The organism is Bifidobacterium sp. W8112, assembly GCF_016101425.1.
Lineage (GTDB): Bacteria > Actinomycetota > Actinomycetes > Actinomycetales > Bifidobacteriaceae > Bombiscardovia > Bombiscardovia apousia.
Genome location: NZ_JACFQN010000002.1, coordinates 634386 through 692056 on the forward strand (window position 1 = coordinate 634386; position 57671 = coordinate 692056).

General features: G+C 59.7%; 37 protein-coding genes, 1 tRNA gene and 3 pseudogenes (1 of these 41 only partly in view). 25 read left to right on the top strand and 16 right to left on the bottom strand.

Annotated elements, in window-relative coordinates; genetic code table 11:
- Positions 1-141 precede the first annotated feature (141 nt).
- On the top strand, positions 142-1584 hold the full coding sequence (locus H3T92_RS06770; RefSeq protein ID WP_144085275.1) for a catalase: 1443 nt from the start codon (positions 142-144) through the stop codon (positions 1582-1584).
- Positions 1585-1710: 126 nt separating this feature from the next.
- Positions 1711-1798, top strand: a tRNA-Ser gene (locus H3T92_RS06775).
- A gap of 607 nt (positions 1799-2405) precedes the next feature.
- Here the strand turns inward: H3T92_RS06775 and H3T92_RS06780 are convergent.
- Positions 2406-3839, bottom strand: coding sequence for an MDR family MFS transporter (locus tag H3T92_RS06780; protein ID WP_198189644.1), 1434 nt, complete (start codon positions 3837-3839; stop codon positions 2406-2408).
- A 63-nt stretch (positions 3840-3902) separates the two neighbouring features.
- On the bottom strand, positions 3903-4286 hold the full coding sequence (locus tag H3T92_RS06785) for a MarR family winged helix-turn-helix transcriptional regulator (RefSeq protein ID WP_198189645.1): 384 nt from the start codon (positions 4284-4286) through the stop codon (positions 3903-3905).
- 683 nt (positions 4287-4969) lie between these two features.
- On the opposite strand from H3T92_RS06785, the gene H3T92_RS06790 reads away from it, so the two are divergent.
- Both H3T92_RS06790 and H3T92_RS06795 read left to right on the top strand, forming a co-directional pair.
- Positions 4970-5407, top strand: coding sequence for a MarR family winged helix-turn-helix transcriptional regulator (locus H3T92_RS06790; RefSeq protein ID WP_198189646.1), 438 nt, complete (start codon positions 4970-4972; stop codon positions 5405-5407).
- On the top strand, positions 5404-7677 hold the full coding sequence (locus H3T92_RS06795; RefSeq protein ID WP_198189647.1) for an ATP-binding cassette domain-containing protein: 2274 nt from the start codon (positions 5404-5406) through the stop codon (positions 7675-7677). The genes H3T92_RS06790 and H3T92_RS06795 overlap by 4 nt, the downstream gene beginning before the upstream one ends.
- 26 nt (positions 7678-7703) lie before the next feature.
- Here H3T92_RS06795 and H3T92_RS06800 read toward each other — a convergent pair whose 3' ends face one another.
- Positions 7704-8474 (bottom strand): GNAT family N-acetyltransferase, encoded by a 771-nt coding sequence (locus H3T92_RS06800; RefSeq protein ID WP_198189648.1) that lies wholly within the window; start codon positions 8472-8474, stop codon positions 7704-7706.
- Between the two features lie 347 nt (positions 8475-8821).
- On the opposite strand from H3T92_RS06800, the gene H3T92_RS06805 reads away from it, so the two are divergent.
- Positions 8822-9442, top strand: coding sequence for an isochorismatase family protein (locus H3T92_RS06805; RefSeq protein ID WP_198189649.1), 621 nt, complete (start codon positions 8822-8824; stop codon positions 9440-9442).
- An 18-nt stretch (positions 9443-9460) separates the two neighbouring features.
- Here H3T92_RS06805 and H3T92_RS06810 read toward each other — a convergent pair whose 3' ends face one another.
- Complete coding sequence (locus H3T92_RS06810) at positions 9461-10207, bottom strand: SDR family oxidoreductase (RefSeq protein ID WP_198189650.1); 747 nt, start codon at positions 10205-10207, stop codon at positions 9461-9463.
- A 306-nt stretch (positions 10208-10513) separates the two neighbouring features.
- Between H3T92_RS06810 and H3T92_RS06815 the strand changes: the two genes are divergently transcribed.
- The 6 genes from H3T92_RS06815 (at position 10514) to H3T92_RS06840 (ending at position 20053) form a co-directional block, all read left to right on the top strand.
- Positions 10514-13903: a DUF5107 domain-containing protein gene (locus H3T92_RS06815; RefSeq protein WP_198189651.1), complete on the top strand. Its 3390-nt coding sequence runs from the start codon at positions 10514-10516 to the stop codon at positions 13901-13903.
- The gene (locus H3T92_RS06820; RefSeq protein WP_144085266.1) at positions 13900-14958 is read left to right on the top strand and encodes an aldose epimerase family protein; all 1059 of its coding nucleotides are present in this window, start codon (positions 13900-13902) and stop codon (positions 14956-14958) included. The genes H3T92_RS06815 and H3T92_RS06820 overlap by 4 nt, the downstream gene beginning before the upstream one ends.
- A gap of 42 nt (positions 14959-15000) precedes the next feature.
- Positions 15001-16440, top strand: a complete 1440-nt coding sequence (locus H3T92_RS06825; protein ID WP_144085265.1) for a sugar porter family MFS transporter — start codon at positions 15001-15003, stop codon at positions 16438-16440.
- Between the two features lie 133 nt (positions 16441-16573).
- A complete protein-coding gene (locus tag H3T92_RS06830; RefSeq protein ID WP_144085264.1) occupies positions 16574-17425 on the top strand; it encodes an AraC family transcriptional regulator in 852 nt (283 codons plus the stop codon).
- Between the two features lie 1405 nt (positions 17426-18830).
- The gene (locus H3T92_RS06835) at positions 18831-19571 is read left to right on the top strand and encodes an SDR family oxidoreductase (RefSeq protein ID WP_144085263.1); all 741 of its coding nucleotides are present in this window, start codon (positions 18831-18833) and stop codon (positions 19569-19571) included.
- Between the two features lie 113 nt (positions 19572-19684).
- Positions 19685-20053 carry a TIGR02328 family protein gene (locus tag H3T92_RS06840; RefSeq protein ID WP_144085262.1) on the top strand — a complete coding sequence of 123 codons (369 nt, stop codon included), beginning with the start codon at positions 19685-19687 and terminating at the stop codon, positions 20051-20053.
- Between the two features lie 155 nt (positions 20054-20208).
- On the opposite strand, the gene H3T92_RS06845 is transcribed toward H3T92_RS06840, so the two are convergent.
- On the bottom strand, positions 20209-21459 hold the full coding sequence (locus H3T92_RS06845; protein ID WP_186279350.1) for an MFS transporter: 1251 nt from the start codon (positions 21457-21459) through the stop codon (positions 20209-20211).
- Between the two features lie 205 nt (positions 21460-21664).
- Between H3T92_RS06845 and H3T92_RS08340 the strand changes: the two genes are divergently transcribed.
- Positions 21665-27103 carry a Spy0128 family protein gene (locus tag H3T92_RS08340; protein ID WP_144085260.1) on the top strand — a complete coding sequence of 1813 codons (5439 nt, stop codon included), beginning with the start codon at positions 21665-21667 and terminating at the stop codon, positions 27101-27103.
- 236 nt (positions 27104-27339) lie between these two features.
- The gene (locus tag H3T92_RS06855; RefSeq protein WP_045924232.1) at positions 27340-27756 is read left to right on the top strand and encodes a hypothetical protein; all 417 of its coding nucleotides are present in this window, start codon (positions 27340-27342) and stop codon (positions 27754-27756) included.
- A gap of 83 nt (positions 27757-27839) precedes the next feature.
- Here the strand turns inward: H3T92_RS06855 and H3T92_RS06860 are convergent, their stop codons facing one another.
- Together H3T92_RS06860 and H3T92_RS06865 are read right to left on the bottom strand one after the other, a co-directional pair.
- The gene (locus H3T92_RS06860; RefSeq protein ID WP_144085259.1) at positions 27840-28610 is read right to left on the bottom strand and encodes an MIP/aquaporin family protein; all 771 of its coding nucleotides are present in this window, start codon (positions 28608-28610) and stop codon (positions 27840-27842) included.
- A 242-nt stretch (positions 28611-28852) separates the two neighbouring features.
- Entirely contained in the window at positions 28853-32347 is a 3495-nt protein-coding gene (locus H3T92_RS06865; protein ID WP_144085258.1) for an SNF2-related protein, read from the bottom strand.
- A 160-nt stretch (positions 32348-32507) separates the two neighbouring features.
- Between H3T92_RS06865 and H3T92_RS06870 the strand changes: the two genes are divergently transcribed.
- The 4 genes from H3T92_RS06870 (at position 32508) to H3T92_RS06885 (ending at position 37273) form a co-directional block, all read left to right on the top strand.
- Positions 32508-33980 (top strand): DHA2 family efflux MFS transporter permease subunit, encoded by a 1473-nt coding sequence (locus H3T92_RS06870; RefSeq protein WP_144085257.1) that lies wholly within the window; start codon positions 32508-32510, stop codon positions 33978-33980.
- Positions 33981-34081: 101 nt separating this feature from the next.
- Positions 34082-35317, top strand: coding sequence for an FtsX-like permease family protein (locus H3T92_RS06875; protein ID WP_144085256.1), 1236 nt, complete (start codon positions 34082-34084; stop codon positions 35315-35317).
- Positions 35314-36309 carry an ATP-binding cassette domain-containing protein gene (locus H3T92_RS06880; RefSeq protein ID WP_144085255.1) on the top strand — a complete coding sequence of 332 codons (996 nt, stop codon included), beginning with the start codon at positions 35314-35316 and terminating at the stop codon, positions 36307-36309. Before H3T92_RS06875 ends, H3T92_RS06880 begins: the two co-directional genes overlap by 4 nt.
- Before the next feature lie 82 nt (positions 36310-36391).
- Positions 36392-37273, top strand: coding sequence for a hypothetical protein (locus tag H3T92_RS06885; protein WP_144085254.1), 882 nt, complete (start codon positions 36392-36394; stop codon positions 37271-37273).
- Here the strand turns inward: H3T92_RS06885 and H3T92_RS06890 are convergent.
- Complete coding sequence (locus tag H3T92_RS06890; protein WP_045923884.1) at positions 37252-37917, bottom strand: HD domain-containing protein; 666 nt, start codon at positions 37915-37917, stop codon at positions 37252-37254. The genes H3T92_RS06885 and H3T92_RS06890 overlap by 22 nt on opposite strands.
- 233 nt (positions 37918-38150) lie before the next feature.
- On the opposite strand from H3T92_RS06890, the gene zwf reads away from it, so the two are divergent.
- From zwf to pgl, 3 genes are all read left to right on the top strand, one after another.
- Positions 38151-39632 carry a glucose-6-phosphate dehydrogenase gene (gene zwf / locus H3T92_RS06895; protein ID WP_232341936.1) on the top strand — a complete coding sequence of 494 codons (1482 nt, stop codon included), beginning with the start codon at positions 38151-38153 and terminating at the stop codon, positions 39630-39632.
- Positions 39629-40636, top strand: a complete 1008-nt coding sequence (locus H3T92_RS06900) for a glucose-6-phosphate dehydrogenase assembly protein OpcA (RefSeq protein ID WP_198189652.1) — start codon at positions 39629-39631, stop codon at positions 40634-40636. The genes zwf and H3T92_RS06900 overlap by 4 nt, the downstream gene beginning before the upstream one ends.
- Positions 40637-40716: 80 nt before the next feature.
- Entirely contained in the window at positions 40717-41508 is a 792-nt protein-coding gene (pgl, locus tag H3T92_RS06905; RefSeq protein ID WP_198189653.1) for a 6-phosphogluconolactonase, read from the top strand.
- 29 nt (positions 41509-41537) lie between these two features.
- Here the strand turns inward: pgl and H3T92_RS06910 are convergent, their stop codons facing one another.
- Positions 41538-42314: a FadR/GntR family transcriptional regulator gene (locus H3T92_RS06910; protein ID WP_198189654.1), complete on the bottom strand. Its 777-nt coding sequence runs from the start codon at positions 42312-42314 to the stop codon at positions 41538-41540.
- 232 nt (positions 42315-42546) lie between these two features.
- On the opposite strand from H3T92_RS06910, the gene H3T92_RS06915 reads away from it, so the two are divergent.
- The 3 genes and pseudogenes from H3T92_RS06915 to gnd all read left to right on the top strand — a co-directional run.
- Positions 42547-43992, top strand: coding sequence for a GntP family permease (locus tag H3T92_RS06915; protein WP_198189655.1), 1446 nt, complete (start codon positions 42547-42549; stop codon positions 43990-43992).
- A gap of 36 nt (positions 43993-44028) precedes the next feature.
- A complete protein-coding gene (locus tag H3T92_RS06920; protein ID WP_232341911.1) occupies positions 44029-44706 on the top strand; it encodes a gluconokinase in 678 nt (225 codons plus the stop codon).
- A gap of 54 nt (positions 44707-44760) precedes the next feature.
- Positions 44761-45672, top strand: a pseudogene (gene gnd / locus H3T92_RS06925) (phosphogluconate dehydrogenase (NAD(+)-dependent, decarboxylating)); the annotation flags it as partial.
- Here gnd and H3T92_RS08295 read toward each other — a convergent pair.
- From H3T92_RS08295 to H3T92_RS06935, 3 genes and pseudogenes are all read right to left on the bottom strand, one after another.
- Entirely contained in the window at positions 45662-46069 is a 408-nt protein-coding gene (locus H3T92_RS08295; protein WP_332468208.1) for a family 43 glycosylhydrolase, read from the bottom strand. The pseudogene gnd and the gene H3T92_RS08295 overlap by 11 nt on opposite strands.
- Positions 46070-46175: 106 nt before the next feature.
- Positions 46176-46592 (bottom strand): annotated as a pseudogene (locus tag H3T92_RS08300) (family 43 glycosylhydrolase); the annotation flags it as partial.
- Positions 46593-46675: 83 nt separating this feature from the next.
- Positions 46676-47224, bottom strand: a pseudogene (locus tag H3T92_RS06935) (carbohydrate ABC transporter permease); the annotation flags it as partial.
- Positions 47225-47522: 298 nt separating this feature from the next.
- Between H3T92_RS06935 and H3T92_RS06940 the strand changes: the two are divergent.
- Positions 47523-48557 (top strand): LacI family DNA-binding transcriptional regulator, encoded by a 1035-nt coding sequence (locus tag H3T92_RS06940; protein ID WP_198189657.1) that lies wholly within the window; start codon positions 47523-47525, stop codon positions 48555-48557.
- 69 nt (positions 48558-48626) lie between these two features.
- Here the strand turns inward: H3T92_RS06940 and gndA are convergent, their stop codons facing one another.
- From gndA to H3T92_RS06955, 3 genes are all read right to left on the bottom strand, one after another.
- Positions 48627-50093 carry an NADP-dependent phosphogluconate dehydrogenase gene (gndA, locus tag H3T92_RS06945; RefSeq protein ID WP_198189658.1) on the bottom strand — a complete coding sequence of 489 codons (1467 nt, stop codon included), beginning with the start codon at positions 50091-50093 and terminating at the stop codon, positions 48627-48629.
- Positions 50094-50205: 112 nt separating this feature from the next.
- On the bottom strand, positions 50206-52527 hold the full coding sequence (locus H3T92_RS06950) for a KUP/HAK/KT family potassium transporter (RefSeq protein WP_144085247.1): 2322 nt from the start codon (positions 52525-52527) through the stop codon (positions 50206-50208).
- 175 nt (positions 52528-52702) lie between these two features.
- Entirely contained in the window at positions 52703-53659 is a 957-nt protein-coding gene (locus tag H3T92_RS06955) for a TatD family hydrolase (protein WP_198189659.1), read from the bottom strand.
- Between the two features lie 198 nt (positions 53660-53857).
- Between H3T92_RS06955 and H3T92_RS06960 the strand changes: the two genes are divergently transcribed.
- Positions 53858-54922 carry a glycoside hydrolase family 43 protein gene (locus H3T92_RS06960; RefSeq protein ID WP_144085245.1) on the top strand — a complete coding sequence of 355 codons (1065 nt, stop codon included), beginning with the start codon at positions 53858-53860 and terminating at the stop codon, positions 54920-54922.
- Between the two features lie 325 nt (positions 54923-55247).
- Here the strand turns inward: H3T92_RS06960 and H3T92_RS06965 are convergent, their stop codons facing one another.
- A protein-coding gene (locus H3T92_RS06965) for an HAD-IA family hydrolase (protein WP_144085244.1) crosses the window boundary here: on the bottom strand, positions 55248-57671 show its 3' portion. Its footprint extends 597 nt past the window's final position; only the last 2424 of its 3021 coding nucleotides appear in the window; its start codon lies beyond the right edge, outside the window; it ends in the stop codon at positions 55248-55250.

Genomic DNA, 57671 nt, shown 5'->3' on the forward strand with positions numbered 1-57671 from the left:
AGATACGGTGGAGAATAGCAGGATTTTATCAAGAGTCCTGTCATCAGCGATCGAGTGGTCAACCAGGAGCTGGGTCGCAGACCTGGCCAGCTTGGGACTGTCAATCGCAAAACTCATAGAGGTCAGAGGAATCGAGCAAACATGAACGACAAACTTACTACCAACGAAGGGCAGCCCTGGGCAGACAACAACCATAGCCAGACGGCGGGCACCCGCGGACCCATCCTCATGCAGGACTACCAGCTCCTCGAAAAGCTGGCCCACTTCAACCGCGAGCGCATACCAGAGCGCGTAGTCCACGCCAAGGGGGCTGGGGCCAAGGGAACCTTCACCTTGACCAAGGACATGAGCGCCTACACCAAGGCCGACGTATTCAACGGAGCCGGCAAGACCACGCCCATTCTGCTGCGCTTCTCCCAGGTGGCCGGTGAATCCGGTTATCCCGACACCCTGCGTGACGTGCGCGGTTTCGCCCTGCGCTTCTACACGCAGGAGGGCAACTACGACGTGGTGGGCAATAACACGCCCATATTCTTCGTCAACGACCCCCTGAAGTTCCCCGACTTCATCCACTCGCAGAAGCGCGACCCGGCCACCCACCTGCGCAGCCAGGAGATGCAGTGGGACTTCTGGTCGCACTCCCCTGAGTCTGTCCACCAGGTCACCTATCTGATGGGTGACAGGGGCAACCCTGCCAGCTACCGGAACATGAACGGCTACGGAAGCCACACCTTCAAGTGGGTCAACGCGAAAGGCGAGCAGTTCTGGGTCAAGTACCACTTCCTGAGCGAGCAGGGCGTGAAGAACATGACCGACGAGACCGCCGCCAAGGTCGCCTCCGAGGACACGGACTTCCTCCTGCATGATCTTTACGATGCCATCGACAGGGGCGACTACCCCAAGTGGAAGGTCTGCGTGCAGATCCTTCCTTACCAGGAGGGCCTGGACTACAAGGACGATATCTTCGACGTGACCAAGGTGGTCTCCAAGAAGGACTATCCGCGCATTGAGATAGGCGAGTTCGTGCTGGACACCAACCCGACCAACTACTTTGATGATGTGGAGGAAGCCGCCTTCTCCCCCGCCAACTTCGTCCCTGGCATTGAGCCTTCCCCCGACAAGCTGCTGCAGGGCCGTCTTTTCGGGTACAAGGACGCCGAACGTTACCGTCTGGGCGCCAACTACGAACAGCTGCCCATCAACCGCCCAGTCAATGAGGTCCACAACTACGAGCGCGATGGGTTCATGTCCCAGGGTCAGGATGGATCGGTCAACTACGAGCCCAACAGCAAGGGCGGCCCCGTGGAAGACAACGATGCCAAAATGCACAGCGATGCCGTCCAAGGGCAGACCGAGTACTCCCGCCCCTATGACAATGACTACTATTCCGCGGCCGGCCGTCTCTATAGGCTGATGAGCCCGGAAGAGAAAGACCGCCTGATACAGACCATCAAGAACACCCTGGGCTCTGTCGATGACCAGGAGATCCAGGTTCTCGAGACCAGGCAGTTCTACCAGGCTGACCCGGAGTACGGCCAGCGCGTGGCTGAGGCTCTTGGCCTTTCCATGGATCAGATCAAGTAATACAAGAACAGGGCGGGAACTGTCGGCGACACGTCTGAACTGGCTTGCAATCCCCGCCCTGTGTTATTATTTCCTAGTTGCCTTGATCAGGGTCACGTAGGCTACGGCCCCATTCATTGCAGCCTTGGAGGATTCGCCTAGTGGTCTATGGCGCACGCTTGGAAAGCGTGTTGGGTTCACGCCCTCACGAGTTCGAATCTCGTATCCTCCGCCAGCGGAGTCTTGGACAGTGGCCCAAGACTCTTTTTGTATGCAGAATATCGGTATTGTCATCCTTTACGCTATCGATCCCCTGATCTTCCACTTTGTTTGATCTTATCCGTTCGTTTAATATAGTGAGCTAGGCGGTCTTGTTGCCAGAAGAGGCCTCATCACCTAAGTGCCTCGCAAGACAGTGATGTCCGGAGGCGACCAGACGCTGCGAGCATGGGCGAGACAAAGAAAGTTCAAGGCCATGCCGTTGAAGACTTACGGCAAACGCGAGAGAGGATACGCTCAGCCCCGTCACCGGCTACAAGTTGGCACCCATAGATCTTTGCGACGGGTGATCTTACTTAAGCGAATCACCGGTCGCTTCCTGGACAGGCTGATAGGCGCCTCTTCTGGTCTGAGCGCTGAGTGCGTCCACAGCAGACTGAAGGTTATACGATCTGCAAATGTAATGATCGGCATCATATCAATTTCCATTTCGCACATCTATATAAGCGTCATACCTTTTTAAGTATCAAATTATGACCGATGCCTGTATCCCTGCTCGTTGGCATCATGAGCCAATCGATGTCAGCAACGGTCCCTGCTTTGAAAGCGAAAAGACACCTTTCTTACTCAGTCGTAGTTCTGTTCGGTTTAAGGAAGAGCGAGCCGCATAGGCCGATCAGGGCTATGACTGCAAGGAAGATGAAAGCCCATTGGTAGCCCTGGTCGAGAGCCTGGGCTGTCGTGGCTCCACTGAGACTGCCACGCTGGGAACCGATGGTTACGATCATCATAGCGGCGGCCGTACCGAGCGAACCGCCCACCTGACGGACAGTCGAGGCAGCCGCGTTGCCATGAGCCGTAAGTTCCGTCGGCAGAGCGTTGATGCCCTCGGTGAAAGTGGTCATCATGACCAGTGCCACTCCTGCCAGGCGCAGAGCATAAGAGAAGGCGATCACAATAAGACTGGTAGTGGTGCCGAACCATATCATCGGCAAGGTTCCGGCCAGCAGCACCGTGTACCCCAAAAGGGAAATCTTCCTCGCTCCGATTCTTTGATAGATCAGACCAGAGAGAGGGTTGAATATGCCCATGACAATGGCTCCCGGCAGCATGACCAGACCAGAGGTGAGCGCGCTTGACCCGCGCGTATTCTGCAAATAGAGAGGAAGGACCAGCTCCACACCGACCATGGCGATGTTGCTCAGGGTGCTCAGCAGACTGGTCAGATTGAAGATGGCATTCGTGAAAACTCGCAAATTCACCAGCGGAGACTCCAGAAGCAGCTGACGCCGACAGAACAGGGCCACCACCAGCAAGCCGGCCAGAAGCAATCCGAGGTCAAGCACTGAGGCACCGCCCGCCTCCCCAATGGCGGACAGGGCGTACAGAATGAGCCCGAAACCCAGGCAGGAGTAAACCACGGAAGGCGTGTCCAGCCGGGTTCTCACCTGCCGGTTGACCGTGTAGACCAGGAAGAACGAGGCCACCAGAATCGCAGCGCTCAAGGCAGCAAGCAGCACAAACAAGGCCCTCCAGGACCAGTGCTCCAAAACAAACCCTGAGAGCGTGGGGCCAACCGTCGGACCTAAGGCCACCACCAGGCCCACCACGCCCAGGGCCACGCCGCGCCTATCCGGCGGGAAAAGCAGTAGTACCACATTCTGCATGAAAGGCATCAGCGATCCAGCGGCTATGGCCTGGATGATCCTGCCCGCCAACAGCAGCGGGAAATGCCCTTCGGAGAAGACACAGACCAGGGAGCCGGTCAGAAAAATAGCCATCAGGACCATGAAGGTGTGCTTGGATCGGAAGTTGGAAAACACCCAAGCCGATACGGGTATCATCAGCCCCACCACCAGCAGATAGGAGGTGCTCAGCCACTGAGCAGTGGATTGGGGCACATGGAATTCCGCCATGATGGTGGGCAGAGCATTGTTAAGGAAGGTCTCCGCCATCAAGGCCAGGAAGGCCCCTGCCAAAAGCGTGCCCATCATCGCAGTGCGACTTCCCTCAGCCCCTCCTTGGCTGCCTTCCCCCTTGGCGCCATCCTTATTCATATTGCATCCTCTCCGTCCTTCACCGGCTCGGGCCAAAGCCTGCGTGATCCGACTAAAAGCAGATCAGGATTCCATGTTTCTAATGATTCGTTCCAGGTAGCCGACCAGCTGCCTGCTCTCCTGCTCATCGAACCCTTTCAAGGCAAGCTCGCCCGTGTTCTCTAATACATGCCGGATCTCGACCTGGTGGGCGTTCAGCTCCTTCCGCGCCTGCCCGGTGAGCTCAAGAACCATCTGACGTCGGTCATCACTCTGCGGCTTTGCCGTCAGCCATCCTGCCTTGACCAGCCGTTTGACAACCCCCCGAACCGTAGGATGGCTCAAACGGAACCTGTCGCCCACAGTCTTCTGCGTAACCTCCAGGCCCTCATGCTCAAACAGGTAATAAACCATGACAAACTGAGGACCAGTCAGATTGGGAAAGATGCTCCGCACACACTCGTTCATATGCTTTTCCAGCAGAGTGTTGGCTATTTTGACCAGTCCCTCTGGCCGCTTCTCCGAGAGCTCCAAAAGTTACCGCCTCCCTAAAATGTAGCATGCTACATTCTTAACAAAGAAAGCCTGGCTGTCAAATCAAAGAACTACAAAACCTATCCAACAACGTTCGCAATACAGGAGGCGAGGGGATGCTCGAGCCAAAGAAGAGCCATAGCTCAGCCTCTCCGACCGGTGGACATGCTGGCTTACCCGGCATTGAGGTGTCAGTATCGTCGTTCTGCATAACCGACCGACTAAGCAAAACTGATAGGGCGATAAGTTGACACTCCGTCCCACCACCCCCTGTCAACAAATCACGAGCCTTGAGTCCCATAGCCCCTCTTTGCCTTGGAGCAACCGACACAAAGAACCGCTAACCCGCCTCAAGGGATCCACCCGGCAAACATACGCCTACTCTCATGCAAGAAGCTCTTACAAGCAACAATGAAGGCATGCGAGAGCGTCCTTTGCACAGAAAGGTCCAATTAAGCGTTCCATGAAATATCCTGCGCTATTTCAACAAAACACAGCGAATATCGAACCTCCTGAGACCCGACTTCATCGGTCCGATACAGTCAGACAAGACCGAAGCCAGAGCGTAGCTGCCTATCTGGGAGATAGATAGTTTCCAATATGATATAGTTTCTATAATGAAATCAAATAAGTCGTCCTCCCTTTACGATGCGCTCATGTATCTGCAGTGCGAATTCGTAGCAGAGCGCAACAGGGTCAATCCGGGGAACATTACTTGGCAACAGTTCGACATCCTAACCATTCTGCGCACAGGAGCGTCCACGCCCTCACAGATTGGCCAACGACTCGGCATGAGCCGATCCAAGATCTCCAAGAACCTGAGCACGCTGCGCGACCTCGGATATATCAAACAAACGCCCGATACTCATGACCGGCGCGAGCTGGAAACCAGCCTGACCCCGGATGGCCGGGACATGCTCGGCATCATCGATCAACAGCACAAGACCCTCGAGGAGGATGCCCGACGGGTCTGGTCCGAAGACGAGCAGGAAGAGTTCACAGCTCTTGCCAACAGGCTTATCGCCAAGCTGCGCCAGGAGCGAGTCGACCGATGAAGACCGAGTGCATTCTTATTGATCGGGCCTCCACACACAACCTCAAGCAAGTCTCGCTGGCCATACCAAAGCGGGCCATCACCGTGGTCACCGGCCTGTCGGGTTCAGGAAAGTCGTCTCTCGTATTTTCCACGCTGGCAGCCGAGTCACAGCGCATGATCAACCGCAGCTACAGCTCCTACATTCAGCAGCTCATGCCCAAGTATGAGCCTGCGGAAGTCGTCCACATCGACAACCTGCCCTTCTCCATTGTCGTCACCCAGAAACAGCTCTCGGGCAACGCCCGCTCGACCGTGGGCACCTATACCGACATCTACACCGCCCTGCGCCTGCTGTTCTCCCGCATGGCCCAGCCCTTCATCGGGTACTCCATGACGTACTCCTTCAACAATCCTGCGGGAATGTGCCCGACCTGCCAGGGCCTGGGAACTGTACGTAGCCTGGTGCTTGATCGCCTGCTCAACGTGGATCTCTCGCTGAATCAGGGAGCCATCAACTTTCCAACCTTCCAGCCGGGCGGTTGGAGACTGACCAGGTATACGGATTCAGGCTATTTTGACAACGATCTGCCCCTACGTGAGTGGACCAGCAGTGATCTTGACCTCCTGCTCTACGGCAAGAAGCAAAAACCGGCACACCCTGGCCCCGCCTGGCATAAGACGGCCATATATGAAGGATTGGTGCCCCGGATCACCAAGACCTTCATGAATCAGAGCAACGACAAATACCAGCATGAGCTCGAGCAAGTTACACGAATCGCCCAGTGTCCCGACTGCCAAGGGGCCAGGGTCAACGCCAAGGTACGCTCAGCAAAGATCGGCGGACTGAACATAGCCGATTGCTCAGCCATGAGCGTGGCTGACCTGCAGGACTGGCTGGAGCAGATCCATAACGATCAGGCTGATACCATTCTGGAGGACCTGGAGCGCAAGATAGCCAATATGATAACGGTTGGGCTGGGCTACTTGAGCCTGGAGCGCGGCACCCCTACCCTTTCCGGAGGAGAGGGGCAGCGCCTGAAAATCGCCAACTGCCTGAACAGCCCTTTGAATGATGTTCTTTACATCTTTGACGAACCGAGCGTTGGCTTGCATCCCCATGACCTGACTGGGATCAAGAAAATCTTCAAGGGCTTGCGGAACAAGGGCAATACGGTGGTGATCGTGGACCATGACCCCGAGCTCATCGCCATCGCCGATCATATCGTCGACATGGGGCCAGGAGCAGGCAGGGAAGGCGGACGCATCGTCTTCGAGGGGGACTACCAGTCTCTGCTGGAAAGCGGCACAACCACTGGCAGAGCCCTGTCGGATCCAGGCGTAGTGAGCGAACCAGCGGCGCCTTCACATGGCTTTTACACAGTAGACAAGGTCACTGCCCATAACGTCAGAGAAGCCCGCGCCAAAATACCCAGGCATATGCTGACTGTGGTGACCGGAGTGGCCGGCTCAGGTAAGAGCACGCTGATCAGGGAAGGCTTCATGGCTCAGCACGATGCCATACTCCTGGATCAGAAGCCGATCAAGGCCAGTGGACGCTCCAACCTGTTGACCTACTTGGGCGTCTTCGACCCGCTGCGTAAGACCTTCGCCAAGGCCACAGGTGAATCCCCTTCACTCTTTTCATTCAACGCTGCTGGAGCCTGTCCGGTTTGCAAGGGCAAGGGAGTCGTCACCCTGGATATTGCTTACATGGGTGATACCAGCACTGTCTGCGAAAGCTGCCATGGAACCAGGTATTCAACGCAGGCTCTGTCTGCCAGATATCGCGGTTTCAGCATTGCTCAGGTGCTGAAACTGACTGCCAGCGAACCTATGCACCAATATCGTGAAGTGCTGGGGCCAGCCATGAAGGCACTGGAGGACGTCGGGCTGTCTTACCTATCCATTGGGCAGGCCCTCGATACGCTCTCAGGCGGTGAGTTGCAACGCCTCAAACTGGCCAAGCTGCTCAAAGACGGAATTCGTGAGACCTTGATTTTGGATGAGCCCACCAGTGGCCTGCACGAATCCAATATCTTGCAGCAGATTGCGCTCTTGCGCAAACTCATCGCAAGCAAAGGACTCACTATCATCGCCATAGAACACAACCTGCGCTTCATAGGTCAGGCTGACTGGGTGATCGACATGGGCCCAGGAGCCGGGAGCGCGGGCGGCAAGGTGCTGTTTGAAGGGGCTCCTCTTGCACTGCTGCGCCGCAATGACACTCCCACAGCCCGAGCCATGAATGCCTATTTCGGATTTTTCAATGATGCTGCAGTGCAACCATAAGCGGCTGCATTCAGATCAACAAGAGTTCAGCAATCTTGCAGACGGCGTTTCTGCCTGCCAACCTGATCGAAATTGTCATCATCAAGCCAGGTCTCCAGCCGCTCTTTCATTGCTGGCCATTCACTATCTGTTACGGAAAACCAATCCGTATCCCGAGTGCGGCCCTTGTAGACCATATCGTTTCTGAACCGGCCTTCAGCCTTGAATCCCAGCCTCAGCGCAGCCGCCCGCGAGGGCGCGTTGAGGCTGTCGCACTTCCACTCGTATCGGCGATAGCCCAAGTCCTCGAAGACATGCCGGGCCATCAGATACTGGGCTTCAGTTGCCTGTCTGCTTCTCTGCAACTCCCTGGTATAGATGACATGGCCCATCTCGACGCTTCCCATATCCGCCCGAATCCGCATCAAGGCATACATGCCCAACAGATCCGACGAATGATCAAGCTTCACCAGCTCCCGTAAATCCGTATCCTCCCCGCCCGCAAGCCGTCCAATACCAAGATCGGATGCGGACGGCTTACGCAGAATAGCAAAGAAGAGAGGATCCCGGCTTGCAATCATGGATGCAAAGCCTGAGTCGAATGCTGGTCTATCAGGGTAGAGATCGTGGGTGCTATAGGTCATGATGGATTCGTCGCATTCCGGACTGAAAATCCGCTCATAGAAGGCATCACCTTGGTTTTCGTCCAAGGGCACTATCAGAACGGTCCTGCCAGTCAAGTTGACAGGCTCCGGCATCATGGCCCCGGCAAACGAAATCGCATCCCCAATAGGTTGACCAAACTCATTGGTCCTCATACCCGCATCTCCTCCCTTGGAACGATGCTCGCTCCGTCATCGTACGGAAGAGGTGGCCCCAAAAGCATCAGCTATAACTCCGTACAATCCTGGCACTTAGGCTACCAGCAAACACCCAAAAAGTCCGTATGGATCCGCCTCACGCAACCACGTATGATCACCCTTGCTACCTCCTTATCATCTCGTGCACAAAATGCTGATTCGCCGCCATATTTGTCCACATGCATTCAAGCTGGAGGACCGACGCATCTGCGAGAATTAGACTGATACGCACGAGGAAATGATCGAGGAGCTCCATCCGGTATTCCCTCTGCCTACCGTCAGCATCGACCAAGGGAGTGATCACCATGTCCAAGGCTTTGATCGTCGTGGATGTTCAGCCGACCTTCTGCGAAGGAGGTGAGCTGGGAGTCGAGGGGGGCAACGCCACAGCCGGCAAAATCGCCGACTATGTCCACAGCCATGCCGGGGACTACGCCTACATGGCCACCACCCAGGATTGGCACATCGAGCCTGGATCTCACTGGTCCGATCATCCGGATTTTGTGGACACCTGGCCCAAACATGGGGTAGCCGGATCACCTGGGGCGGAGCTGCATCCCAGAATTCGGGAGCTGGACATCGCCCATCACTTCAAAAAAGGTCAGTATTCCGCCGCTTACTCTGGATTCGAAGGCATCGAAGACAACACTGATCGGATCCAAAGTAGGGAGGAATTCGCTGCGACCAAGTCATCAGGCATCACCTTGGCCGATGCCCTGGCGCAAGCTGGGGTCAACCAAGTGGATGTAGTCGGCATCGCCGAATCCCACTGCGTCAAGGAGACGGCCCTGGATGCCGCGAAGCTGGGCTACCAGGTCACGGTCTTCGAGGATCTGACTGTCCCGGTCAGCGAGGATCAGGGCGTTGAGGCTCGAAAGGCCATGGCCCAAGCCGGCATTCGTCTGCTTTCCTCCAGTAGCAACTGAAGGCAGCGGCAGAGGAATTCACCAGGGCTGGATGGTGGGGCCTACGGTGAACTCCGATACATTGGTATCCTCAGGCTGATCAATGGCAAAGGCTACCACTTGGGCCACCCGTTCGGGATCAATCTGGTAGCTGTCGTAGGTCTTGTTCATATCAGCCAGGGTCTGCTTGTCCGTGATAGTACCCAGCAGTTCAGTCTTGATGGCCGCCGGGTAAATGGTAGAGGTGCGGATATGTGTCCCCTCCTGGGCGGACTCCATCCTGAGCACCTCCATCAGATCACGCAGGCCCCACTTGGTTGCCCCGTAGACCGCTCCGCCAGTATAGGCTTTGAGCCCAGCCACCGAAGAGGTGGCGATGAACTGCCCGTGACGCTGCCCGACGAACTCCGGCAGGGCCGCAGCAATCCCATACAGTGCGCCTTTGAGGTTGACATCAATGGTGCGGTCCCACTCGTCCACATGCAGAGCCGACAAGGGCGAGTTAGGCATGAGCCCGGCGTTGAGGAATACCACGTCCACCCCGCCGAACTGCTTCTTGGCGAAAGCCACAAAGTCTTTGTTGGCCTGTCGATCGGTCACATCCAGAGCCATAGAGGCAGCCTGGCCACCCGCCTGAACGATGTCGTTGACGATTGTATCCATCCGATCCTTGCGGCGAGCGCCCAGCACCACCTTGGCCCCTCGCTGTGCCAACAGCCTCGCTGTGGCCTCCCCGATGCCGGACGAAGCTCCGGTGATCAACACTGTCTTATCTGCAACTGTCATAACAGTCCCACCTTTCCTTATCTTCAATCGGCCTGATGGTACAACCTCGAGTCGCTGGAAGTGCAAGTCACAAATGGGCCGCCTGTGACTTACCCATCAGAATCTGTGATTTCAAAATCGACAGACGGAACCGGCACGAGGCCGCAAATCCCCCTACTAATAGCAAGAATCCGAAATAAGAGGACAATTTTACTGGTCGCAACCCAAATATCCAGCCTTAGTGTGAGACGTAAGGAGACAGCATCGGAGCTGCTTCGGGCCGCTCGACTCCCCCAGACATAACCTTAAAAGACAAAGGAGCAGGTAATGTCATCAACCGGACAGGTCAAAATTTCGGACACCACCTTGGTCATTCCCACCTACGGAGTCGGCAAACCGGATAAGAATCCTCAATTTATTGAAAAACGCGTCTATCAGGGATCCTCGGGCAAGGTCTATCCATACCCGGTAATCACTTCCATCAAAGACACCAAGGAAGACAAGTCATACAAAGCTGTCATCATTGAGAATGAATATATAAAGGTAACGGTACTCCCCGAGCTAGGGGGCAGAATCCAATATGCCCAGGATAAGACCAACGGGTACGATTTCGTCTACCGAAACGATGTCATCAAGCCTGCACTGGTCGGCCTTACGGGACCGTGGATCTCGGGAGGCATCGAATTTAACTGGCCTCAGCACCATCGCCCCACTACTTTCAGTCCAGTCGATTACCGTCTTGTCGATCTCGCCAATGGCGGCAAGGGAGTCCAATGCCACGATGTCGACCAGATGTACGGCACCGAGGTCGTCACTACAATCGCCCTCTATCCAGGTAAGGCGTACATAGCCATCACGGGAGATCTCTACAATGGCACAAGCCTTCCCCAGACTTTCCTTTGGTGGGCTAACCCAGCCGTATCTGTCAACGACCATACCAAGACGGTCATGCCTCCGGATGTGACAGCGGTGATGGATCACGGCAAACGCGACGTGAGCAGATATCCTATCGCCACAGGCACCTATTACAAGCACGACTATTCAGAAGGCGTGGACATAGGCAGATACAAGAACGTCCCCGTTCCCACCTCCTATATGGCTGCTGGAAGCAAGTACGACTTCGTTGGTGGATACGATTATGCAGCTCAAGCTGGCATCCTGCATTATGCCGACCACCACATCAGTCCCGGCAAAAAACAGTGGGTCTGGGGTAGCGGCGATTTTGGACATGCCTGGGATCGGAACCTGACCGATGACAATGGCCCCTATGCCGAACTCATGACCGGTGTATTCACAGACAACCAACCGGATTTCAGCTGGCTCAAACCCTTCGAAACCAAACGCTTCACTCAGTATTTCATGCCGTATAAGGCCTGCGGTCTGGTGAAAAACGCTACGTTAGACGCTGCTGTGAACATGGAGTTTGGCCCTGTTGATCCCGCGAAAGCCGCCGGAGAGACCGAAGGCGTCGATGGCAGCGGCTTGTCGGATGGGCAGGGCCGGGTAACCGTGTACGCCACACACCTTGTAGACCATGGTCTGGTCAAGGTCACGAATCGTAAAGGCGAGACCCTACTCGAACGAACCACTCGACTGGGCCCCGTCAATATCCTCACTGAAGAGTTCGACACTCATGGGGCGGCTCCCACAGACATGACCGTATCGGTCACTGACCAAGACACCGGCAAGGAACTCGTCTCTTACACTCCGGAACCAGATACTATCGACAAACTGCCCAGCCCCGCAAAAGCCGCACCCAAACCGAGCGATGTCGCCACCAATGAGGAGCTATTCCTAATCGGCACCCATCTCGAACAGTACCGCCATGCCACATATCGTCCCGATCCCTACTATCTGGAAGGACTGCAACGCGATCCCGGCGATGCCAGGATCAACAATGCCTATGGCCTGCTTCTGCTACGACGTGGCGTATTCGAAAAAGCAAAGGAACATTTCCAAAAGGCCATCGATCGCATAACCAGCCGTAACCCCAACCCCTATGATTCAGAACCATACTTCAATCTCGGCTTGGCCAATTGGTATCTGGGACTGGAAGATCAGGCATACGATGCCTTTTACAAGTCGACCTGGGATGATTCCCAGCAAGAAATGGGCTTCTTCTATCTCGCCGCAATCAGCGCACGCCGCGGCGACTGGTCTCAATCCTTGGACTTCGTCAACAGAAGCCTGGTGAAGAACTCCGAGAACATCAGGGCTAGAGGGCTCAAAGCCTACTTGTTGCGTAAATTGGGCCGAACTGACGAGGCCGCCAGCCAGGTGGAAAAGAACCTCGCCTTGGACGCATTTGACTTCGTCTCACAATACGAACACTACCTGACCACAGGCAACAAACACGATTTGGACCTTACCCGAGGATTCACGAAGAACCACATCAAAGCAGCTCGCGAATACGCGTCCTTCGGAGCCTACGATGAAGCCTTGGCCATGCTGAACCAAGCCAAAGGCCAGGATCCGATGCTGGACTACTACAAAGGCTATTACCTGGCAGCCATGAATCGTACTGACCAAGCCAAGGAAGCTGTCCTGAAAGGCGAGGAAGACGACAGCTACTGCTGCTTCCCCAACACCTTGGACGATATTCAGGTCCTTCAGACTGCGATGAAGATGGGCGCCAACGCCAAGGCACCTTATTATCTGGGATGCCTTTATTACGACAAGCTTCAATCAGATAGGGCTATCAAGCTGTGGCAGACCAGTGCTCAGAACGATCCGAACTTCCCCACCGTCCACCGCAATTTATCCCTGGCATACTATAACAAGCGACATGACGAAGCCGGTGCCCTAGAGCAGATGGAAAAGGCCTTCAGCCTCGATCCAACAGATTCCAGCATTTTCCTGGAGCTGGATCAACTCCGCCGGATGCTTGGATGGACCTACAGCCAGCGTCTGGTCGAATACCGCCGCAATCTCAACGCCGTTCAAGAGCGAGATGACTTGTACATCGAGTATCTGACAGTGCTCAACATGACCGGCAACTATCGCGAAGCCTATGAACTGATGGGCAAGCGGCATTTCCATCCTTGGGAAGGCGGAGAGGGGAAGATCACAGCCCAATACCGCATCAGCCTGACGCTCATGGCAAAGGACGCAATGAATGCCCAAGACTGGCAAACAGCTAAGGATCTGCTGACCAAGGCCCAGTCCTATCCAGAAAATCTGGGCGAGGGCAAGCTCGAAGGACAGAAAGACAACGATCTGCATTATCTCTTAGGCCTGGTCGAGGCACACATGGGTCATGATGATGCTGCAAAAGCTCAATTCCGTCAAGCGACCATCGGACCGGACGAGGTCAAGGGGGCAATGTTCTATAATGATCAGCCTGCAGAAATGATCCTGTACCAGGGCCTAGCCCATGCTGCACTGGGTGAACACGGACCTGCCAATGCCAGGTTCTACCGCCTGCTGGACTTCGGCGAACAGCACCTGAACGATCAAGCAGCTATAGAATACTTCGCAGTATCCCTTCCTGACTTCGTAATCTATGACAAAGATTACACAAGAATGAACCATATTCATTGCTTGTATGTCATGGCCTTAGCCAATATCGGATTGGGGAAGGCACAAAAGGCGTCGGATCTGCTTGCCAAGGCTATGTCCGAAGATCCCAGCCACATCCAGGTCAACCTATTTAGCGACGAACTCTCCCATCGGCATATATTGATGAACAGTTCCGCTGCAACTAAGGCGACAGCATGAAGACAACGGACATGTCTACCGACGAATTCGGCAGATTAGACGATGATAGAGCCGCACACCTGTTCAAGCTCCGGAATGGACAGGGGCAATCGGCAACAATCACCGATTACGGAGCGCGGCTTGTCTCTTTCCTCACCCCGGACAGTGCAGGAGAACTTAGGCAAATAGTCCTGGGATGCCCGGATTTAGCGAGCTATTGCGCTGACGCCTGTTGTCTGGGCGCCACCATCGGACGCAATGCCAACAGGATATCCAATGCTCAGTTCCAGCTGAATGGACGCACATACCGATTAGCAGCGAACGACGGCAAGAATAACAACCACAGCGGTCCTGACGGTTACGAGCACCGACTTTGGACGACTGATTCGTACGATGACCGGCATGTCACCTTGAGGATGGATACCCCAGACGGCGATCAAGGCTTTCCAGGAGCCATGTCGATCACGGTATGCTACAGACTTCAGGATGACGGACTCGAAATAACCTTCGAAGGCACCACGGATGCAGACACCATATGCAATCTCACCAATCATGCCTACTTCAATCTGGACGGCGACGAATCTGGCAATATTCTGGATCACACACTGCAGATAAATGCAGATACGTTCTGCCCGATCCTCAGTGAGGATGCCATACCAACAGGCTCTCGACAGGCCATGGCCGGTACTCCGATGGATTTCAGGAAACCCTGCAGCATCAGTGAGCGGCGCGATCCGGCTTTCGATCAGATCAGGCTTGGACACGGCTACAACCATGCCTACCCGATCAACAAAAGCCCCCGTGAGTTCGGCCATATGGCCACACTAGCCAGCGCGAAGACCGGCATTCGGCTCGACGTCTTTTCCGATCTACCCGCAATCCAGATGTACACCGGTGACTATCTGAGTAACACCCGAGCTAGGGATGGCCACTGCTATGGGCCCAGGGAAGGCATAGCGCTTGAGTGCGAATTTGTACCCAACGCCATCAACAGCGACGACCCCATAAAACCCATCTTGAGAGCAGGCGACATTTTTACCGCCAGAATCTGCTACCGAACGAGCATCATCTCCTGAAACAACAGCGATCCGTCAACAACATAGAAAGAAGTTTCTCACATGTCTCATCCAACTAAAACCGGCAAACCGCCGGCAAAAGGCTTATCCAACGGCAATAGGATCAAACTCATTATCGTTTGTGCAGCCGCTGCCGTCGGCGGATTCATGTTCGGCTACGACACATCCGTCATCAACAGCGCCGTCAAGGCACTGACCAGTCCGGATTCCGGATTCGGCGTCACAGGCTTCATGTCCGGATTCACGGTTTCATCGGCACTTGTCGGCTGCGCTGTAGGAGCTTGGTTTGCCGGCAAACTCGCCGATCGCTACGGTCGCACCAAGGTTCTTATCGGCGCATCCATACTGTTCGTGGCCTGCGCCCTGGTATCGGGCCTGACAAGCAACGTTTGGGTGTTCTTCATATTCAGATTCCTAGGAGGAATCGGAGTCGGCTTTACCTCTGTCATCGGCCCTTCGTACATCTCGGAGATCGCTCCTCAGAATCTGCGCGGCATGCTAGGTTCCATGCAACAGTTCGCCATCGTTCTTGGACAAATTGCAGCTTTAGGCCTCAATGATCTGTATGCCATGGGCGCAGGCGGTGCCGAAAAGACCTGGTGGCTGGGTCTGGCGGCTTGGCGATGGATGCTGATGACTATGGCTCTGCCGGGCATACTTATGTTCGTGGTGGCACTGATGCTCCCGGAGTCCCCGAGATATCTGGTGATGAAAGGGCAGAACGAGAAGGCCAGGACTATCCTCTCCGAAATCACAGGCGAGCCCGATCCCGACGACAAGGTTCAGGAAATACGTGGAACCATGCTCGAACGTCCGGCACGCTTGTCTGATCTGAGGGGCGATTGCTTCGGATTGCGCAAGGTTATGTGGGTGGCAATCGGAGTAGCCATGCTACAGCAGCTCCAAGGGACGAATGTTATCATGTTCTACGATTCGTCCATGTGGCAGATGGTCGGATTCTCCGAGCAAAGCGCATTGCACATGTCGTTCATTCGCACGATCTTTGCCCTGATTGCAACCATGATCGGCATGGCCTACATCGACAAGATCGGTCGGCGCAAGCTGCTGACGATTGGCTCCGTAACCATGACCATTGGTCTGGCTCTTATGGCCGTAGGGTTCTTCACCGGCAAAGTGGTCAACGGTGAAGTGAACGTGACCACAGGCTGGGCCTGGTTCCTGCTGATCGTAGCCAATGTATTCTGGTTCTGCTATTCCGCGACCTGGGCACCTGGCATGTGGGTCGTCATCTCCGAAGTGCTGCCAAACTCCATTCGCGCCATAGGAGTGTCAGTGGCAACATTCTTCTGCTGGATAGCTTCAGCCGCCTGCAACTGGGTGTTCCCTTCCATGCGTGACGGGATTGGCCTGGGCTGGTCCTATGTGATCTTCGCCCTTTTCGGCGTAGTAGGTTTCCTTCTGGTCACCAAGGCCCTGCCTGAAACCAGCGGCGTGGCGCTAGAAGACATGAGCGAGAACTGAAACTGGGACCCTACACGGGCATTTTGATGATGGCAGGGGTCATGCCATACGGTTCCTGCCATCATCCTTACCCACTTAAGAACCAGACTTATAGCCTATCGTTAAGGAATATGGACAAAGAGGAACAGTAATCATGAAACCCGCCGAGCACTTCATCGACTTGGCCAAGTCGGACTTCGTCATGCGAATTCCTTCGGCCACAGCCCGGCGTACATTTCTTTATCTGCTCAGATCTGGCCTGTTCAGCTACCAGCCCGGCTATCGCCTTGATCGCCGTTCCTTTGACAGTTTTCTCGTCATGCTAGTGCTCTCAGGATCCATGGATTTGGATCTGCCTACAGGTCATTTACGGGCCGTGGCTGATCAATTCGTTCTCGTTGACTGCTATTCCCGTCATTGTTATGGGACTGACACTGAAACGGACGTACTGTGGATGCATTTCGACGGAATAACTGCGCGGCCCTATTATGATTTGATCACAGCTAAGCTTGGAAACGTAATTAGCCTTCGCAACCCTTCGTATGCGCGGACTCAGTTGCGTGAGATCCACGATATGGCGACGGATCAAGGTGGATACTCCGAACCGGAGATGGCTCGTCATATTACCGATCTGCTTACGGAATTTGCTGTAGAGAACAAGCCTGGAGTCACAGCAAAGCGCTCACGTACTATCGATGACTCGATAGCATACATCGCCGATAATCTCGATCAGTCACTAACGGTGAGCTCACTGGCCGAACGGGCATATATGAGCGAATACCACTTCATTCGTATCTTCAAAAAACAGACAGGACTGACACCTCACGCATATATCACGGCTTCACGTGTTGATGTGGCCAAGTTCCTACTCGTCAACAGCAATCTTTCCCTGGACGAAATCCGCAAACAGTGCGGATTCTCCTCGATATCGATCCTGTGCAACACTTTCAAACATCAAGTAGGCATGACTCCTATACAGTACCGCCGTCAAAACGGTAATTACTGAGTGCTCGCTACTCTTCAACATTTAAAAATCTTATTAGAATAATTCGTGCCCATATAGGCATCCTCATCGCAGATTCCGCAACAACATACTGGTATCATCCTACGCAATTCGACCTGCGCGCTATGCTAAGCGCAAGCATCCTTTTGCTGGTTTTAGGCTGTCTGGCAGTTCTACGTCTGCGGATTCATCATAGGCGTGGGCATGCCGGCTGTACTTTACCTAGCCGTACCCATCTTGATCAACGCATGGTTCTGCAAGCGCATCGGATTCAATATAGGTTTGTGCATGGTCTTCACAGGTGTAGGCGGTGCTATTTTCAACCAATTAGGCAACTTGATCATCCAATCCGCACCCGACGGATGGAGACGTAGATGCCTGACCGTTGGACTTATCATCCAGGTCGCCGCTCTTCCATTTACCATATTCGTCGTCCGTTCACATCCATCAGACCTAGATCTGCAGCAAAACCCACGAGCAAGGGCTAACAGCACATCAGGCCATGCGTACCCCGGCTTTCTAATCCTTGGAGATATTCTGCCGCACTGATCACCATTGATCAGACTGTCTACCAATTCCTGCCCCCCCCCTATGCGACATCCATTCCCTCCATGGCCTCCATGGCAGGTCTGATTGCCTCCTCCTGCATGATTGGACAAGCAATCGGCGAGATCACACTTGGATTCATCAACGACCGGAATGCGATCCTTGGTTTAGGGGGGGGATCAGTAGCGGACTGATGGGCATCTTTGCGATATGAGCTTTCCCCAACCAGGGCATCCTGCTGCTGCTCGGCTCTTTCGGATTTGGATTCGTATATACCTGCACGACGGTCGAAACACCTCTGTTGGTGCGCTCGGTCTTCGGCACCTTGGACTATACGGAGATTGATGCCTGCATACAGATGGCCGGTTCCGCAGCCTCAGCCGTCGCAGCGATCCTCTGGGGCATAAAATTGTTGACCGGCCACATGGTTATGCCATACTGTTCATCTTGAGCGCGCTGATCATGGTAGCAGCTCTGACAACTGGCTCTCTTCCGCTGGTCGATGGCCACAGGAAAGGCAACATATATGCATGAAATCATTGTTACAGTAATTGCTGTATTGCTGCTTTTCAATGATAGGGTACAAAGCCACAAAGGTCGATGAGTGCGGATACGTTATTATTCAAAACTCACTCGTGAACAATTCAGTTGGCATCATGCTGATTCACGTCATAAATCATCGCTTTTGAGGTCGAAAAATCTCATCGAGTTACAGCCAGCAGGCTTGACAAAGCAATAACGCAAATCCACATACCGACTGCAGGAGACGTATCATCCGGAATGGCTCATACAGCAGCCGTCAGCGTGGGCATGCCATCGCATAGGATGAAATACGACAGCACATCTCTATAAAGGAGTGGATATGACTGATCGTCTACAAGGTAAGGTAGCCATCATTACCGGAGGAACCGGCGGCATGGGCGTGGGCATCGCCGAATGCTTCGTCCGCGAGGGAGCCAAGGTGGCCCTTACCGACATCAAGGAGACCGATGCCTCCCGCAGCTTCATGCAGGAGCATCCCGGGCAGGTCGTCTTCCACACCTTGGACGTGACGGACGAGGACCAGTGGGTCTCCACCATCGACACCGTTGAAAAGAAGCTGGGCCAGCTGACCACCGTGGTCAACAACGCCGGCGTCGGCGACAAAGGTGTCACCATGGACGAGGAAAGCTACGATGACTGGAAGAAGATCATCGCCATCAATCTGAACGGAACCTTCCTGGGCACCAAGCATGGCATGAGGGTCATGAAAGGCCGGGGCGGATCCATTATCAACATCTCCTCCATCGAGGGCTTCGTGGGCCTGAGCCGGGCCGGAGCCTACAACGCCAGCAAGGGCGGCACCAGGCTGCTCACCAAGTCCGCCGCCCTGGATTCCGCCAACAATGGTTACGGCGTTCGCGTCAACTCGGTCCATCCTGGATTCATCAAGACCCCTCTGATCAGCCAGAGCCTTGAAGACAGAATGAGCAAGCTGACGCCCCTGGGCCATATCGGCGAGCCTCAGGACATCGGCGAGATCTGCGTCTATCTGGCCAGCGACGAATCCAAGTTTGCGCTGGGTGCCGAATTCGTTGTGGACGGCGGATTCATCGCCCAGTAAGGAATTCCATTAAGGACTTGCCCCAACCCCTTCTTCTGCCAGTCCGCCTCACAGCAATGCAAGCGGCTAGGCTGAGGGAGGGGTTCACTTATGCCCCCAACGAGGGGGGTGTCATGCGACTGTGGCATCAAGATTTAATCCCACTGCTTCCCAGACAGCAGCTGCTGGGCCAGCATAGGGAGATCACCGCCCTGCGGGGCCTTGGATGGGGTCGACGGCATGCCACCGTTGACTATGTCTTCTGCTACTCCCCATACAAGCTCTTTCAATTTCATCTGCTGGTCATGGCAATGATGCGCGAGCGCGGCTACCATCCTGATCCCGCTTGGTATGACCCGCTCTACCGCGGCAGGCATTGCCCGCCATACAAGAATTTAACTGCAGCGCCGTTGACGGACCCCATCTATCCCGAGCACGATGCAACCTATCTGCAGGAGTGCTTGGAGAATCTGGCAGGGAAAGGCATCCATCTGACCTATTGACAATCCTCAGGGCCGGTGCCGACTGGATGCTGCATCCATAAGATTCGCTGACACGTACGGCAATATTTGGGAACGGCTGTTTGAATCCGAATATCTGCCCAAAGACCGTACTTCGCCCGACAACCGGTTGGCGGAGTTTTGCCAACCGAAGGGCATTATTCCCGAGTGAGCCTGGACACCGGGGGCACCAGGAGGGTGACCGCCACCAGCAAGAACGCCAAGGGCAACAGCGCCGGCCTGACACCGGTATGGTCGGCCAAAAACCCGATGGCCGGGGGAATGATCCAGGAGACTCCGTAGTAGGCGGTGGAGATGACCGAAGCGCGCTGGGCTGCCATGGCCGGATCCTTGGTTGCCAGCGTGGTGACGATAGGTACGCCCAGAGCTGCTCCGACGCCCCAGATCCCAGTGCCCACAAGGCTCAACACGAAAGAGGGCGAAAGAGCGTAGACCAGGATGCCCAGAGCTGAGACCAGAAGGGTCAGGACCAACGAGCGCATGTCCCCCAATCCTTCGATCAAGTGCGTACCCAGCAACCTTGAGACGATCATGGCCGCAGCGAAAATCGTGGGAGCAAGACCGGCTTGAGACTCAGGGACGCCGAAGGCATCGACCAGGCCAATACCGCTCCAGTCGTTGACGGCACCCTCGCTGGCCTCCAGGGCCACGTTGATCAGGGCAAGCATGAGCACCAGGGCATCGCCCCAAGCCGCCAACTGCTTGCCAAAGGCGGACGATTGCCCTGACCCCTCCTGCCGATCCGAACGTTCGTCGTCAGCGCCGCCCTTGCAATCCCCTAGAGGCTGAGCCGGGCAGAGCAGAACGCAGGCGACCACCAGAGCCAGGCTGACCAGCGCATTGACCGCCAGGTGCGCGCCTATGGCTACACCAAGATGAGACAGGAGCGAACCCAGACCCAGGGCTAGAAACATGCCCAGGCTATATGAGGCATGGAAGCGCGGCATTATGGACCGAGAGGAGAAGCGCTCCACTGCACCGGCCTCGACAGTGTTGACCGTCCCCCAGAGGCTGATTCCCGCCGAATTGAAGAGCAGGCCCAAAACTACCCCTGGCACCGAACGCAGAGTGACGGCCAAGGCCGCGATCACCATCCCCAGGCACCAGGTGGAGGCTGCCAGCAGCATGGCCCGGCGCACGCCCAGCCGATCAGTCAGCACTCCCGAGACCAGCATGCCGACCAGAGCGCCGCATCCGCCCAGGATGGTCATCAGAGCCAGGCCCGAAGGCTGCAGACCGAGACTGCTCTTGACTGTTGGCAGACGAGAAATCCAGGCCGAAGTACCGATACCCATAATGATGAAAAACCCGTAAACAACCGACCGCTCGCGCATTCCGTGACCTGGAGGACCGACCGCCGAAGGCTCACGATGATCCCGTTCACTCATGCGGGCCTCCTTGCTCTGTCCATTGTTGACCCTTTTTCTTCGGAGGCGCATATCAATAGCGGGATCATAACCAGTGATTTTGTATACTGCTCTATAGCATTATTATCGGATGACTCAATAACCATCGTAGACAGTCGACCGGATGACCTGAAAGGGATGCCCGGCCCGACGCCCCAGGCGGTCGTCGGCGCTCAAAAGGAGAAACGTGGCAAAGGGTAATTTGAGCGGAAAAGTCCTGGCCGGCCTGATGACTATGGCCATGTTGATACCCACTATGGCCTTGGCTGATGGCGGGCAAACAGCGGATGCCCGGACCACGGCCTCCACGTCGACATCTCCAACGGCACATGCACAGCAAGCGACTGCCACAAACCAGGCATCGTCCACATCGATCCAGACCTCGACTCCGCAGTTAGACACCGCCGCATCCGAGGCAGCCCAAACCACTCAGCAGTCGAAGTCAACCGCCTCGAACCAGGCCGCGCCCGTACAACCCAGCAGAAAGCCGACCACCAGATCGGTCATCAAGGACATGCTGGACACCGACGACGCCGTGGTCACCACACTGTCCCAGGCCTCACGCTCCACCGGCACGGCTCCTTTCGACAACGACAACAACCCCGGCAATGACCACGATGCGGACAATGACATAGTGCGCACTTTCGATAAGTTGTCCTACACCTACTCTTTCGCCGTAAATACCCGCAACGAGACAACCAGTTACCGCCGGGGCCGAATAGGCTTCCAATTCAAACTGAGCCAGCCTGAAGACCAGGTCACCTTTGATGTGGATTCCATGGGCTGGGTGGACAATACGCCGGGGTACCAGCCAAAGCAAACCACAGAGACCATCGACGGTCATCCGACACAGGTGCTTACCGTTTACAGGCTACTCACCGCAACACCGACTTTGTCTACCGTTATTCCGGGATCCTCCAGCGTCACTCTGGTCCTCCGGGTCCGAAGCATGGCCAATGGCAGCAAATTCGCCCCCGAAATCCAGGCCTGGGGCGCTCCGGATACTGTCACCAAGACCGATCCTGCTTCGGCCACGTCCGATCCGGTCACCGTATCAGCCAAGCTCAATCTGAACCTGCGAATCACTGGCGGAACCAATGAAGGCTCCGGCAACCAAACCTTCGACTTCAACACCCCAGCCGCCAGCAATTACCCCAACCATGAGCTGGGTAAGCGCAAGGGGATCATCAGCAAGTTCAACTGGGCCGTTGACATGCGTTGGCCCGATCGAACCAAGGGTCTCAAGGGTCTGGAGGTTCCCACTGGCCCCATTACCTTTTCCCTGTCACTGAGCAATTTGTGGCAGACCGCTGGCGGAGATGCCTACCCGAAGATAGCGGATCTGCAACCCTACTTCTGGGACATCGGCACCATCGACGGCGACTTCAACAACAGCGGACGCAACACCGGTGATCAGGGCTGGAGACCCACTCTCAGCAACTATGGCTATGCCCGATCCACGGGTGGCACGGCCGGGAAGGACCAAGTCCAAGGCAATGGTCAATACACCGTGGCTGAACAGCGGAACAGCCAGGGCCTCAGGCTGGACCTGACTTTGAAGGACTATAAAACCAACGACCCCTTCCCCTACCTGGGACACACCTATGCACCAGGCGCCAAGTGCACGCCTGCCCTGGCCTCGACTGACTGCACGCGACAAGAAGTGGCCGAAATCTCCACTGGTTACCTATATGTCTTCAACCCCTCCACTGTCGACGGCAAGGACGTGGCCAACTACTATGGACAGACCGGCCTCAGCCTGCAGAGCAAGGTCGACGACGGCAACCTGAGTGCGAAATCGCTATCAAACCAGTCTTTACCCCCTGCCACCGGCCCCACGGACACGTCAAACCAAACCGACCAGTCCGATGACATGTGGCATAACGTCATCTTCACGCTAGGCTCCAGCACAATAAAGGCAGGCATCAGCAACATCATTCAGTACAGTTGTATGACGGCTCCTAACTATTTTGATGACGGCGTGGACTGCGGGTGGTGGAATGCTCCTGACAACCTACGGGGGACCGACTCAGCAGTCGCAGGGACCAAAGTGCGGGTAACGGCCGGCTTCAACTTCAAAACCAGCAAGGCCGATCTGCCTCTGCTGGGAATGTCCTTGGTCAAGATCGACCCAAAGGTCGTTAGACTGCCAGACCCCGCAGGTCTGGATATTCCTTGGGTCAATGGCATCTGGCAGAACAGCAAATACGATAAATACGAGCGAACGAGCGATCAAAACCCATCACAGGAACTGGTCATGTACGCCACCAAACCCGACGGAAAGGACTGGAAAAACGACACTGAGCAAGCCAATGCCGACATAGAGGATCTGAACTTTTATAGCACGCAGGAGGATGCAAAGAAGCATGGCACGGTTGTAGGCATGCTGCTGGGCGGGCACACCGCCGCGCCCACCAGTTTTGCCGAAGAGAATTCCCGATTCGGCTTCGGCGGATTTGTGATCAACGTCCTCCCCGATGCCAAAGTAGGTTCGGTAGCCCAGCTGACATCAGTTTCACGCACTTTCACCCGCAGCCAATTAGCAGCTATGGCCGGGCTAAGCCCCGAGAACTCCAGCGATCAGGAATGGGAGGACTGGGCCAAGCAACAGAACCCCTACGAACTGGCCAAAGCCAAACCCCCCGTCTTAGCCACGTCGGTCGGAGGCTATACCAAGGCCAGCTATGACCAAATAAACGGTTACCTGGGCGGAGACACCGGCGGCAATGAACACGGGGACAGCCTCTATGTAGCCGGCGAAACCAACACCATCTCCAACGCCGTGGCACAAAAAAGCACCAATTCCAAACCCAAAGAATACTTTGACATAGACAGCGATCAACGGTTCGTTGACTGGCGGCTAACCATCAACACCGGCACATCAGCTTCCCAAGCCAACAAGGGCGCCAAAACTGAACTCTACATCACCGACAAACTACCGGCAAAGCTCCACTACATCCCCGGCAGCGCCCGATTGGGTGGCACATATACGGAAGCCACGCCTGAAATGGGCCACATAGAGGGCGGAACCGCCTGTGAGCCATCAGTGAGCACGGACTCCGTAACCGGAATCACCACTCTGTCCTGGACACTGACGAACATCCCTGTGGACGGCAACAACCGCGTCATCCACTTCTCCACCTCCCTGGGTGACCTGACTGACCCTAGCAAAGACATCGGCTCCAACGAAGACCTGACGACCTCTGCCACAGTTCAGTCAAAACAGAATATGTCCCAGCCCAACACATACTTGAAGACTGCCGACTCCTTCACTATCCACGCTTGGCGGACCAACACCACCAGCCTTTCCACTTCGGCCGTACAGGATACGAATGAAGCCGGTGCACCAATCGGCTTCACCAACATGCTGAGCAGCACCTCAGGCAGCGGCAAGCAACATCACTATGCCATCGACATCATGCCGTACAAACAGACAAGCGGCAAACCCGACTTCCACGGGGAACCCACTTTTGCCGATATGAGCATAAAAGCTTCGGCGGGGGCTAGTCTGAGCCGAATCACCATCCGCTACACCACAGATTCTCGATGGCGGGTGAATGACACGAGTTCCATACAATCCCAGGAATACCTCTCTTGGGACAAGGCTGACTTGGACACAACAAGTGGCGAAGTGAAAATGCCTGAAAACGTGGTCGCCTGGGCCTTCATCATCGATGGGCAGCCCGACCAATTCCGCTATGACATTACTTTCCATATAAACCCCGGAAACAACTCCTCCGGCGACCTCTATCGGAATCGCTGGGGCAATGCACTGAACCAAATGCCTGCCCAGGCCATGGTTGTTCAACGTTCCATCAGTGGCATCGTATGGTACGACGTCAATGGGGACGGCACCCGCTCTTCGGAAGATATTCTGCTTAAAAATGTCAAAGTGACCCTGCTCAATGATTCTGACGACAAGCCCGCCAAGTCGGTCGTCACCCCACATGATGATCTGAGCACAAAATCTGATTCCCAGGGCAAGTACGAACTGACCAATATACCGGCAGGGCAATTCCACCTGCGGTTCGACCCCGCTCCGAATACGAACTGGACCCACCTGTCTACGACAATCCAAAAGGCCAGCGGAGCCAGCCCGAGCGAAAACTCCTCAGCCAGCGACATACTGGAGAACGGAACCATGAACGGCGCCGTCATCAAGGATATTAAGTTCCAGAAGGCCGAGGATATGGTGGACGCAGCCAGCCAATCCCTGAATTTCAACAACTGTGGCTTGACAGGACCAATGGACACCAATGAAGTGTCTGCAGGAGTCAAAGTACAGATTCAAGGCAGGAACTGGCTCAACTCAGACTCCTTCGCACTGACTGTCGAACCCTTGCATGGTGCACCCTCTGCAGCCCTGCTTAGCCGAATCATCGTAAATGCCAATAATCAAGATTCCCAGGTGCCCGTCAATGTGTATGCTCTGCCCGACGATGGCAGCTACAAGTATCGCATACACCAGGAAACCGGCTCCATTCCTGGCCTGACGTATGATCAGAGCACTGCAATCCTGACCATCACTTTGACGACCGATGCGGCTCAGTTGCACCGTACCGCCAAGGCGCAATGGACTGACAGCAAGGGCAACAAAATAGACACGGCGGTCTTCACCAACCACTACAAGGCCCAGCCGGCCACGGTGAACCTCATCGCCACCAAGCACCTGCAAGGCCGAAACCTGAAAGACAATGAGTTCAGCTTCCAACTGTCCAAGGACGGCAAGCAGCTCGCCCAGGCATCCAACAAGGCCGACGGGGCCGTCGCATTCCCCGACCAGACCCTGACCGAGGCCGGCGACTACACGTACTCCGTGAGCGAGGACCAGGGCAGCCTGCCCGGCATCACCTACGACCAGAAGACGCACCGGATCACCGTCCACGTCACCGACGACCAGCAAGGCCAGCTCCAAGCCACCATCGACGGCAACAACCCCACCTTCACCAACACATACCAGGCCAAGCCGGCCAAGCCCGTCATCACCGCCACCAAGCACCTGCAGGGCCGGGACCTGAAGGCCAACGAGTTCACCTTCCACCTGTACGACGGGGAGACCGGCCATGAAGCGGGCTCGGCATCCAACGACGCCCAGGGCAGGATCGTCTTCAACGACCTGACCTTGGACCAGCCCGGCGACTACCACTACACCATCCGCGAGGACCAGGGCAGCCTGCCCGGCATCACCTACGACCGGCACACGGCCACGGTCGACGTCCACGTCACCGACGACCAGCAAGGCCAGCTCCAAGCCACCATCACCAGCAAGGACACCACCTTCACCAACACCTACCAGGCCAAGCCGGATAACCCCGACGACTCTGGCAACTCTGGAGGACGTGACAAGCCAAATCCGCCGGTAGAACCAAACAAGCCGAACAAGCCGAGCGAGTCCGATCATGCATCCAACAAACCAGATCAAACCAGTTCCAATAGCCAAAAACCGGCAGCAGGAAACCAATCTTCTGATGACCAAGCAAAGCCATCTGCAGATTCCCAAGCCCTAGCCGCCTCAGGCTCAGACATAGTCATGCCTGTAGCGCTGGCTATCGGCACTGCCGTCCTCGGCCTGGCACTGATGTGCATGCTTCGGCATCGCAGGGATCAGGATGCTGACCTGGGCTAATCGTTCGCCGCATGAGAACACAGCTGGGCCTCTTCTTCACTAGTGACAGGCACCTATGGTGAACCTCACGGTTCCCTGCTCCTATCTGCAGACGAAATTTGCTATTCTTGCAAGTGGAAGGAATCTTGCATCCAGAGGTCACCGTCGACGATGGACGGTCACCTGAACGGTCATGGCCCTGCACGGTCATGATGTCGATTGCCACACGTGCAGGCCGTCACACAGAAAGGTCAGTCATGGCAGACGATACAGTCATTGTTGTTGATACTTCCATGTTCGAAAAAGATGCCGACGCGAAAACCGCCAAGGCCAACGAGGTCGCACGCAAATACGGCATCAGCGACGAGGCCCTCAAGAAGGTCGAGGATTACAAGGATCAGTTGAGCTACCACCAGGCATGGGATCTGCCGTTCCTGGGCTACGTGGACGAGGACGGCTATGGATACGCCTACGTACCCAACAAGGCTGTCGCAGCTGATGGATGGGATGCCCACAAGGCCTTCCTGGACCTGCCTGATGATGTCCAGACGGCCTTCGCCATCCGCATGCTCTTCACCCATCGCGACGTCGACCGCCACGGTGCAGAGATGTTCCTTCACCACGGCCGCGGGCTGACAGTCCGCTTCCAGGAGCCCACCTCAGCCAGCTACTGAGTTCGAGCTGCCTTAACCAACTCGACCCCCGGTCCTGTCGTAATAACCCCCTGACAGGGCCGAGGGCTTTTCCATGCTGACAATCAGGGCAGCAGCCCCATCCAAGCAGGAGCTAGCACACCGATGCAGGCTCCGATGATCGGCCCGGCAAAGGGTATCCAGGCGTAGCTCCAGTCCGCATCCTTCTTGCCGGACATGGGCAGCAGGCAGTAAGCCAATCGAGCGGAAAAGTCACGTGCAGGATTCATGGCCGCACCGGAAACCCCGCCCAGGGCCATGACCAGAACCGTGATGACCAGGGCCACGCCCAGGGGCCCGACCTGGGTAGGCGTCCCCCCATTGAGGAACACCCAGGCAACCAGAATGGCCGTGCCGATGGCCTCCGACGTCAGATTCCAGAAATTCGACCGTATGGCCGGCTTGGTGCAGAAAACCATGAGTTTGGTATCTGAATCGGTGGGAAGTTCGAAATGCTTGCGAGTGCCCAGGTAGCCCAGGCAGGAACCCAAGAAGGCCCCCAAGAACTGGGCGGAAATGAAGGTGGCCACATTGGCCATGGTGACCGGAATGCCACCCTTGCCCATGGCCAGTCCGTTCAAGGTCGCCTGTGGATCAATCCAGTGACCGACCACCCTGGCCAGGGTCACGGCCGGATTGAGATGCCCGCCCGTTCTCCACCCCGCATATACGCCTATATATACAGCAAGACCCCAGCCCACCGAAGCGTTGATCCAGTCGGCTCGATAGGCCCCTGTCCTGGGGAGCGACCTGCTGGCTGCGACCATGACCGCAATGGCCATCATAAGGGCCGTGCCCATAAACTCTGAGCAGAACATCTGCACGCCGCTGATCATGATTGCTCTCCAAGCTTCCTGCCATCAAAGGAGCTGAAGGTGACCAGACTCCCATAACCCGAATAGTCGACTGCTGCCAAATCGACAAATCCACCGGTAGAGCAACGGTCAATCTGCTCACCCATATAGTCTTTCGATTTGACTAATACATCAAGAATAACCGAAGCCATGACCCAAGGGCCTCGGCCAGCGGTGATGCTGCATTCATGACCACTGACCAATAGATCAGCTGCTGTTCGGGATCAGCTCAGAAGGGCCAGGAGGTCTTTTCTGCTCAGCCTGGCTACGCCGGCGGCGCCGGTGGATGCGGCCGAATCGACAAAGCGCGAAGCCAGGTCGCTCTTGCTGTGCTGCAGGTTGAGGATGCGTTCCTCGATGGTGTCCTTGGCTACGACCTGGTAGACGTTGACGTCCTGGGTCTGGCCGATCCGGTGGGCGCGGTCGTTGGCTTGCTCCTGGGCAGCGGCATTCCACCAGGGGTCCGCATGGACCACCACACAGGCTCCGGTCAGGTTGAGCCCGGTGTTGCCGGCCTTCAGGGAGATCAGAAAGACCGGCGTGGCATCCCTGTTGAACTGTTCCACCAGCTCCAGCCGCCGCTTCTTGGAGGTGGCGCCGGTGATCAGATCGTAGGACACGTCCAGCCGACGGAGCCGTTGGGCTATCAGGTCCAGGTAGGAGGTGAACTGGGAGAAGATCAGCATCTTGCGTCCTGCATCCTGGCAGGAGACCACCAGGTCCTCAATGGCATCCAGCTTGGCCGAATCGCCGCGCCGATCCCGGCCTTGATCCTGGTAGACCAGACGCGGATCGCAGCAGACCTCCCGCAGCCTGGTCAACTGGGCCAGGACCTGGATTTTGCCAACCTCGTACTCCTGGTCCTTTTCCTTGTTGAGGGTGGCCCTCAGCTCCTGCTCCAGGGCCGCGTAGAGCTTGCGCTGACGACCCTGCAGAGGCACGCTGATCACGTTTTCGATCTTCTCGGGCAGATCCGTCAGCACCTGTGACTTGAGCCGGCGCAGAATGAAGGGACCCACCAGAGCCTGGAGCCTGGACTGGGCATCCTGGTCGCCGCTGAGTATGGGCATTTCGAAGCGGTCCCTGAACCGCGAGTATGGACCCAGCATCCCAGGCATCAGGAAGTCGAAGATGCTCCAAAGCTCGGAAAGCCGGTTCTCGATGGGCGTGCCGGTCAGGGCGAACCGGTGCAGGCTGTCCAGAGCTCGTACGGCCCGCGCGGCCTTGGTGGCATGGTTCTTGATGTACTGGGCCTCATCCAGAACCAAGGCATACCAGGGCAGACTCCGATACCGGTCCAGGTCCCGCCTGAGCAGATCGTATGAGGTAATCAGCAGATCGTAGGACCCGGCCTGATCCAGCAGAGCCTGACGCTGGCCGCGCCCTCCCGCCAGGACCCCCACCCGCAGATCCGGCGTAAAGCGGCGGCACTCGGCCTCCCAGTTGTAGACCAAGGAGGCCGGACAGACGATCAGCGAAGGTCCCCGATTCCTGGCCTGATCCCGACGGGAGAGCAGGTAGGCCAGCATCTGTATGGTCTTGCCCAGGCCCATCTCGTCGGCCAGGATGCCGCCGAATCCGCGGTCGCTCAGAGTGCATAGCCAACGCAGCCCTTCGACCTGATAGGGTCTGAGCTGCCCGCGCAGCCCATCGGGGACCTTGAACCCCTGAGGATCGGGCTTGCGCTCCTTCAGGTAGTTGCGGAAGCTGGAATCGCGGTCCTGCTCGGGCACCAGCGCATCCAGGTAGCCGAGCTGAAAGTCAGGCACCCGGACCGGCCCCTTGACCAGATCAGCCGGGTCGATGCCCAGGTCTTCGGCCAGGGTGTCCACAGCATCCGTATTCAAATCAGCCAACTCGACGAAGGCCCCGTTGCGCAGCCGATGGAAGCGGCGACGACGGCGATGGTCGGCCAGGATGGCAGCAGCCTCCTCGGGCTGCACCTCATCGGCGATGGGCGAGATCTCGACCAGTCCGGAACGCACCCGCACACCTACGCGGATCTGCGGATGAGAGACGACGCTCAGCCCATCGAAGGCCGGGGTGGAGAAGACCCGTCCCAGACCTTTGAGCACGGGCAGGCCCCGGGTCAACAGGGTGTGGATGGCCTCCTCGTTCTCTTCGGGGATACGGGCCAACCCCTCCTCCATCAGGGGGAAATAGCGGCGGACCGTCTGCCGGGCCAAAGACTCGCTCTCCCGATCCCTGCCGGGTTCATCCTCCGAGGCAGGGTCAGCGCCGACGGACAGAAAACGGTCCCCGTAGCGGACCTTGAGATCGCAGGTGACCCCCTGCCGATCCCTGTCCAGGTAAAGCTCGATCCTGCAGGGCGGCCGCCGCCTGGCATCCAACTCCTCAGGCAGACTGGCGGAGATCCCGGATCCTTCCTGGGCACCCTGATCCAGGTCAGGCAGGACGGTCCGCGCGAACAGATCCAGATCGTCGGCATCCAGATGCAGATCCCGATCCTCGCCAGGGCGGCAGAGGGTCTCCAGCAGGTCCCGATGACGCATGAAACGCGCGCTGCAGCGGTGGATGACAGGCCCCAGATCCAGCCCTAAGCCGGGTTGCGAAGGGCGCACGATAACGAAGGAGGAGGCCTGGCCTACGATGAAGCGCTCCACGGCCAGGGCATGGGTGATCCGATAGCCATTCGCCTCCTTGCTGACCGCGATGCCAGGGTCCGGGTCGCCGTCGAGGACGGGGGCAGGCATGGTCTGCAGGAAGGAGTCCTCGGGAGGCGTGTAGTCCAGGGTGAGTCCAGAGTCTACGAACAGGTCAAGGATCTGCGCCACCTCGTCGTCGCTGAGCCGGATCCCCGCCAATCCTGCGCGTGCAAGGCGGCGGCGCATGCCCCCCTCCTGTTCGGCCAGGCTACGGCGGATGGCGCCGGCCCTTTCCAGAATGGTCAGCAGAGCCTGGGCCCGGTCATCAAAGGTGTCACGGGAATGGATGAAGGCCAGCCGCCGTCCGTAAGACATGAATGCGCCTTGGTCCACGGCGCGCAGCAGGGCCGGAAGGTCCTTGACCAGGTAGGCGACCCCGTGGGAGGACAGGGTGATGTGCAGACGGACCAGCCAGCCGCCGCGCTCACTGGTCAGATCGGGGATAAGCCCGACCGAGCCGATGGGCAGGTGACGGCCGCCAACCGGTCCGCTCTCCTGCTTGAGCAGGCTCAGCTGGCGGTCACGAAAGGCCTGCCGCCGCCGACCCTCCTGCCGGTGCATGTAGGCTGCCAGGGGTCCCGAGGTCGACCGGGCGGAACCGGACCGACCCTGGTCGCCGGCCCAGTCATCCGATCCTGCAAAGGACTGGCTGGACTCGTTGTAGGCCATGATCAGGGCGACCACATGCTTGCAGGCAGGACCCTGGCGCCCAAAGGCCCGGCAGGTGCAGGAGGAGTCAATGACCCGATGGGCCTGCTCATCCAGCCGAGCCTGGACCATGCAGTCACCGTCCGGCTGATAGGTGGCAGGCACACGTCCCTTGAGAACGGTCAAAGCTCCCAGGTGCCGCAGGCGCAGGTCTGTAAAGCGGCGGTCATCCAGCAGTTGGTGGGCGCGGAAGTAAGCCTTGCCGCCCAATCGACGCAGAGCGGCATCAGAGATGATGTCTGGATCACCGAAAGTCCGCCCCTCCTCGTCGTCGCCCGGATCATAGAAGCCATGGCCTCCTGAACCAACGGCTCTTGACCCGTAGACCGCTGCATGCCAATCCACACGCACCCTCCTTATGGTCGCTGACGACCATTCCCGAGCATAACCTTTTCCATCCCGATGGGGCACGCCTTCGGCGAAGCGAGTAGACATGCCGACTTACGAAAAAATGGCCGCCTCCCTAAGATGGCGTGCTGTTTGTCTGAAGAAGGAGATCATTATCGTGCACAACACGTCCACCTCTACCTCTGTTCACCGGTCACGACCGGCCGTCCCCCATCCCTGGCCGGCCATCGCCGCGCTGATGATCGGGGCTTTCGTGGGCATGCTGAGCGAGACCTCGCTCAATATCGCCCTGCCTAACCTGATGGAGAGCTTCCAGATCCCCGCCGCCACCGTGCAATGGCTGGTCACAGGGTACATGCTGGTCATCGGCATCGTCCTGCCCTTCTCCAGCCTGATCTCCAAGTGGTTCACCACCCGGCAGACCGTGATCTTCGGCCTGGTCGCCTTCCTGGCGGGCTCGGTGGTCTCGGCCCTGGCCCCCACCTTTCCCGTCCTTCTGACGGGACGGCTGATCCAGGGCATCGGCACCGGCCTGATCCTGCCGCTCATGTTCACCGTGGCTATGCTGATCTTCCCGCCTGCCCGTCTGGGCACGGTCATGGGCATGTGCGCTCTGGTCATCATGTTCGCCCCGGCAATCGGCCCGACCTTGACCGGGATCATCCTAGGCAAGCTGACCTGGCACTGGATCTTCTGGTTCTTCACCCCCTTCCTGGTGGTGGCTCTGATCTTCGCCGTCGGCTTCCTGAAGAATGTGGGGACCATCACCCACCAGCGTCCCGACCTGGCCTCTATTCTGGAGTCCATTGTCGGCTTCGGCGGACTGGTGGCAGGCGTCAGCCTGGCCAGCCGGTACGGATGGCTCTCCCCTGTCACCCTGATCATCCTGGTCGTGGCCCTAGCAGCCCTGGTCCTCTATATTCGTCGTCAGCTGGGTCTGGAACACCCGGTGCTCAACCTGCGCATCTTCTCCATTCCGGCCTTCCGCTACGGCGCCACCCTGGTCATGCTGGACTTCGCAGTCATCCTCTCCTCCATGTATCTGCTGCCCCAGTTCCTGCAGCGAGGGCTGCTCCTGCCCGTGGCCATGACCGGCATCCTCATGCTGCCCGGCGGAGCCATCAACGCCCTGGTCTCGGCCTTCGCCGGCCGGCTCTACGACGGCTTCGGGGCTCGTATGCCCGTCCGCTGCGGATTCCTTGTCGCCCTGCTTGGCACGGTCATCCTCCTGTTCACCGGTCCGCACACCCCTGTGGCCCTGGTGGTGGCTGCCCATATCATTTTGATGATCGGCTGCCCACTGGCCATGTCACCGGCCCAGACCTATGCGCTCAACTCTCTGAGCGGCCCGCAGTCCGGCGACGGAAGCACCATCATCAACACCATGCAACAGATTGTGGGAGCCGTGGCCACGGCCATCACCACCTCCCTGCTGGCCATGGGCGAGGGGCAGGCAGCCGGGGTTGATAAAGCCCAGGCCTTCACCAGGGGCACCCACCACGGATTGATCTTCACCCTGGTGCTGATTCTGGCTGCTTTGGCCGTCTCCCTCAAGGTGCGCAACTTCTCCCACGCCGAGCAGCCGGAGACCGAGCGAGACATTCAGCAAGCTCCAAGTTCGCACCGCTAGCTTGGGAGCGTCCCTGGCTAGACTGGAGGACGGCGACCGGACTTTAGGCCCGCCATTGTGGGCCGCCCGGTCATCCCTGGAACGCTATCAGGAAGGGTGTCATGTTCGTTCTCAAGAACGCCTGGTTCACCATCAGGCGGCATGCGGCGCGGAGCCTGGTCATGGTTCTGGCCTGCCTGGTCGTGGCGGCTCTGGCCACGACGGCGGCCACCGTGCTCCAGGCTGACACCAAGGCACGCACCACAGACTACGAATCCCAACAGGTGGATGCCGTCATCAGCCCGCGCAAGGGAACCAAGGCCTCTCCCCTGGGCTGGAACGAGTATTCCAAGTACGCCCAGCGCCTGCAGATGGACGGCATGCAGTACAAGGCCTACTTCCATGAGACCGCCGACATCAGCCCGGAGGGACTGCCCCAGTCAGGCGCTTACTCCCTGGTGGGGGTCTCCGACAAGGAGGCCGAACCCACTCTGCCTCACGGCCCCTTCGCAGTGGATCAGGGCAAGGGGCTGGACTACGCCTCCCAGAATGCCTCCGGCACCCAGACCGTGCTGATCTCCAAGCAAATGGCGCAGGCCAACAAGCTCAAGGTGGGCGACACCCTGACCATCAAGGATCCCCGCCAGCAGGATCAGCAGGTCAAGCTGACCATCTCCGGCACCTACCACTATCGCAAGGCCGTGGATCCGGCCGCCAACCGGGCCATCTACACGGCCTACCCCACCTTTGCCATGCTGGGGCTGGACGCAGCCAGCAAACCTGGAGACCCTGGCCATGAACTGCTCGTCGCCTTCGTCCTGGATTCGCCAAGCACCTACCAGAAGTTCATCAAGGAGCTGCGCAAGGACGGGCTCAAGGCCTCACAATATGACATCGACTCCCCCAGCCTGAAGGACTACCAGCGGCGGATGGAGCCTGTCCACCAGGCCGCCGACCAGGCGCGGACCACCATTATCCTGGTCTGCCTGCTGGGCGGGCTGGTTCTGCTGGGCTGCTTGTTCCTCATGCTGCGCAGCCGTGCCAATGAAATCGGCATGGCCATCACCATCGGGGTCCACAAGGCTCGGCTGGGTTGGCAGTTCGCCTTGGAGACCCTCTTGCTCACCCTGCCTGGACTGGTGCTGGGCCTGGCGCTGGGAACCGCGATCAGTCGGCCGCTGGGCCGGTCGCTCTTCCGGCTGGGGAGCCTGGCCAGCATGCCTCATGCTGGTCTGATCTGGAAGATGATCCTGATTGGCCTGGCCGTCTGCCTGGTCCTCGCTCTGGCAGCAGCCGCCAGGGTAGCGGCCTTCAGAACCGCCCAGCTATACACCAACGACCTGGAGGACGAGGCATGAGCGAAAAGACATCGGACCAGCAGCCAGACGAAGAGTCCCAGGCAACGACTGATCAGAAACAGACCGATCAGAAGCAAGCCGCTCAGACAACGGCCGATGCTGAGCACAAAACCGACGAGAACACCAGCACCGAACCGCTGCCCGAATCCGAGGAAGGAGCAGCTTCTCAGACGGGCGAACAGTCCGAGGAGGATGATTCCTCTGAAGAGGACGTGTCGATGGCTGCCTTCAAGGTGGTCATCGAGCAGGAAAATGCCGAAGATCCCGACGGCGGTCAGGAGGAGGACCCGCTGCTGGAGACCGATGAACAGCGGATTCTGGTTCCTGGCGGCTACCCGGTGCTCTCCCTGAAGCATGTGGATTACACGCGCAAGGTCCAGGGTCGCCCCGAACAGATCCTGGACGATGTCGATCTGGAATTCCAGCGCCGCCGCATCTATTCGGTGGAGACCACTACGCCTTCCGGACGGGCCGCTCTGATGGCCCTAATGACCGGTCTGCGCGCTCCTACCCAGGGCAGCGTGCTCTTCCGGGGCACGGACCTTCGCCAATTGCTGGCCTCCGACTATCGCGGCCATCAGATCGGAGCCATCTTCGGCACCGATGCCCTGAGGCGCGACCTGACCGCCGTACAGAATCTTGTCTACACCATGGAGGCCAGCGGACGCACCTTCCTGGGCCCCAAGGACAATCTGGCCCGTCAGTTGCTGGACGAAGTGGGCTTCCCGGAGCGCCTGCAGGACAAGCTGACCGCTGATCTGGGCCACTTGGACTTCCGCTTGGCCTCCGTGGCCCGTGCCCTGTGCTGCGAGTGCGACGTGCTCATCGCCGACGAACCCACCGAGGGGCTGGAGCCGAGCGACTGGGACACCCTGCTGGCCACCCTGAAGCGGGTCTCCCGCCGTCATGACTGCGCAGTGATCATCCTGACCTCCGGCGGTTCTGACACCGTGGACGAGGGCACTTACGACGACCGATTCATCGTCGATTGAGCCCCAGCCTTCCCGACCGGGGACGGACAGCACTGCACTGATTTGTTCGGTCATTACCCATGAGGAGTGGATACCCCGGGTCATGACCGACCAAATCGGTTCATGCAACAATGACCCACGCCGGCAAGGGAGGGTCATCCTGCACCATCACCATGGATTCGGACCTGTTCGGGAGGTCGGCGTCAAGGAAGCCATATGGATTACCCCAGGGCTGCTGATCGCTCAGAACGCCTGGCTGGCATCCCAAGGCCGTCCCCCTTGGGCCCTGTCAGCACCACCAACCATGTGGCTGGATGAACTGGATCAGTCCCTGACCGAACGCCGGATTCTGACTGTGACGGCAGCAACCATCCTGACCTGGCGTCGGCTGCCATCGGGGTTGGGACAACGTCCCTGGTCGCAGCTGGCTGCCGGCCGGGTATCGGGCCTGCCTGCGGCCCGACGGACCCTTGAAGGCCTGCAGAGCCATCTGCGGACAGCCCCTGCGCAATCGCTGATTCGAATCCAGACCCACCTGCCCAATATCCATGAGGAGTGGCGGGTCATCATCGACAGGGATCGAATCGCGGCCTCCAGCGGATACTGCCTGCATGAGGACGAGGGCTCTCGAGCCATTACCACGGTCTTCGACGGCGCCATCTTCGATCCCAGGCATCGAACGATCGCCGAGAACTGCGCCCTCCAGGCAGCCAAAGGTCGATCGCCTGCTCCGATCAGCGTGGATCTGGCCTTCCTCCGTGGATCGGATCGGCCTCTCATCCTGGAGGGAAACCCGGTCTGGTGCGCAGCCCCTTACGCTTACGGGCCGCAGGGCATGGTCTCGTTCTTAAAAGCCGTAGCGACCTGCCGGACCGATCCAGTCGACCCCTATCAACCAGACCCGTGGATGCTGCGCGAATTCGGCGGCCGCTTCCGCAGTTCCTGGGGGCCGGGTCGGCCGGATCAGACGATGGTCATGCCGTAGTGCTTGGCCAGGGGCTGCAGATCCGGCACCCCATACCGGGCCACCAGCTGCCTCCAGCGGGCCAGGTTGTCAGGACCATACTTAGCTGTGCGCTTGGCGGCAGTGGGCTCGGAGACGAAGATGGGCGGCTGGTGCTTGCTGTGGAACTTGTCCGCATACATGACCACCTCCTGCTCAGGGTTGACCGGCAGGTAGTCGTCAGGCGGCAGATTCAGATGTTCCTCCTCCACCTGGCGGCGGGTCAGCCCCACCCCGGTATGGTTGCGGGCGAACTGGGCCACCGACTCGTCCACCCCAGCGTCCAGCAGCAAGTGGTAACCCTCCAGCCCATGTTCGATGTACCGCTCGCCCTGGAAGGTCAGAGGGCGGCCCTGGGAACCATCGTCCTTGAGGATCCGGTAGGTACCGATGTCGTGCAGCAAGGCACCCGTGCGGACCAGGTCACGGTCCAGAGGCCGCTCGGGCAGCACCCCGTCAGGATCATCATCACGCAGCAGGCGTTCGTTGACCTGGTCGGCCATACGCACCGCGAGGGCGGCAATGATCTGGCAGTGGGTATGTATCAGTTCATAGGCGGCTTGGGAGGGCGCATACTGACGGTGCAGGGCCTCGGCCATGGGAACATTGGGAATCATACCGACCATTCTAGGGATTCCTGCCGCAAATGTGACCTTTGCGACGCTTATGCACACTTCAGCGGATAATCGGCCCTGCCCTTCTGCCGCCGACAGTACACTAGGAGCCACAGTATTTCACGAGGAGCACTATGGACACTTCACCACTTGTGCGCTCCGCCGACCAGCCCGCTCCTCCAGACGAGGACGGCGGCCGACAGGCGCCCTGGCACAACCCCCTGCTGGACCCGCGCGATCTGCGCATGCCGCGCATCGCGGGCCCCAGCTCATTGGTCATTTTCGGCGTCACCGGCGATTTGGCCAAGAAAAAGCTCTTGCCAGCTGTTTATGACCTGGCCAACCGGGGGCTGCTTCCAGCCAGCTTCGGGCTGATCGGCTTTGGACGGCGCGACTGGAGCGACCAGCAGTTCGTCGCCTTTGCGGAGGAGAACGTCCGCGCCCACTGCCGCACCCCCTTCAACGAATCCACTTGGCGGCATCTGAGCCAGGGCATGCGCTTCGTCAAGGGCAGCTTCGACGATGCCGAGGCCTTCCGCCGCCTGTCGGCCACTGTCTCGGAGCTGGATCGGGTCCGGGGCACCCGCGGCAACCATGCCTTCTACATGTCGGTGCCGCCCAAGGCCTTCCCCCAGGTGGCCCGTCAGCTGGCCGAGTCGGGGCTTTCCCACTCCAAGGAAGGGGCCTGGCGCCGCGTCATCATCGAGAAGCCCTTCGGTCACGACCTGGCCTCGGCCAAGGAGCTTGACCGGGTGGTCTCCGAGGTCTTCGAACCGGATTCGGTCTTCCGCATCGACCACTACCTGGGCAAGGAGACCGTGCAGAACATCCTGGCCCTGCGCTTCGCCAACATGATGTTCGAGCCGGTCTGGAACTCCAACTACGTCTCCCACGTGCAGATCACCATGGCCGAGGACATGGGCATTGGCGGCAGGGCCGGCTACTACGACGGAATCGGAGCAGCCCGGGACGTCATCCAGAACCACCTCCTGCAGCTGATGGCCCTGACAGCCATGGAGGAGCCGGTCTCCTTCTCGGCGTCGGATCTGACGGCCGAGAAGACCAAGATCCTTTCCGCGGTCCGCATTCCCAAGGATCTGGCGGCCCACACCGCCCGAGGCCAGTACACAGCAGGCTGGCAGGGCTCCCAGCATGTGGTCGGCTACCTGGACGAGGACGGGATCGACCCCTCCTCCACCACCGAGACCTATGCGGCCATCAGGCTGGATGTGGACACCCGCCGCTGGGCCGGCGTCCCCTTCTACCTGCGTACGGGCAAGCGCCTGGGCAAGCGGGTCAGCGAGATCGCCATCGTCTTCAAGCGTGCCCCCCACCTGCCCTTCGAGGCCACAGCCACCCGGGAACTGGGCGCCAACGCCGTAGTCATCCGCGTACAGCCCGACGAGGGCGTGACCATGCGTTTCGGGGCCAAGACCCCTGGCTCGGCCATGGAGGTGCGCGACGTCAACATGGACTTCTCCTACGGGCGTTCCTTCACCGAGGCCTCCCCTGAGGCCTACGAGCGGCTGATCCTGGACGTGCTCCTGGGAGACCCGCCCCTCTTCCCCACCACCGAGGAGGTCAACCTTTCTTGGAAGATCCTGGACCCCATCGAGGAGTTCTGGGCCGGACAGGGCCAGCCCCAGCCCTACCGCGCCGGCACCTGGGGTCCGCGGGAGGCTGATCTGATGCTGGCCCGCGACGGATACCACTGGAGGATGCCATGATCGTCAGACTGAACAACACCACCACCTCCGCCATCGCCCGGGAGATCGACGAACTCCACGTTGAACGCGGGGAGGCCGCCCAGGGACGAGTGCTGACCCTGGTCATCGTCACCGAGCAGGCCCACCTGGAGACGGCCCTGGAGACCGTAAACGCCGCAAGCCGGGAACATCCATGCCGGGTCATTGCCATGGTGACCGATGCCGAAGACCCTCAGGCCCAACAGGAGGCGGACCAGAGGACCGCTGCGGCGCAGTCCTCCGAAGACTGCGTCTCCTACAAGAACACCGACCATGACGGTGACCGCACGCTGGATGCCGAAATCCGCTTTGGCTCGGATGCCGGCGCCGGGGAAGTGGTGGTCCTGCGACCAGTGGCGGCTCTGCTGGACCATGCCGATGCCCTGGTCATTCCCCTCTTGGTGCCGGATGCCCCTCTGGTGGTTTGGTGGCCCACCAATCCGCCCCTGGACCCCTCGCAGGATCCCATCGGGACCATGGCCGCCAGCAGAATCACCGATGCCATGGAGGCCGACGATCGCCAAGCCACCTTCGCCGGGCTGCTGGCCCATTCGCACGCTGAGGACGTGGACCTGTCCTGGACCAGGATCACCATCTGGCGAGCGCTGCTGACCTCCATGGTGCAGCAGCCGCCCCACCTGCCCATCCGTTCGGTCAGGGTAACCGGCCAGGCCCACTACCTGCCGTTGGAGCTGCTGGCCTCCTGGCTGGCCCTGAAATTGAAGGTGCCGGTCACAGTCGAACGCGACCCGCAGGCTCAGGCGGTCACCGGCGTCTACTTCGAACGTCCGGACGGGGTCATGAGCATGGAGCGCCACCATGACGACCAGGCCCGGATCAACCAGCCCGGCCAGGCCCCGCAGACCATCTCCATGCCCCTGCGCACGCCTGTGGACTGCATGAGCGAGGAACTGGGCCGGCTGGATCCTGACGAGGTCTATCAGGAGGTCATCCACACCGGCTGGGGAATGGTCGACCACCAGTAGACCTCTGCAGTGACTCAATTCATAGGCAAACGTCTGGGTGTAGGCTGAGGCCAGCATCACCTGCATGCAAGGAGGATCAGATGACCGATCGTCGTACCGTGACCTATGCCACGACCAAGTTGCTCAATCGGGCTACAGCAGTCCGCATCCTGCTCGAGCTGGGCGACCTCCTGGCCCGTCAGGACCGGGCCGACCTGGCACTGACCGGCGGCCGGGACGCGGCGGATGTCTATGCCCTGATGGGTGCCGATCCCCTGAGTCAGAGCGTGGACTGGAACCGGGTCCACCTCTGGTGGAGCGATGAGCGGTTCGTGGGCCTGGAAGACCCGGATCGCAACGACGAACAGGCACGGCGGGCCTGGTACGGCGCGCTGATCGACCAAGGGCTGTTGCCGCAGGCCAACGTGCATTCCATGCCCGTGGACACCCGCAGCCCAGCCCAGGTTGAGGCCGCTGACCAGGAGGAGAACGAACGGGCTCTGACCCAGGCGGCAGCCGCCTATCAGCAGGAGATCATCGACCAGCTGGGCCCCGAGGGTCGGATGGATCTGGCTGTCTTTGGCGTGGGGCCCGACGGCCACTATGCCTCCCTCTTCCCCGACCGACCCGAGGTCAGATTGCAGGACGACGATCCGCTGGTGACGGGCGTCAGCAACTCCCCCAAGCTGCCCCCGCTCAGGGTCACCATGACCACGCCGTTCATCCGCCGGACCCCCAAGGTCTGGCTCTTCACCTCAACCGCTGAGAAAGCCTCAGCCGTGGCTGCTGCCCTGGGAACTACAGACGATCCCCATGTCCCCTCCTCCTATGCCAGGGGCACCCTGGAGACCCTCTGGCTCCTGGACGCTGATGCCGCCTCGAAACTGCACTGAGCCTTCCGCAACACGAGCCTCTGCAAATTTCAGGACTCCGAAGATTCCTTATCCGCAGCAGGGACGAAGTCTTCGGGGTCTTTTCGAGTCATGTGTTCGATAGCCCGATCGGATTCGTCGACGATCCAGTCCATGGCGTGGCGGGCCCCCTCTGCATCGCCACGACGTATCAGCGCAGCCACGTCCCCGTGCAGACGCAACGCCTTCTCATCGGCCTTCTTGGGCATAAGCTCATGCCGGGTTCGCCCCGAAAGCACTGAGGCAATCACATCGCCCAGCGCTGCGAACATGGCGTTGCCCGATGCCTCAAGCAGGGTTCGGTGGAAGGTTTCGTCAGCCCGAAGATAGTCCGGCCCGTCGGCCCGGTCAGCGTTGGCCACCATGTCAATGGCGGCCCGCGTCAGCTTCGCCCATTGATCCTGATCAGCATGGCTGGCCGCCAGCTGGGCAGCCATAGGCTCCACGCATGCCCTGAGCTCGGACAGCTCATGCAGGGTCCGCCCCCGGCCAGGTCCGCGCAACCTCCACTCGATCACCCGCGGATCATAGATATTCCAGAGCCGACGGGGGTTGACCGTGGCACCGACCTTGCGTTTGACGGTGACCAGACCCATGGCCTGAAGAACCCTGGTGACCTCCCGGGTGACCGTGCGCGAGGGCCTCTGGCTATCCAGATCCGGAACGGGCAGCCGGTCGCCCGGGGCGATGGCGCCATCGACGATGGCCGCCCCCCACTGATCCAGCAGCCGGTCATGCAGGGTGCCTTCTGTAGAGGTTTCGTCCTCAGGCTTGCTCGCGCTTTCCACGAATTCCACTCTAGCAACCGGGCTCGTTCCCAAAGGGATCAAACGATGCTGCAAACGAGCCGAGACTCAATCCTGTCCTCAGCATGTCATCTTCCAAACCGTCCCAGGTGCGTGTAAGATATGGTCTGTTAAGGCATACGTAATATCACGCTGTCGATATTACGTAATGCAAAAACAAGAGCCGGAAAGCTGTTTAGGCCGAACGGTTCGCATCCTCAGAGAAGAGGCAGCCATGCTTTTAGCGTCGCAGCCGACAGCCGGCGGGTACCTGACCTTGGCGGCGAGTCAGGCCGTTTCCCTGAACACCACCCAATTGGGCATCAGCCTGGTGCTCAGCCTGGCAGTGCTCATTTTCCTGGTTACCGTCGTTAAACTTCATCCCTTTGTCTCCCTGCTGGGTGCCGCCCTGGTGGTCGGCATCGGTTCCGGCTATGGTCCCGTGGCCACCCTGACCAGCTTCACCGGCGAGTTCGGCTCCACCATGGGCTCCGTGGGCATTCTGATTGGCCTGGGAGCCATGATCGGCAAGGTCCTCATGGACACCGGAGCCACCGACCAGGTGGTCAACACCCTGGTCGCCAAGTCCAAGCCCGCCACCATCCCTTGGATCATGGCCCTGATCGGCGCCCTGATCGGCTTGCCCATGTTCTTCGAGGTTGGCCTGGTCATTCTGGTCCCGGTCATCATTCTGGTGGCCCGCCGTACCAAGCTCCCCCTGATGCGGGTGGCCATCCCCACCCTGGCAGGCCTGTCCATCATGCACGCCTGCGTGCCCCCTCACCCTGGCCCCTTGGCCGCTTTGAGCCAGTTCAAGCAGACCGGCAATGTGGGCCTGACCATGATGTTCGGCATCCCCTTCGCCCTGATCACCCTGGTCGTCGTGGGCCCGGGCTTCTCCCGGCTGGCTTCCCGCTGGGTGCCCGTTCAGGCCCCGGCCGACCTCGTGGCCAAGAGCGAGCAGGCCGGCAAAGAGGAGACCCGACTGCCCTCCTTCGCCATCTCGGTCTGCTGCATCCTGCTGCCAGCAGTCCTCATGCTGCTGACCTCCATCTTCGAGATCGCTGTTCCCGGCTTCAAGGACCGCACGGACGGCCTGGCACAGACCATCAACTTCATCGGCAACCCGGTCATGGCCCTGGCCATAGCCCTGATTGTCTCCATGCTGGTCCTCAAGGCCGCCTCGGGCATCTCCTGGAAGACCGTCAATGACTCCCTGGGAGCCTCGCTGCCCGCTGTGGCAGGCATCCTGCTGATCGTGGGCGCAGGCGGCGGCTTCAAGGGCGTACTGGTCTCCACCGGCATCGGCAAGATCATCGGCACCTTTGTGGAGCACTCCAACATCTCCATCTTCCTGCTGGGCTGGGTCATCGCCGTCTTCGTGCGCATCGCCACAGGCTCGGCCACCGTCTCCATCCTGACCACGGCCGGCATCCTCAGCAACGCCATGACCATGATGCATGCTGGCTCCACGGCCACTACGCTCCTGGTCATCGCCATCGGCGCCGGCTCCATCTTCCTCTCCCACCTCAACGACGCAGGCTTCTGGCTGATCAAGGAGTACTTCGGCCTGAGCGTTGGCGAGACCCTGAAGACCTGGTCGGTTCTGGAATGCCTGCTGTCGGTAGTAGTTCTGGTCCTGGTCATGATCGCCAGCATCTTTGTGCCCATCACCGCCTGAGCGCCATTGTCAGATTACTTTTCAGAAAGGTTACACATGGTCGACACATCGTCAAAGAATTCTGACGCGCTGAGCGCAGAAGATCATCCGGAGCCCCAGGTCCCCTCGGCAGTGGACAACACGGTTCCCCCGGACTACTTCCAAGGCCGCACCCCCGTTCTGGTCATCATGGGAGTCGCCGGCTGCGGCAAGACCACCATGAACGAGCACCTGGGCAACAAGCTGGGCTGGGACATGGCCGAGGCCGACGACTTCCACCCCCAGGCCAACATCGACAAGATGGCCCGCGGCATCCCCCTGAACGACCAGGACCGATGGCCCTGGCTGGACAGCATCCATGAGTGGATCGAGGATCACATGCGCCGTGGAGTGCCCGGAACCGTCACCTGCTCGGCCCTGAAGCGGATCTATCGTGACCGGCTGCGGATGCCGGGCGTGGTCTTCATTCACCTGAGCGGGGACTACGACTCCATCATGGAACGGCTCTCCAAGCGGAAGGGCCACTTCATGAAACCGCAGATGCTGCGCTCCCAGTTCGATGACCTGGAGCCCCTGGGACCGGACGAGGTCCACCTGACTATTGACGTGGGTCTGCGCATGGCTCCCGAGATCGAGGCCGAAGAGGTCATCGACACCTTGGGCCTGCAGTGCGACGTCAAGGCGCACACCGCTCAGGTTCAGGCCGAGCGCGCCCGGCAGGCAGCCCGCCAGTAGCACCGACGATTCGGCCCGACCGCGGCCGACCACCAACCATCGCGGTCAACTTCACACTGTTGCAGTCAAGGGAGAGGAACTGACACTATGAAGATTGGCATGATCGGCCTGGGACGCATGGGCAAGAACATGGCGGACCGCCTGCGCACCGGCGGCCACCAGGTGGTCGGCTACGACATCGCGCCGGACTCGGGCAGGGATGTGGACAGCCTGCAAGCCCTGGTCCAGGCCCTCGAGGCACCACGAGTGATCTGGGTCATGGTCCCGGCCGGCAAGCCCATCGAGTCCACGCTCGATCAGCTGGGCGATCTGATGGAGCGCGGCGACCTGGTCGTGGACGGGGGCAACACCCGCTTCACCCAGGACCAGGAGCACGCCCAAGCCCTGGCCGCCAAGGGCATAGGCCTGGTGGACGTGGGCACCTCCAACGGCATCTGGGGCAAGGAAAAGGGCTACGCCCTGATGGTCGGCGGCTCGGATCAGGACGTGGCTCGGATCCAGCCCATTCTGGACACTCTGAAGCCCGAGGGCGACTACGGTCTGGTCCACGCGGGAGGAACCGGCGCGGGTCACTATGCCAAGATGGTTCATAACGGCATCGAGTACGGGATGATGCAGGCCCTGGCCGAGGGGTATGCGGTCCTGGAGGCCTCCGACCTGATCAAGGAGCCGGGCGAAGTGGTGGAGTCCTGGCGCAAGGGTTCGGTCATCCAGTCCTGGTTGCTGGACCTGCTGGCCCAGGCCCTGAAGGAGGACCCCCACCTGAGCGGAATCGCCGGCAAGGCCGATGAGACCGGCGAGACCAAGTGGATGATTGCGGATGCCCTGGAGTTGGGTGTGCCTACACCGGCCATCACCTCGGCCCTCTACGCCCGCCAGTCCTCCAAGATCGAGGACCCCATGACCATGAAGGTGGTGTCCGCCCTGCGCAGCGCCTTCGGCGGCCACCCCATCGTCAGGGAGTGACCAAGTCCCGAGCCGGGTACCAGTAGGATCCCACCTGCGGACGAACCTGGACCATGGCGCCGTCGTCGTCGAAATCCAAGGGAGCGAAGACGATTTCGCGATGGCAGCCGTCGCCCCGGCCGTCCCTGGCGAACCTGTGGTAGGCCACAATCCAGTCGTCCCGGCCCGGCACACGGGTGATGCAGTGGTGTCCCGTGGCCAGGATCCCCTTGGCATGATCAGCCTGGATCAAGACCTGGGGCTCGGTCCAGGGCCCGTCCAGCGATGGCGCACTGGACCAGCGGATCCGGTAGCTCGGATCCCTGGTGTCGTTCTCCGACCATGAGGCATAGTAGGTGTCTGCCCGTCGGCTGATGGTGATGGCCTCGCGGAAGTTGTCGGGCACGGCGGAGCGCACCGAGCCATCTTCCAGACGCAGACCGTCCGGGGCTCAGCTGCCCCATGTAGGCACGGCCATTGCCCCAGAGCAGATAGGGCACATCGTCGTCATCCACAAAGACCGAGGGATCGATGGGCAGGCAGTCGTAGTCCCCCCGGACGATGAATGGCTCCTGGGCCGCCCGGAAGGGTCCAGTCGGCCCAGGAGCGACAGCCTGGCCAATCTGCCCGTCGGCCACAAAATACAGGATGCAGCGTCCCTGGCGCACCAGCAGGCAGGGAGCCCAGGCACCCTGTCCCCCATGCCACCAGGGAACCTGGTCCAAGTCCAGGATTTTTCTGCGGCTCCAGTGGCAAAGGTCCCCGGATTCATAGACATAGAAGGCGTGCGAGGACCATTCAGGCAGACCGTCCTCGGTGCAGTACAGGTACCAGCGGTCCCCGATCATGACCAGATCCGGGTCCGCGCAGTAGCGATGCAGGGGGTTGCTCGCCAAACTCGTCCTCTTCGATCTTTGATGTGCGCTTGCGAATTCCTCCATGGACTATGACTCCGATTCCTTACGAGTGCGGCGGCCGGAACCTCCGGCCGCCGCCATTGACTGCGACCTTCCGACTGGTCGCCTTACCCCTTGACTGCTCCGGCAACCAGCCCGGAGACGATCCACTTCTGGCAGAAGATGAAGAAGACAAAGACCGGGATCAGGGCCAGGACCGTGATGGTCATGAAGCTGGGCCAATCAGTGGTGAACTGGCCGACTGCGTTGTAGACCTGCAGGACGATGGTGCGCAGGTTGGAGCTGCTGATGAAGACGTTGGCCGTCATGAAGTCGTTCCAGGTCGACATGGTCTGGAAGACCACCACTGTGGTCAGGATGGGCCTGATCAGGGGCAGCACGATGCTCCAGAAGATCCTTAAGGGACCGGCCCCGTCAATCCTGGCGGCCTCGATGACCTCGAAGGGCAGGGACTGCATGTAGCCCACGATCAGGAAGTAGCAGAAGACCGCCCCGCCCAGGTACATGATGATCAGGCCCAGGAGCGTGTTGACCAGCCCCACGCTGGACTCCATCCGGTAGAGGGGGATCAGGGTGGACTGGGTGGGAATAACGAAGGCGATCATGAGGATCACCCCGATGACCGAGGTGAAGATCGACTTGCGCAGGATCATCCCAGAGTGGTCTTGGACCCGTCAGCGCCACCAGCCCCGCAGGCACCCATGGCCGATATCACTATGCCGACCCCCAGCGCCGCAGCTATGCCCTTCCATGCTCGCTTCAGCTTCATGACTCCTCCTTGCAATCAATCCTCTGAACATCCGTCCGGGCTGTTCAACATCGAGACCCGGGAATTGACACGATTCAATTGCTGTCACAATATGGTATAGCACGTTGATTGAATCGTGTCAATCACATTCTGCTAAGGCACCCCGCGTGCCTAAGATAATGGCTAAACCCCGGGAAAGGTGCGAGATGGTGACGATGAGCGATGTAGCCAAGGAGGCGCAGGTCTCTCGGGCCACTGCCTCCTATGCCCTTCGAGGCGATACACGCATAGCGGATGACACCAGGCGCAGGGTCCTGCTTGCCGCCCGCAAGCTCCGCTATTCGGCCAACCTGTCAGCCAGAAGCCTGCGCTCAGGCAAGAGCGGCATCATCGGGGTGGCCATCTTCGAGCTGGACAAGCCCTACCCTGCGCAGATGAGTGCCGCTATCTCACAGCAGATCAACGCCCACGGCATGCAAGCCATCATCCAGCAGACCTCCAACTCCAAGCAGGACGAGATCTCCATACTGCGGCATGTGACCAGCCAGCTCTGCGACGGCACCATCTTCAGTCCAGGCAGCATTACCAACGAAGAGATGCAGGAGCTGGCCGATGGCAAGCCTCTGGTCCTGCTGGACGACCCCTCAGCCGAGCCGGTCTTCGATTCGGTCATGACGGCCAGCACCGAGGGAGCTGCCATGGCTGTGCAGCACCTGCTGGACTGCGGATGCCGGCGAATAGGCGTGGTGGGTGCCGACATGACGGCCAGCACCGATCCGGCCCAGCGGCACGCGGTCCGCGGCCGCAGGGTAGCCGGCTGTCTGAAGGCTCTGAAGGCCGCCGGAATCAAGGCCCGTCCCCAAGACTTCCTTCCTCTGGATCGCTGGGACGGGGAAATGGCCCGCGACCTGGGCCATCATCTGGCGGACACGTCCGACCTGCCCTTTGATGGCATCTTCTGTATGACCGACTCCCTGGCCCTGAGCCTGATTCGAGGACTGCACGAATGCGGTGTGGAGGTCCCCCGGGACCTGGCCGTGGTAGGATTCGACGGCATTCAGGAAGGAGCGCTCTACATACCTTCGCTGACCACCATCAGCACCGACAAGGAGGATCTGGCCCGCAAGGCGGTGGACGCCCTCCTGGCCCGTCTGCAAGGCGACGACGATAACCGTCCTCCCACCCGGACGACTGCCGCCTGCCGGCTGGTGGTCCGGGAATCCACAGCCAAGATTCGCTGACAGGATGACAAAAGGGTCCGCGCCGCCGACTTAGCGGCGGCGCGGACCCCTGCGGTTCTGGCGAGAAGCTCAGTCCTGCTTGATCTCGGACTTGTCCTCGGCCCAGAGGGTGTGGAAGGCGCCTGGCTGATCCACGCGCCCATAGGTGTGGGCGCCGAAGAGGTCACGCTGGCCCTGAATCAGGGCGGCGGGGAGCCTATCGGAACGCAGCCCGTCGTAGTAGGACAGGGAGCTGGCGAAGACAGGGATGGGGATGCCGGCCTGGGTGGCGCGGGCCACCACACGCCGCCAGGAATCCTGGGCCTGCTCGACCGCCTGCTTGAAGAAGGGGTCGAAGAGCAGGGAGCCCGGCTCACGGCCAGAGGCGTATGCATCGGAGATCCGATTCAGGAACTTGGCCCGAATGATGCAGCCGCCACGCCAGATGCGGGCGATGGCACCCATGTCCAGCTTCCAGCCGTAGACCTGGGCACCCTCCTGCATCTCGTTGAACCCTTGGGCATAGGCCACGATCTTGGAGGCGTAAAGCGCCTGGCGGATGTCCTCGATGAAGGACTTGCGAGCCTCGGGGTCGTCGGCCAGGTCGGCCATGACGGCCTTGGGCTGCGGCCCTTCCAGACCCTCCTGGGCCGCCTGACTGCGCAGCTCCGGCGAGGAGGACAGCCCCCGGGCAAAGACGGCCTCGCCGATGCCGGTCACGGGCACGGCAAGATCCAACGCGGTCTGCACGGTCCAGGTGCCGGTGCCCTTCATGCCGGCCTGGTCGGTGACGATGTCGATGAAGGGCTTGCCTGTGGCAGCATCGGTGTGATGGAGCACCTCAGCGGTGATCTGCACCAGATAGGAGTTCAGATCCCCCTGGTTCCACGCTTCGAAGACCTGGGCGATGGCCTCAGGCTCCATGCCCAGGCCCCGGCGCATCAGGTCATAGGACTCGGCGATCACCTGCATGTCGGCGTACTCGATGCCGTTGTGAACCATCTTGACGAAGTGGCCCGCACCGTCGGTGCCGATATGGGTGACGCAGGGCTCGCCATCGACCTTGGCGGCGATGGACTCCAGGATGGGTCCCAGGGTCTTCCAGGACTCATCGGTCCCGCCCGGCATCATGGAGGGCCCCAGGAGGGCGCCCTGCTCGCCACCTGAGACACCGCAGCCCACGAAGTGCAGCCCGCGGGCCCTGATGGCCTTCTCCCGACGGATGGTGTCCTTGAAGTAGGCGTTGCCGGCGTCGACGATGATGTCCCCCGGCTCCATCAGGTCGGCCAGGTCGTCGATCATCTGGTCGGTGGGATCCCCGGCCTTGACCATGATGATGGCCGTGCGGGGCTTGGTCAGCGAGGCCACGAACTCCTGCAGGGTCTTGGCCGGGACGAACCGGCCCTCCTGGCCATGATCGTTGATCAGGGTCTCGGTGCGCGAATAGTGGCGGTTGTAGACCGCAACGGTATTGCCGTGCCGTGCCAGGTTCCTGGACAGGCTGGCACCCATGGCGGCCAGACCCACGACTCCGATATTGGCTTGAGCTTGTGTCATCACATCACCTTTCGACGGTAGCCCGGAAAGGCCGGGCACCAGGTTCCATGCCGTCAATTCTATGGCCCGGCCCCGATTTGGGCCAGGCTCCATAGGGTGAGATTCCACTCACTCAGCCCTTGTGGTGCTTGCCGCCCTTGATCTTGCGGGAGGGCAGGACCACACGCGTCAGCTTGGGAACCGCCCGGGTGGAGACGAACAGGGGCTGCACCTCCACGATGGGGTTGTAGGGAGCCAGGCCGAACCATTTGATCGGCGAGCCAGCCACCTTGCGGATGGCGTACTTGACCTTTAGTGAGAATGCGCCGCGGGAGTCGATCTTGGACTCGGGCATCAGGGCCTTGTGGACCAGCACATAGGTGACTGTGCCGATTTGCGGATCCTCGTCCACCTTGGGGTAGATAGAGGGCTGCTTGGGCAGCTCGCCGCTGTCGATCAGCTCATGCATGATCTGGTGCAGGTAGGTGGCCACATTCTGATCCACCTTGAAGCCCAGCCTCATGCGCACGCGGAAGAGGTAGTTGGTGCCGAAGTTCTCCACCGAGTACTTGCGGGTGTAGGGGGCGTCCGTGGTCTGGACCGAGACGGCCCACCAGGCCCGGGCCCGCTTGGGCCGGTTGGCGAAGATGGAGAAGAAGATGTCGGTGTCCAGACGCCGCATCTCCGCATCCGAGGTCAGATAGACCAGGTTGTCTGCGTAGTAGGGGACGCGGAAGTCGTTGTGGAGCATCTCCAGGGCGGGCAGACACTCCTTGGCTGTCATATGCCGGCGTTGCGAGCGCTCCACCTTGGTGCCCACATCCCAGGTGTACATGATGTAGAGGATGGCCGCGGTCAGCAGCATGGTGAACCAGCCGCCGTGCATGAACTTGGCCATGGAGGCCATGAAGAAGAGGATCTGAATGGCCAGGAAGACCAAGGCGAAGAGCAGAGAGAACACGCGCTTGCCGTCGTGCCAGATGTAGTCGGCCAGCAGAACGGTGGTGGTGATCATGGTCACAGTCAGGGCCAGTCCGTAAGCGGCCGAGATGTGCTCGGAATCCTTGAAGATGGCCAGCACCGTCAGCGTAGCTACGCACAGGACCCAGTTGATGGTGGGGATGTAGAGCTGGCCGCGGGTGCGCGCCGGGTAGCGCACCTGAAGATGGGGCATCCAGTTGAGGCCGGTGGCCTCCGAGACCATGGTGAAGGCACCCGTGATCAGGGCCTGCGAGGCGATGACGCCAGCGGTCACCGACAGGATCACCGCCACGTACCGCACGGTGGTAGGCATCATCTGGAAGAAGGGGTTGAGCCCATCCACACCCTGCAGGGCCTTATTGTCGCGATTGCGCAGGATCCAGGCCCCCTGGCCGAAGTAGTTGAAGACCAGAGCGATGTTGATGAAGGGCCAGGTGGCGTAGATGTTGCCACGGCCCACATGGCCCATGTCGGAGTAAAGGGCCTCGGCTCCCGTAGTCGACAGGAAAACCGTGCCCATGATGGTCAGGCCCACCGGGTTCTGCGGGCTGAAGAGGAAGCGAATCCCGTAGACCGGGTTCAGGGCCTCAAAGATGGACCAGTCATTGCCGATGCAGTAGATGCCGATCAGGGCCAGGAAGGCGAACCAGACCATGACCACGCTGCCGAAGACCTTGCCGATCCGCTCGGTTCCGCGCGACTGGACCGCAAACAGGATCAGGATGATCACGAAGGTGATGACCATGGTTAGGTTCCCGTTTTCACGGAAGATCGGAGTCAGGACGGGGATGGTCTTGAGTCCTTCGACTGCCGAGGATATGGAGACCGCAGGAGTCAGCACCGAATCAGCCAGGAAGGCCGCGCCGCCGACCATGGCCGGGATGGCCAGCCATTTGCCATAGTGCCGGACCAGGGTGTACAGGGCGAAGATGCCGCCCTCGCCCTTGTTGTCGATCCGCATGGCCACCAGCACGTACTTGACCGTGGTGATCAGCGTGATGGACCAGAAAACCAGGGAGAGCATGCCCAGCACGGCCGCCCTGTCCACACGGGCCATGCCGCCCTGCCCTGCCACGAAGGCCTGCATGGTATACAAGGGTGAGGTGCCGATGTCGCCGTAGACCACGCCCAAGGCCACAATGCACATGCCCAGGCTGATCCTGTCTGGCGAAGACTGCACCCGCCGCCACCAGCGGCCCAGAGGGCCCTTTGGCGGGGTGCGGCGACGCTGGGCCGCCCGCTGGGCCTCGCGCCGGACCCGCTTGAGCTCGTTCTCCTCCTCCCGGGTGCGGGACTTGGCCGAGATCTTGGGAGCCTTGGTGAAGCTCTCCTGAGGAAGTATCGATTCTTTCGTCGGCTGACCCTTGCGACGGGCCGTCGTCGGCTTCGCCCTTTTTTCACCGGATAACCGGGGTGGTTCGTCAGCGCCCCTGCCATCATCCTGAGCCGCCAACTCATGCCGCTCATCCGCCATAGAGCCCTCCATCGGCCAAAGCCTTCACTCATCTACTTCCGGGTGCCGTATGTTGCTGTTTGCGCACACGTGCGACGACAACCGTAGCACTCTCCCCCCACACTCGGCAGGGGCGATTCAGACCGCGACACACCATTAGCTTAATCCCGCCCTGGCACTATGCGTCGAACATCCTTCACAGGCCATAAACCCGGCGCGTGGTGGCTGCTGTCGCTTCGGCCACTTGGGCCAGGGGGCGATCCAGGGCATCAGCCATAGCGCGCAGGGTGTATGGAATCATGTAGGGGGAGTTGGTGCGTCCCCGGTAGGGCATGGGACTCAGGTAGGGCGCATCGGTCTCCACCATGATGTGGTCCATGCCGACCACGGACAGGCCCTGGCGGATTCCCTCGTTGCCCTTGTAGGAGACCGTCCCCGAAAAACTCAGATACCAGCCGTGCTCGGCAGCCACCTGGGCCATCTGCGCATCCCCCGAATAGGAATGGAAGATCGTGCGTTCGGGAGCGCCGTCCTCCAGCAGGGTCTCAATAACCTGCCGATGGGCGTCGCGGTCGTGGATCTGCATGGGCAGGCCCAGCTCCTTGGCCAGGGCGATGTGGTCGCGGAAGGCCTGCCGTTGGATCTCTTCGGCCCCCTGGCCGGTTCGGAAGAGGTCCATGCCCGTCTCTCCGATGGCCACCACCTGGTCGGGATATGCCCGAGCCAGGCGGGCGACCTCCTCAAGCGCCTGCTCGAAAGAAACCTCATGCCAGGGCTGATATTGCAGCGGCAGTCCATCCGGTCCCGGCACCCCTCGATGGCCGTGCAGGACGGCCTCATTGGGATGGATGGCCAAGGCCGCGTGAACCACCCCGGGATGGGCCAGCGCCAGATCCACAGCCGTCTGCAGGTTGGGCAGCTCGCAGCCCACGTCGATGGCCCCAACCACCCCCACAGCACGGGCCCTTTCCAGCTGCTGGTCGACTGTGCGGACGGGGACCGGATCCTGCCCGCGCTCCCTGGCCTGCCGGTCCATCTCCTGGGCGAAAGGGACCACGGAGGCCATGTGGGTGTGATCGTCGATGACTCCGATGCCTTCGGGCAGTGGCTCGGGATCGGGAGCCCAGCTGCGGTTGCGATGATGCTTGCTCATGGTCCACAGTCTAAGGTCTTGTGCGGCCCAATCTTCGACCCGCCCAGGTGGCCGACTCCGCCAAAAGGGAGGACTGCAGCTAGAATCACCTCTGACGGCCCAGGACCAGCCGGATAGGAAGAACGAAGAAGCAGCCGTCGTCCGTCTGCCAGTCCCCCGCCGCCGCGGTACCGTTGCCGAAGGCAGAAAAGGTGGATTATGTCTATGGATTGGCAGCCCTCGTTCGAGGCGACCAGCGCCTACCTCTTCGTCCACTTCACCGGCTATGAACAGGCTGAGACGGATGAGCAGCTCTACTTCGCCCTCAGCCGGGACGGCCTGCACTGGCATGACCTGCGCGCCCAGGGAGACCCTGTTCTGACTTGGAGCGAGGGCGAGGGCGGCGTACGCGACCCCTATATTGTTCGAGGCCCTGACGGCCTCTTCCACATCATCGCCACCGACCTGTCCGTCTACCACAGGGGTGGCTGGCAGGAGGGCCGGTCCACGGTGGATGGATCCACCGGCCTGGTCATCTGGGATTCCCCGGATCTGGCCCACTGGGGCAGACCCCGCCTGGTGGACGTGGCTTCGGCCATTCCCAAGGCGGGCATGGCCTGGGCGCCGGAGGCCTGCTGGGACGCCGACAGGGAGCAGTGGATAGTCTTCTGGGCCACGGCGGCCGCCGACAGCGCCGAGGACCCGGCCGCAGCCGACCTGGCCAACGAGCTGGGTGACGGCATCAACATGTACTACGCCACCAGCACCGATCTGGTGTCCTTCTCCCGCCCGGTCAAGTGGATTGACCGCAGCAACGGGATCATCGACACGACCATGCTCAAGGCGCCCGACGGCTGGTGGTACCGGGCCTCCAAGGATGACCAGATCACCCTGGAACGCACCCGCAACCCCTATGCGGTCACCCATGAGCTGGTGCGTACCGACGACGACCAGGCCTGGTCATACCTGTCCAACCTGACCGACATCTTCGGCCAGGGGCGCTACTCCTCGCGGTATCTGGAGGGCCCCGAGCTCTTTCTCTACAACGATGCTGACGCCGCAGGACCCGACGGCCGAACCATGCCTTTCGGCCTGATCTGCGACCAGTTCGCCGAGGGCCGGGGCTATCTGCCCTTCCGCTCGGCGGATTTGTCATCCAGACGGCGGCAGGACTGGGCCCTGGTTACAGATATGAACTTCGGCCGGCTGACCAAGCGCCACGGCTCCATCATGCCCATCACCGAGAGCGAGTACCGAGTTCTGAAACGGACCCTGACCCGCTGAGCGGCGGCAGCATGCAGGCAACCATGACGAAGCCTTACACGAATAAAATCCCATAATCGTGCGTAAGTGCTCCAATCAATGCCTCCACCTGTACCGCAACAGGGAACGCGGCCAGTAAAACTCAGACCTGGGCTAGAAGTGAGCCAAATCAGGACATGTTCACTTCTCGTTTTTCATGAGACTGTTCCCGAAGCTACAGACCCACTCAAGTCCCCAGCGTCAAGTCCCAGTTATCCTCGATCCGTCCGGCATCCACTTAATCCATTGGAGTCTGCATCAGGTGCACCTGCGGATCCCGGGTGTGTCTAGGCCCAGAATCCGGAGATCATATATGGCGTGGATGCCCCTGGACCAGAAGATCCAGCTCGGGTCCTGACACGCGCTTCAGATCGACACCGTCTGTCGTTACAGCAACCTGGAACCTGGTGCCCCGCACCTCCAGCTCGTAGGTCATCGAGCGCCAGGATGAAGGCAGGCGGGGGTCAATACTTAGCCCGGTTCCGCCGGTGTCCCGCAGGCCGCCGAAGCCGCAGACCAGGCTGGACCAGACGCCTCCACAGGCAGCCAAATGGATGCCGTCCGTCGTGTTGGCATGCAGATCGTCCACGTCCGTAAACAAGGACCGACGGAAGTACTGCATGGCCAGCTGGTCATGCCCCACCTCGGCGGCGAGGATGGACTGGGAGGCTGCTGACAGGGTCGAATCCCCAGTGGTCAGCGGATCGTAGTAGTCGAAGTCGGCCCGCTTCTGCTCCGGAGTGAACCAGGAGCTGAGCAGGTAGAGAGCCATGACTACGTCGGTCTGCTTGAGCACCTTGTGCCGGTAAATAACCAGCGGATGGTAGTGCAGCAGCAGGGGCCTGGCCGTGAACCGGTCGAAGTGCCAACGGGGTCGCTGCATAAATTGAGCGTCCTGGGCATGGACTCCCTCCTGATCATCAAAGGGGACGAACATGGCTTGAGCTGCGCTGGACCATTTGTCGGCCTCACCATCGTCGAAGTGCAGCCTCTCGCGTATGCCGCCGATCAGATCTGGATGCTTCTCGCGTAGGTGCTGGTAGCCCTTGTAAGCGGCCAGGAGGTTGAACCGGGCCATCTGGTTGGTGTAGAGGTTGTCGTCAACCAGGACCGTGTACTCGTCTGGGCCGGTCACGCAGTGGATGTGGAAGCGGCCGTCCTCCTTGTAACGCCCCAGGCTCATCCAGAGACGGGCCGTCTCCACCAGGATGTCGATGCCCTCAGCTTGCAGAAAGTCTTCATCCCCGGTGACCTGCACGTACTGGGCCACCGCGTAGGCGATATCGGCATCGATGTGGTACTGGGCCGTGCCCGTGGGGAAGTAGGCGGAGGCCTCCTCACCGTCGATGGTCCTCCAGGGGAAGAGGGCGCCGTTCAGGTTGAGTGCGCAGGCCCTGCGCCTGGCCGCCGGCAGCATCAGGTAGCGGTAGTGAAGGACGGCTCTTGCCCGAGCAGGCGCCGAGTAAATCAGGAAGGGGAGAATGTAGATCTCGGTGTCCCAGAAGTAGTGGCCGCTGTAGCCGGATCCGCTCAGACCCTTGGCGCCCACGCCGTTCTCGATCTGGGCCGTGGACTGGGCCAGCTGGAACAGTTCCCAGCGCACCATCTGCTGGGTACGACCCCCATCGTCGGCCTGGATGCGGATATCCTGACGCTCCCAGAACCGATCCAGCCATTCCCGCTGACGCCGCTCCAGCTCCTCCACAGAGAGGGTGCTGACCTCCTCCAGCCGATCTCTGCAGTCCTCGACCAGATTCCTGGTCCCCTCGCCGCGGGTCTGCACGACCAGACCGTTGCCGCTGGTGCCAGCCGGAAGAATAGGGTGGCTGCGGTAGACGGCGTAACGGACCAGACGGGTGGAACCGCCCTTGGGCACGTCCATGCGCCATCCGGAGCCCTCGACAGGCCGACCATCCCTGAACTGCCGGACACCCAAGGCCAGGCTGAGCCGTGAATTATTGCAGCGAAAGACCCTGCAATCCGCGCTCAGCTCGCCATAGACCGCATTGTCCAGCACCTCATGGATTCCACAGCCGTCCACAAAGGTCGACTTGCGGGGGTCACTGGAGTTGACATGGCGGGGGTTGTCAGCGTTGACCGGGCCCTCGACCACCACAGCCATGTCCCGGTCGGGCGACTCAACGGTCAGCGTGCAGACGCTCAGGCTGCGGTCATAGAGGCAGACCATGCGGGTGAGCACGGTCTTCAGGTGGATGCTGTGGCCCAGGTCGTACAGATTGGTGGTGGTCGCGATTCCGGTTCGGAAGTCCAGACGCTGCGTGGTCTTTTCCGGCCTGCCCAGAGGCAGTCCCTCCACCTTGAGGGTGAAGTCCGAAGCATCGGGCACTCCCTGAATCAGCTGCCCTACCTTGGCATATCCGTAGGCGCTTTCGGGGTGAGCTATTCGGAAGGTGTCATGGAAGCCGCTCAGGAAGGTGCCGTTGCCCAGACAGCGCTCCCCGCCACCTTCGCCCCTGACACCGACGGAGCCGTTGGTGACCGAGAAGACTGTGGCGCTGACGGCATCGGGCTGCCCGATCTCGCTCAGGCCCCACTCTTCTACAGGGAAGCGATCCTCATCCAGACTGGGATCCTCCCCCTGCCCACGCTCGCCGGCATCGTCGTCGATCAGCTCGATCAGCTGATCCACCACCAGGTCCGCACCCGCCTTGAGCAGCTGCTCGCGGCCGGCGCCCCTGTTCACGCCCACGACCAGGCCAAACCTGCCCGC

Excerpts from the sequence above, each read along its gene's own strand:
- H3T92_RS06920 (WP_232341911.1), top strand. The coding sequence starts at position 44,029 with ATGGTCGACACATCGTCAAAGAATTCTGACGCGCTGAGCGCAGAAGAT.
- H3T92_RS06830 (WP_144085264.1), top strand. The coding sequence starts at position 16,574 with ATGAAACCCGCCGAGCACTTCATCGACTTGGCCAAGTCGGACTTCGTC.
- zwf (WP_232341936.1), top strand. The coding sequence starts at position 38,151 with ATGCCGCGCATCGCGGGCCCCAGCTCATTGGTCATTTTCGGCGTCACC.
- H3T92_RS06770 (WP_144085275.1), top strand. The coding sequence starts at position 142 with ATGAACGACAAACTTACTACCAACGAAGGGCAGCCCTGGGCAGACAAC.
- gndA (WP_198189658.1), bottom strand. The coding sequence starts at position 50,093 with ATGACACAAGCTCAAGCCAATATCGGAGTCGTGGGTCTGGCCGCCATG.
- H3T92_RS06800 (WP_198189648.1), bottom strand. The coding sequence starts at position 8,474 with ATGAGGACCAATGAGTTTGGTCAACCTATTGGGGATGCGATTTCGTTT.
- H3T92_RS06890 (WP_045923884.1), bottom strand. The coding sequence starts at position 37,917 with ATGGTCGGTATGATTCCCAATGTTCCCATGGCCGAGGCCCTGCACCGT.
- H3T92_RS06880 (WP_144085255.1), top strand. The coding sequence starts at position 35,314 with ATGAGCGAAAAGACATCGGACCAGCAGCCAGACGAAGAGTCCCAGGCA.
- H3T92_RS06820 (WP_144085266.1), top strand. The coding sequence starts at position 13,900 with ATGAAGACAACGGACATGTCTACCGACGAATTCGGCAGATTAGACGAT.
- pgl (WP_198189653.1), top strand. The coding sequence starts at position 40,717 with ATGACCGATCGTCGTACCGTGACCTATGCCACGACCAAGTTGCTCAAT.
- H3T92_RS06940 (WP_198189657.1), top strand. The coding sequence starts at position 47,523 with ATGGTGACGATGAGCGATGTAGCCAAGGAGGCGCAGGTCTCTCGGGCC.
- H3T92_RS06960 (WP_144085245.1), top strand. The coding sequence starts at position 53,858 with ATGTCTATGGATTGGCAGCCCTCGTTCGAGGCGACCAGCGCCTACCTC.
- H3T92_RS06885 (WP_144085254.1), top strand. The coding sequence starts at position 36,392 with ATGACCGACCAAATCGGTTCATGCAACAATGACCCACGCCGGCAAGGG.
- H3T92_RS06900 (WP_198189652.1), top strand. The coding sequence starts at position 39,629 with ATGATCGTCAGACTGAACAACACCACCACCTCCGCCATCGCCCGGGAG.
- H3T92_RS06825 (WP_144085265.1), top strand. The coding sequence starts at position 15,001 with ATGTCTCATCCAACTAAAACCGGCAAACCGCCGGCAAAAGGCTTATCC.
- H3T92_RS06815 (WP_198189651.1), top strand. The coding sequence starts at position 10,514 with ATGTCATCAACCGGACAGGTCAAAATTTCGGACACCACCTTGGTCATT.
- H3T92_RS06835 (WP_144085263.1), top strand. The coding sequence starts at position 18,831 with ATGACTGATCGTCTACAAGGTAAGGTAGCCATCATTACCGGAGGAACC.
- H3T92_RS06860 (WP_144085259.1), bottom strand. The coding sequence starts at position 28,610 with ATGATCAGCGGCGTGCAGATGTTCTGCTCAGAGTTTATGGGCACGGCC.
- H3T92_RS06840 (WP_144085262.1), top strand. The coding sequence starts at position 19,685 with ATGCGACTGTGGCATCAAGATTTAATCCCACTGCTTCCCAGACAGCAG.
- H3T92_RS06915 (WP_198189655.1), top strand. The coding sequence starts at position 42,547 with ATGCTTTTAGCGTCGCAGCCGACAGCCGGCGGGTACCTGACCTTGGCG.
- H3T92_RS06855 (WP_045924232.1), top strand. The coding sequence starts at position 27,340 with ATGGCAGACGATACAGTCATTGTTGTTGATACTTCCATGTTCGAAAAA.
- H3T92_RS06780 (WP_198189644.1), bottom strand. The coding sequence starts at position 3,839 with ATGAATAAGGATGGCGCCAAGGGGGAAGGCAGCCAAGGAGGGGCTGAG.
- H3T92_RS06845 (WP_186279350.1), bottom strand. The coding sequence starts at position 21,459 with ATGAGTGAACGGGATCATCGTGAGCCTTCGGCGGTCGGTCCTCCAGGT.
- H3T92_RS06790 (WP_198189646.1), top strand. The coding sequence starts at position 4,970 with ATGAAATCAAATAAGTCGTCCTCCCTTTACGATGCGCTCATGTATCTG.
- H3T92_RS06875 (WP_144085256.1), top strand. The coding sequence starts at position 34,082 with ATGTTCGTTCTCAAGAACGCCTGGTTCACCATCAGGCGGCATGCGGCG.
- H3T92_RS06785 (WP_198189645.1), bottom strand. The coding sequence starts at position 4,286 with ATGAACGAGTGTGTGCGGAGCATCTTTCCCAATCTGACTGGTCCTCAG.
- H3T92_RS06810 (WP_198189650.1), bottom strand. The coding sequence starts at position 10,207 with ATGACAGTTGCAGATAAGACAGTGTTGATCACCGGAGCTTCGTCCGGC.
- H3T92_RS06795 (WP_198189647.1), top strand. The coding sequence starts at position 5,404 with ATGAAGACCGAGTGCATTCTTATTGATCGGGCCTCCACACACAACCTC.
- H3T92_RS06950 (WP_144085247.1), bottom strand. The coding sequence starts at position 52,527 with ATGGCGGATGAGCGGCATGAGTTGGCGGCTCAGGATGATGGCAGGGGC.
- H3T92_RS06805 (WP_198189649.1), top strand. The coding sequence starts at position 8,822 with ATGTCCAAGGCTTTGATCGTCGTGGATGTTCAGCCGACCTTCTGCGAA.
- H3T92_RS06955 (WP_198189659.1), bottom strand. The coding sequence starts at position 53,659 with ATGAGCAAGCATCATCGCAACCGCAGCTGGGCTCCCGATCCCGAGCCA.